The following is a 57671-nucleotide window of genomic DNA, read 5'->3' as shown; positions in this document are numbered from 1 at the left end:
TGGACAGCAGGCAAAAAGTGTTGTACTGTCCAAGTAGTAAATACAATGATATTCATCCTATTGTCTTTTTTAATAATATTTTCTTAAAATTTGATTTAAATAATTTTTACTTGTATCAATATTATTTTGTTCAAAAGTAGTTTTTACCTGCTCATTTAGTAATGGGAAATAATTATTTCCTTGTTCAATATATATAGACTTTGAGGCTTTCCCAGTATATAACTCAATATATTTCATCACTTCTAGCATAGAGTATGAAACAGGATGTAGTAAGTTTATTGTAGCATTATTTTGAGAAGCAAGAAGTGCTTTTACTAATACCACCAAATCTCCTACATCTATAAAATTACGGTAAGCATTTTGAAAGATTTTTATTTCTCTGCCTTCCATTACAGAAGTTATCAAGTAATTGAGTAATGTAGTAGGATTTCCCCCAAAACCTACAATATTAGGTACACGTAAAATAAGATGATTTTGACATTCTTGCTGAATAAACTTCTCTAGCTCTAATTTATGCTGTATATAAGCTGAATTCTGTTTTTGCTCATCATAAATAGAAAGTGTACTAAAATAAACAAACTTATCTGTGTCTGTTTTTTTTTTAATCACGCTTTCAAGAAGTTTTTTTTCCCTCAAATAAGGTTGTGGATTTGTTTCTAAAGAGTTTGAAACTCCTGATGCAAATATAATAGCTGCTGAATCAAGGTGTAAACTAGGTTTTTCTTCGAATGCCAAACCTATTAAACCTTTTCCTATCACTTCACAATAACTATTTGGTGCTTGCTTTACTATTTTTTCAGTCATTACTCTATATTTTATGTAGACTGTGGTTCTTTTACCAATTTAAGAATTTTTTCTACCTGCTCCTCAAATTCTAAATATGTAGTATCAATCTCAATAGCATCTTCTGCCTTACGAAGTGGACTTTCTTCACGTGTAGAGTCTATCAAATCTCGTTTTTCTAGGTTAGCAATAATTTCTGCTAATTCTACTTGTTGTCCTAAACTCTCTAATTCTTTTTGGCGACGCAAGGCTCTTGTAGGCACTTGTGCTGTCATAAAGACTTTTAATTCTGCATTAGGAAATACAACAGTTCCTATATCTCTTCCATCCATTACGATTCCTTTTTTCTCTCCCATCTGGCGTTGTTGTGCTACTAAAAAATGACGCACTTCTGCAATCGTACTTACTTGACTTACTCTTTCAGAAATATGCATCTGACGGATAAGAGATTCTACATTTTCGCCATTCAAATAAATATGACTGCTTTTAGTATTTTCATCAAATTTGAATTCTAAAAGAATAGAAGTAAGAGCTTTTCTAACTTGTCCCTTGCTTTGATGATCCACTTTTTGTTGATAAAAATAAAGTGTTACAGCTCTGTACATTGCTCCTGTATCGATATAGGCATATCCTAGTTTGGAGGCAACAGTTTTCGCAGTACTGCTTTTTCCACAACCAGAATATCCATCAATGGCAATAATAATCTTTGAATTTTCATTTTGCACCATAACTTATTTACTCTATTTTTGATGTAATCACTAAACTTTGCACAAAGGTACAAAATTATAGAAAAACTCTATTCTTACCTTAAGTAAGATAAGATGCCATTTTAAATGTGGAAAAAATGAGAGTTAGAAATAATATTGAAGAAATCAAAGCCATTGTTTAAAACAATTCATCGCCAGCCAAATACTCATCGTCTTCTACATCAAAGTTAGTTTCCTCTGGAAGTGTATAGGCTGTTGAGAATCCTTTTTGGTCTTGGATGTGTTTACAAATACGTTCTACTTCTGGCGTATCTACAAAAGCACATTGCAAACGCAAAATATCTGAACCATTGGAAAGTAGCATATCACCTTGTCCGATAAGTTGCTCTGCTCCTGTCGCATCCAAAATAATTCGTGAATCAATTTTTGAAGTAACACGAAACGCCATACGAGCAGGAAAGTTGGCTTTGATGATTCCTGTAACCACGTTTACAGACGGACGCTGCGTTGCTACTACTAAATGAATGCCTATCGCACGAGCCATTTGAGCAAGTCTTGCAATCGGTTTTTCGGCTGCTTTTCCTGCAATAATCATCAAATCGGCAAGCTCATCAATTACCAAAACAATATATGGCAAGAAACGATGATGTTCTTCTAAAAGCTGATGGGTTTTGAATTTATGATTGTATTCCTTTACATTCCTACAATCTCCATCTTTCAAAAGGTCGTAACGACTATCCATTTCCCTACAAAGAGCTTCTAATGTTTTGACAGCCTCTACTGAATCTGTAACAATCGGTTCAGCATTTGGAAGATGTGCTAAATAGTGTTTTTCTAGTTTTGCAAATAGAGAAAACTCCACTTTCTTAGGGTCAATCATCACAAACTTGAGTTCGCTAGGATGTTTTTTGTAAATGAGCGAAGTCAAGATAACATTGATTCCAACAGATTTTCCTTGCCCTGTTGCTCCTCCAATCAATAGGTGAGGCATTTTGGTAAGGTCAGCAATAAAAATTTCATTGGAAATATCTCGTCCCAAAACTAAAGGCAAATCTTTTTTAGAATATTTGAAAGAATGGTGTTCTAGTAGTGTTCGAAGAGGAACAATTTCTCTATTTTTATTCGGAACTTCAATGCCGATAGTTCCCTTCCCCGGCATTGGCGCAATAATACGGATTCCCAATGCTGACAAATTGAGTGCAATATCATCTCCTAAGTTTCGGATTTGTGCAATCTTTACCCCCGGTGCAGGTACAATTTCATAGAGTGTTACAGTTGGACCAACTTCTGCCTCAATTCTTTTTATATCAATTTTGAAGTTTTTGAGTGTTTGTTCGATTCTATCTTTTACTTCCTGCAAGTCTTCTTTCTTAACTTGATGTTTCTTTACTACTGGATTGTCCAACAGTTCTGTTGGAGGAGATGTATATTTTGGAAGTTCATCATTTGGGTTATAGACTGTAATTCCAGTATAATTTTTCTGTCCGTTTTCCTCTTCCTCTGCTAGTTCTTCTACATTTTCCCCATACAAATCTTTTACCCTACTGACCGACGGAGGCATAGGCATACTAAAATCTTTTTCGTCTTGGTTTTCTTCTGCCTCTTCTATTTTTCTTTTTTCTAATGTTTTTGCTTCTTCTTGAGAGGTATTGTGAACAGTATTTTCTACGCTTTCTATATCTTCTTTTGATGTTGGACTTTTGGTAGAAGGAATATTGATAGCAAATGGATTTTCTTGTTCTTTCTTTTCTTCTTCCTCTTCCTTATCACTTTCGATACCAAAATCTCTAGCTGATGGAATAAAAAAACCATCTTGTTCTTGATTTTTTTCCTCTTCTTTATTTTTATCTTTTTTAGATTTATTTTTTGCTTCTTCTCTTGCTCTTTCAATCTCACTTTTTAAGTCATTGGCTGGCTCTTCTCTCTTACCAAACTGCTCATTTTTAATTTCTTTCTTTGGCAGACTTCTATCAAAACTATCTTTGATTTTGTTTTTGCTTTCAAAAGGATTTTCTTTTTGTTGTTTTGTTTCTTCGCTTTGTGTTTTTGTTGTTGCTTTCGGAGTATTATTTCCAAATAACTTCTCTGCAAAACTTTGCTTTTTTACTTCCTGTAATGGATTCTTGTCTTCTTTTTTGTCAGATACTTGCCTTTCATCAGATACAGGACTTTGTTTTTCTACAACGTGCTGTGTTTCTACTCTACCAATTTCAACTTCTTTAAACGCCTCCACTTCTGCTGAAGGAACAGGGCTTTGAGGATTTTCTTTTTGTTTCTTTTTATCTTTTTTATCCGAAAAGTTAGCGTATAGTTCAATATTGAGACGATCTTTACCAAAGAAATAACCAAAAGCAATGACACTAATAACAATAAAAATAGGTGTAAAAATTTGTCCAAAAAGTGCTGAAATAGCGTAGCCTATGCCTCCACAAAGAAACGCCCAAGCTGTTTGGGTTTCAGTCATATAAACTAAATACCCCAAAATAGAACTCAATAAGAAAATAACAAAAAACAGACTTACAGAAAGTTCTTTCCACTTTTTCAGTTCGTACTTGTTTATCAAGACCATTCCAGCCGTTGCTCCGACAACCAACAACAAAAAAGCACCAATTCCAAACCAACGTTCAATCAGGAAATGAGAAACTACTGCTCCAAACATTCCCAACCAATTTTGAGGAGTTTCTTTTGTAGGTGTGTCTGAAAAAAGCCCTAATACAAGACTTTGGTCAGCTTCTCCAGTATAAATAAATGATATAAAAGAAACTGCTAACAACAAAATCAAAACCCAAATTCCGATAGCAGAGATGAGTTGTACAGAAATAAGTGACGTAAAATTATTTTCAGAAAAAGTAGAGGTTTGTTTTTCTGTTTCTTGTTCTATCTTTTGAGATTCGTCTTGCTCTTCTAAAACAGTATTTTTAAATAAGTTATCTGCCATAAAAAATGAGTATCTAAAATGCTGGCTGCTGTTAAAATTTTCTCTTCAAAATAAATTGAGTACCTAACAAAAATAGCAATTTTTTGATGCTTTCTATAATCTATTGCTAATTTTGATTAGAAAACATCATTTTTTTTAGCAAAAAAAACACTAAGAATAATTTCTACTCTTAGTGTAATTTTTATGTGATACGCTTTATCTTGATAGAAAATATTATTTCAAAATTCCTTTATGGATAAATTCGAAAATATCTTTTCCTACTTTGGTATTCTTGACTTCTGCACTATTTGCTTTTGAGCGAGCCACCTTCACAGCTTCCAAAAGCTCATCAATACGTGCAATCATATCGCTTTTTTGAGATGGAGTAACCTTCCCAGAAGTATAAACAGTTTCATATTTACCCACTTGAAAGTCAAGGTTTAAAAGTTCTGTTTGTGCTGGGTGCTCTTTTGTTGCCTCATATTTCACAATAACTTTCGGACGCTTTACAGTACGAAACTTGACTTCTTCGGGCGTACGATAGACATTGGTTTTTTTGTCAAATTCCCACTTACGAGTTTGGTCTAATGTAGGAACAGCATTGTACAAATCCTTTAAGCGATTGATATGGCTTTCTAATGCTAAAAGTGAAGTTGCTGAAAATGTGCCAAATTTTTTGTCTCCAACTACTAACTCTGCTTTCGCAACATCAGAAGAATTAGTTTCTTCTTTTGAAATATTGGCATCTATACCTGCCACAATAATCTCCATCGCTTGCTCTAGCTTTTGCTTTACTGTCGTTACCATTTCCTTTGTTTCGTCTGGAATTTCATCAGAGTTTTCCTCTAATGCAACATAGTGCTTGACCATTCCATCAAAATAAGGGTCATTTTTAGTAAATGTTTTTTTTGCTTCCCCAATCGCTTGATTGGCTTTGTTTTTTCGGTCTTGTTCGACAGCTAAAAGCTCATGTAATTTGTTTGCCATGATTAAGTTGTATTTTGTGTGATAAATAAATTTGATATATATAATCGCCTAACCTCACTTTTTTAGAAAAAGTTTCTTTAGGTTTTAATTTATGAAAAAATAATGATACAATTTATTTTGGGCTACAAAAAATTGAGTAGTATTTTTGCTTACTATTCTTATGCTTTCAAATTGTCTATTTTTTTAGTTTAAATCTCTTACAATGAAAATCAAATTTGTCATACTCTCTATTCTATTTTTTACTATTTCTTCGTCGCTATCTTTTGTTGTTGCTCAGAATACGGAAGGCAAACTGGAAAATAAGATGAAGAACATCATAGGGAAAAAATGGGGATTATCCCACTATATTGAAATCTATCTTAGCGAATCAGATACTCTTTTTAGTGTAAGAGACTGTGAAAAGGAGTTTTTAGAACTCAATGAAGATAAAAGTTATAATTTTTCAGCCTTTGACAGAACCGAAACAGGCACATGGCAAACTGAAAATGATTCTACTTTTGTTTTGAAAAAACCCAACGGAAAAATATTGAGAAGATATGAAATTTATGGAGCTTCTACTTCTGAAAAATACGATAGTATGGCTATTTTGGATATTACACAAAGAAATACCTACTTAGAAGTTTATGCTGAATGTAAAGCTAATGAAACAAGCCAGTTTTATGATTCTCGTTCACTTTTTCAAGAAACTGTTGGTTGGGGAATTGTTGGAGGGATACATTATTATAAAAGTCCTGTTTTAGAACTTGGCATTGCAAAAGCCAAATGGAACTGGAAAAAAACATTTTTTGCTGTCTCACTTTCTGGAGAAATTGCACCTTTCAATAATTCTTTTAAAGAAGAAGTTGAAATAAGAACAGATAATTTGGGAACACCGATTGACACCATTCAAGTATCGCCTTGGAATAATTATTACGGTCTTGCCCTAACAGGCTGGACACAATCTTGGGTCGCTTTGGGTGGAGCTGCTACTATCCATACAGATGGAGAAAAAGTAAATCCAGGGGTACGTATTCTGATGGGTGTTTCTCCAAGAAACCTTTTAGGAGAAGGAAATTTAGGAAAAATTGGAAATGGTTTACACTTTACTTATTCCTATCACTTTATCATTGCATCTGCTGGAAGAGACCAAATTATTACCAATCTCAATCGACATGCTTTTTCACTTCGCTTTGTTATTCCTACCAAAACAAGACAAGTAGAAACTCGTAAGATTCTAGACTATGAAAATTAGAGATATAAAGATAGAAAGCAAGGCAAATAATAATGGATTAAGAGCAAGTATTCTTGCAAGTGCAAAACAGAAAAAAATCATTATTTCAAACTGGGCAAACTGTTTCACAGCAGAAGAATTGCTTCCCTTTGAAGAATGGCTAGAAGGCTATTTACAAAATAACGAAGAAATACTAACTATTGAGCTTATAGACGTTTTAGATTCTTTACCTTTTACAGAACCTAGAGAAGAGAATTTCATTATCAAAAAGCCTTTGCCTTTCATGGAAAATATCACAAATCCATTGACAGAAATTATTAAGACCATTCCTAATTTTAATTTTCTAATTGAAGGTAAATGGGGTGTGGGAAATTATGCTTCAGGAAGATTTCCTAAAATAAAAGGAAATTTTGAGACAGGCGTAGTAGAAATATCACAAGAAATGTATAATTCTTACTCGCTATACTTCATGCATCCATTCTTTTGCTGGCTTGAGAAATTATTTCAAAGTGATATAGACCAAATTCATTCTTATTTTAAAATAGATTATATCGCCACGTCTAATATGATTCGTCTTGTAGAAACAGCCACAGCTTTATCTAGTTGGTCAGAAAAGACAGGTAAAACTTCTTTATGGACATGGTATTGTTTAGACGATGATGAAGACACAAAAGAATGGTTCAATGATATTTTCAAGATGAGTAATAATCTTTCACATATAAAAATGGAAGCCATTGAACTAGATGAAAGACAATGGAATAAAATACTGAAATAATTTCTTTTCTCACTCTGAAGAGTGAGCTACATTGTTTTTCATTTCTTCTACCAGTTGTTTTGTTGTCTTTCTACTTCCATCATGACTCCACCCAGGGGGCTGAATAAGGTAGCCGATTCGGTGTTTCCAAGAGATAGGCTTTTTAATATCTTCCCAAATTTTTTCGTATTCGTGTGATGCAATTCGGATAGGATTATAGGTTTCAAGATTCTGGGTAAGTCCATAAATAGGCTTTTCTTCGTCTTCTTCTATGAACGTTCCGAACATTCTATCCCAAATAATGAAAATTCCTGCGTGATTTTTATCCAAGTATTTGATATTAGTAGCATGGTGTACTCGGTGGTGAGAAGGTGTATTCATAAAATATTCCAAGAAACCCAATTTACCAACAGCTTCTGTATGCAAAAAGAATTGATAAATCAGACTAACAGACATCATGGCAAACATCATAATCGGATGGAAACCTAATAGAGGCAACCATAGCCAAAAAATGTATTTATAGAACATTTCTGTCCAACTTTGTCTGAGTGCTACTGCTAAGTTATAACTCTGTGCCGAATGATGATTAGAATGAGCAGCCCATAAAACACGAACTTGATGACTTAGCCTATGATGCCAGTAAAATGAAAAATCATCTGCAAAGACAAGCAACACCCACACCCACCAAACATTAGGAAGGGTAAAGAGTCGGAAATTATCGTAAATCCACATATAAATTCCGATATAAAAAAGTTTTGCTAAAAGGCTCAAAAATATAGAGCCAATGCCCATAGCAATAGAAGCCCAAGCATCTTTTTTGTTGTACCACTCCTTTTTTTGAGCTAAATCAATACCCAACTCTAAGAGAATTAAGAGCAGGAAAAAAGGTGCAAAATATGCCACAGGGTCATTTTGACTTATTTTATCAAAAGAATCTTTTATATGTTCGAAATTCCAAATCATCGTATAGTGTGTCTTTTTTAAACTATTGTTTACAAAGTTATAACGTATTTGATGAATCAGAAAGTTTATTTTTTATTCTATCCCTTTTAATTTCTTTCTCAAAAGATTCAGAACAGCATTTGTGGTAAGTTGAATGTTCAAATTTCTATTTTTAGTGAGTTGATACTTTTTGGCTACTGTTTCGTTTTCATCTGAATAAGCTATCCAAACTGTTCCTACTGGTTTTTCTGGCGTTCCACCTCCTGTCCCTGCAACTCCTGTGGTCGAAATTCCTATGTTTGTGCCTAGAGTTTTTCTTACTCCTTCTGCCATTTCTAAGGCTGTTTGTTCGCTTACAGCTCCATGTTTGATGATGGTATCTAGTTTTACACCCAATACTTTCATCTTGACATCATTGGAATAAGCAATTACGCCACCTTCAAAAAACGCTGACGAACCATCATGTTGTGTGAATGTGCGAGCAGCATATCCACCTGTACAACTTTCTGCAATAGAGAGTCTAAAATTCTTTTCTTTGAGTAAATTACCTATTATTTCTTCTATCAGTTCGCCATCATAACCATAAACATACTTTTCAATAAGAGGAATTACCTTCTTTACTTGCTCGTCTAATTCAGTTTCAATTTTTTCTTTGTCGTCGCCTTCACTGGTTAATCGTAGTGTTACTTTTCCCAAATGTGGAAGATATGCTAAACGGATGTGAGAAGGTAAAGCATTTTCCCATTCTTCAATTGTTTGCGCTAAAATGGACTCTGGAACGCCAATCGTTTCTATTTTCTTATGAACAATAAAAGGAGGCTTGAAATACTCTAAAAGGCGTGGAATTACCTCTTTTTCTGTCATACTCAATGTCTCATGAGGAACACCAGGCATAGATACGAAAATACAACCCTCTTTTTCAAACCACATTCCAGGGGCTGTTCCATAGGCATTGTGCATAATTTTACAATTTGTTGGAACATCTGCTTGCGATTTGTTCATCTCTGTCATCATTCTGCCTCGGCTAGAGAAAAGGTCGTCTATGTGCTTCAAAACATTTTCATCTCTTCGCATTCCCACTCCAAAATATTCAGCAAAAGTTTTCTTTGTAATGTCATCTTTTGTTGGTCCTAGTCCTCCAGTAATCAAAACCACCTTAGCAACCTTTGCCATTTCATCTAATGTATCTAAAATTACTTGCCTTTCATCAGCAATAGAAAGATGTTTGATAACTTTAAAACCCACATCAGTCAGCATTTTGGAGAGGTGATAAGCATTGGTGTTGAGGGTTTGTCCGTAGAGGAGTTCGTCGCCGATAGCAACAATGTAAGCAGGAATCATTTATAGTTAATGGATAATTTGTAAATGGATAATGGATAATTGAAAATTTGACAGCTTTATTCTGATAAGGCTAAACAGAAGTTTTCATAGATTCAAATCGTTTTTCTAAAGTCTCTAAATCTACAAAACCTCTAGCAAATAAATAGTATTCTTCTTCTTTTTGAATAATTACGGTAGGAAAACCATTAACCCCAAAATCTTGTGAGAGCTGAAAATCTTGCTGAGCTAATTTTTCGTATTCTGGACTATTCATTTTTTTCACGAAATCAGACTTATCCAAACCATATTTTTCTGCTAACTCTCCATATTTTGAATAGTCTTTTGGCTCTATACCATCAAAATAAATAAGACTTTGCAAATCTTCTGCAAAATGTAGTGTTTTTTCATTTTTCTCTCCTGCTAAAGCCGTATTTTTTTCTACTTCCTTCTTAAAAACAGAAAGAGCAATAGATGGAGGAATAGAAGTAAAGATAGAACTACCTTCTTCTAAAATATCTTTTAAAAATTTTTCTCCAAAAGTTACGCCTGTTCGGTTCTCTACATCTTTGTAAGCTGTTTTGATGTAGGGAGCAACTTCTCCAATCGCACCAATACGATTTCCAGTTATCATTCCACCAGAGACAACTTCAATACTTTCAAATTCGCTTTTGTGTTTATCAAAAAACGTTCGCATTGTAGGTGCAAAGCCATAGCACCAGCCACAAAGGGCATCATAGATATAAATTATTTTCATAGTTAGTAAAAGCGTGTTTTGTGAGCAAATGTTTGTACAAACTTATGTCAATGATTCATAAAAATTCAATTGTTGGTTAAAACTGGGTCTAAAAATATTTTTACCCTACTTATCACGTTATCTAATTCTAGTTCTTGAGGTATGTTTTGGTAATTCAATTTTTCTAATAAAAACTTTTTCCACTTCTTTTGGCTTCCCTTACTTTTCCCAAATGTTCCATTTTTCATTTTCTGATACGATAATGCAATAGGCGTTTTTTTGTCTTGGAAAGCAATGGGAATACACTTTTCAAACTTTATTTTATCAATTTTTCTAGTTTTTAAGATGCAAAACACATCATACAAATCTTTTACTTGCCACCTTCCTCCCTTGTCGTAAAACTCAAAAAGTCCGTGTACTTTCCAAGCAAGAGCCTGTTCTGTTTGTACAGCAAAAACATCTATATTTTTCTCTGATGAAAAACATTCATATTTTGTCCAATGCGAAGGCAGCACTAATGTATCACCAAAAGCAATATCTATTTGGATAGCTTCAAAAAGTTCATAGTTTAACTTTACATCAAAATAAAAGCGAAAAGAAGGATTTTCTGTCTCTGTCCAAGTATCTTCTACTTTCAAAGACCCTAAATCAATTTTTATTTCTTGATACAATTCTTGTGTTTTTTTTAAAACTGTCTTTACAAAACCAGTATAAGCATCTTTATCATAATCAGAAATAGCAAGAAAATCTAAATCACTTACTGAACGAAAATATTTTGGTTGAATCCAACTTTTGGTAAGTAAACTTCCTCTAAAGACGACAAAACTCTCTGCTGACTGAATATTGAAAGTAGTTTCTAAAAGTAGTTCTAAGATATATAATTTATTGTTCTGCATTCAGTTTTATTTTAACTGTCAACGAACCTAAAGGTGTCGTTGAGGGAAATTAAAGTTCATTTTACACTCTGCTTCACATGCATAACAAGGTTCTTCTAATGTGAGCCAGTTGTTATCTACTGAAACATTGCTATCAAAGACACAATATTCTACTATTTTCTTATCGATTTGATAGTTATTTTCTTTCAAAGTTTTATGCAATTCTTCAAATGATTGATAGGCTTCTGTTTTACCTACATTATACATTCGTTTGGTAACAAATCGTTCTTCAGAATGATTTTTTCGTTTCTTAAAAGCATTTTTTGAAAGGTGTGCTGCGTGTTTTTCTACAAGAGAAAGGAGATTTTCTTTTGCTTGAGAAAAAACAGGAAGTATTATTTTGTAATGTGCTTCAAAGTAGTTCTCTAATTGGCTTTTCAGAATATCACTTTTTGTCATCGGAATTCCTGTATTTTCTGGATGAGCTTCTATTTTTACTCGGCTAACTTCATAGTTTTTTTGTTTCATTTTGGCAGCCAACTGCTCAACTTCTTTTTTTATCTCATTGAAATTTCCATTGTGCAAGGAGCTTGTCATGAGTTGTTTTTGCACGTCGCCACGTTCTAATTCTATAAAAATAGGCTTTGCTTTATTCTCATTACAAAACTCTTTAAAATCCTCTATATTTTGATTTGTATTTTTTAGGGTAATATGTGCTTCGAAAAAACCTGTGTACATCCTTGCTTTACTTCTAGTTGGCTCTAATTTCTTTCTTCTTCAAAACGGAAATTATATATATTTTGGTTCATTTATTTTCTCAACCTAACCAATACAAAGACAATAAAGAAAATAACTCCAGCCACACTTGTCATTGTTCCAGCAATAGAAGCATTGAGATAAGAAGCTACATAATAGCCCAAAATAGCTGTTATTGTCCCAATACAACAAGAAATTAAAAGCATTTTCTTGAAATTAGTAGTCAGTAGATAAGACGTAGCAGGAGGAACAACCAAAAAAGCAAGCACTAAAACTGCTCCTACGGACTCAAAAGCAGCTACTGTAGCCAGTGAAACCAAACTCATAAGGGAGTAATGCCAAACCGATGTATTTATGCCAATAGCAGACGCAAAGGAAGAGTCAAAAGTGGTAAGAAGCATTTCTTTATAAAATAGACTAACAAAAACTAAGATAATCAGAAGTACAGAACCAATCCACCATGCTGCTGTTGCTCCCAAATTTAAAATTGCTCCGTCGCCTAAATCTATTCGCCAAACGTCTAAAGGAACATAAGCAATTTCACCAAACAAAACACAGTCGGCATCAATATCTACCTTGCTGGCAAATACAGAAATCAGAATTACGCCCACAGCAAAAAGAAATGTAAAAGATACTCCAATAGATGCATCTGTTTGTAGTTTTCCCTGTCGGTGTAAAAATTCTATCAAAAGAGTCGTAAAGACACCTAATACAGCAGCACCCAAGAGCATAAAAATAGAATCAAAACGCTGCACCACCAAAAAAGCAATCACAATTCCTGGTAAAACGGCATGAGAAATTGCATCGCCTACCATTGCCATCTTACGCAATATTAGAAAGCACCCTAAAATAGCGCAGCTAATAGCCACTAAAACACCGACCAATATTATTTGAAAGTCATTCATTTAAGAAATTAAGCTAAATTTGTATAGATTCTTTTTCAAACTAAAGTTTGCATTACATTATCTCACTCTAAAGAGTAAGCTACATAAAAAGTTAGACAAATCTAACAAATAAATTAAAATTAAGTATTTTATCTATTCCCAACCCATTTATAAAAGCAATATAATGAGTCTATTACGTGTGGTCAGAATGACCTTTGAAGAAAAACACATTGAAGATTTTATTGAAAACTTTGAAGAAAATAAACAAAAAATCCGTCATTTTGATGGATGTAATCACTTGGAACTATGGCAAGACGCTCATAATCCGTGTATTTTTATGACGTATAGCCATTGGGAGAGCGAAGAAAAACTCAATAATTACAGAAAGTCCGAACTTTTTGGAATAGTTTGGAAAAAGACCAAACAATTGTTCTCTGAAAAACCAGTTGCTTTTTCATCTTTTCAAAAATCTTTAGTAGAATAAAAAAGGAATGATACGTTAAAAATATCATTCCTTATAATGGTAATTGTTTTCCTTATTCTTTAGATTCTTTAGGCAATATTGAGTCTACGCCTTGTCAGCGTTTTGAGTTCTTTTTGAATTTGTTCATTTCTTAAATCATTTTCTAGAATAGAACAATAAGATTGTAAGTTTTTTAGAAGCTGTTCAAATTTGTTGAGAAATTCTTGTATTGGCTCTGAGATATTGCTTTTCATCAGAACTGCTAATGAATTGTAAGTAGTTTCTACTACTCTTTCTACTTCCTTTGCTTGATGAAAATATTTTTTTGAGTACTCCAAATCTGCGTGTTGCCATGCCCAATTTTTTAACTTTTCCAAAGATATATTCATCTCTACCACTTTTTCTGTATTGTTCTTTACAATAGAAAGATTATTTGTATTTGGGTTGGCGAAAAACTCAAACACTACACCTACAAGAGAGGAAATATCAGTGGTTTGAATGGTAAGTATAGGTTGGATAGATTTAAACATAGGAGTAGATAATAGCTGGTTTATTTTGATAAAGCACAAAAAGGTTGATGATTATAAATGCTTAACTATCAACCTTTTAATCATTAATATTTAGTAGTTGTTGTGAAATCTTGTTTGTATATACGGACACTTAATTAAATAGTTGTCAATATTTTCGATTTTACATAAATTAGTATTAATTTCTTACTTTGGTAACAATTTGATAAGATAAGCTATCTGATTCTCTGTTCTATTGGTCATTTTCTGACTGCATATTTTCTAGTTCTCTTTGAATAACCTCTCTTGTCTTTTTGGGTAACTTACTTACCACCAACTCATACGAATGGCGAATCCAGTGTTTTAATTGTCTTTGTGTAAGGGAAGTTTCAAATTCTGTGTATATGCCTCCAAAATAAATAGTATTCCAATGTTTCTTGTTCATGTGATAGCCCTCTTTCACACAATCATATTTTTCACGTAACTCAATAGCCTTTTCAGGATTACACTTTACATTAAAGCTATTAGGCTTATTGAGGTTGATGAGAGCAAACATTTTCCCTTCTACTTTAAAAACTAAAGTATCTTCCCCAAAAGGTAGCCCTTCTGTTACAGCAGGAAGAGAAAGACAAAATTCTCTAAACGATTCTATATCCATAGTTTGGTATTTTAAAGTGAAAAAATTAAACTTTATTTATAAATTCATAATAAGTAGTTAGCTGGTATAATTTTGTTATTTTCAAAAGCTAGTGCAATTTTATAAAATGTTGAATTTTAACTTTGTCAATGGTCTTTTCGAAGAAAAAAACAGACCTTGACAATAGGTTTTATAAACTAAATTGTACTACTCAACTACTTAAAAGGTATTTTTATTGAAAAAATTGAGACAAAATTTGCTAAAAAATAGTAATTACATTATATTTGATAGTATAGCTATTAAGCACAGTTGCAAAACTAACAATTTTAATTTGTAGTTAACAAAAGACATTAAAGACTAGACAATTAAGCAGAAAGAGGAAGCAAAAAGCTGTTCCCAAATGGGAACAGCCTTTTTTGTTTATCCAATATGTTAGTTTTTATTTATAGATTTTTTGTTCTACCTCCATCAACAGGAAGATTTATACCATTTATGTAACTTGCTTTTTCCGAAGCTAAAAATAAAATTGCATTGGCAGTCTCTTCTGGTTCTGCGAAACGGTAGGCTGGAATAGTCGATTTTAATTGATGAATAGCTTCATCTTCTGAAATATTAGCATTTTTTGCTTTATTCTTGATAATAGCATCTAGTCTTGCTGTTGAGGTCATACCAGGTAATACATTATTTACAGTAATCCCATGTTGAGCTAGTTCGAAAGAAAGAGTTTTTGCCCAATTTGCTACGGCAGCACGAATAGTATTAGAAACCCCTAAGTTCTCAATCGGTTGTTTGACACTGGTAGAAATCACATTTATTATTCTGCCAAACTTCTCCTTTTTCATAAAAGGCAAAAGTGCTTGTACTAAAATCTGATTGCAGATAAGATGTTGCTCAAAAGCATCTCTAAACGATTGTAAAGAAGCTTCATGCGCTTTGTTGGGTGGAGGTCCTCCAGTATTGTTTATCAAAATATGTGCGCCTTCAAAACCTTTATTTTTTTGAGCTTCACTCAAGGCATCTTGTAGTGTATTGGGAGAAGAAAAATCTGCTACTAAATAGCTATGGTTCTGATTTTGAGGCGTGGGAAGTTCTGAAACAATGTTTTTTAATTTTTCTTCACTTCGTGCTAGAAGGATTAGAGTTGCGCCACTTTGAGCAAATTGTTTGGCTGTTGCAAGTCCAATTCCTTGTGTACTTCCTGCTACAAGAGCAATTTTTCCAGTTAAGTCTAAAAGCATTGTATTGTGTGTGTTATTTTCTATTTGGTTCAAAGCCGACTATAAGTATGTCGTCTATCTGTTTGTTAGTGTAGCCCATCCAGTCTTTCAATGTCTGTCTTAAAAAGTCTTCTTGTTCTGAAAAAGGTAGCTTTGATGTTTCTAACAAAGTGTTTCTAAGTCTTTTGGTAGTAAACTTTTTATCATTTCCACCTCCAAACTGGTCTTGATATCCGTCTGTAAAGAGGTAAAATGAATAGTTAGTATTTTCTTTTAACTTGATGTTGTGTGTAGTAAATTCTTGTTTATGGAACTGATTTTTTATAAGGCTGCCTCCAATGGATTGTCTATCAGCCTTTATCACTTTTAGTTCCTCACCTTCTATATAAATGAGTGGATTTCTAGCTCCTGCATATTCTATTTCCCCTGTTTGGGTATCATAAACACAAAAAGCAACATCCATTCCGTCACGGATTTGTGTATCGGTTTGGCGAAGCACTTTTGTAATGCCTTTATCTAACCTGTCTAAAATATGAGAGACTTTTGTTACTGATTTGGATTCTACAATTTCATTTAAGAGGTCATTTCCAATCAATGACATAAAAGCTCCTGGAACACCGTGTCCAGTACAGTCAATAGCTCCAATAATAATTTTATTGTTGATTTGTCTATAGAAATAAAAATCTCCACTTACAATATCTCTTGGTTCAAAAAACACAAATGAATTAGGAAAACCTGTCTTGATTTCTTCAAGCGTTGGTAGCATGGCATCTTGTATGCGTTTAGCATAATTGATACTAGCTGTTATGTCTTGATTTTTCTTGGCTATTGTGATATTTTGTTCGTTGAGACGTTCTAAATTGACAGAAAGTTCTTCATTCACTACATTTAGTTCTTCTGTTCGTTCGGCTACTCGCTCTTCTAATCTCTTGTTTTGAGTTTCTACAAACTCACGGTGTTCTTCAGAAGATTTGAGCATTTGAGCCTGCAATTCTGCTTGCTTTTTCTTATAAAAATCTATTTTGGCTGCTAAAGCAACAGACAAAACTACCACTTCAATAGCAGAGCCAAGTAAAAGTCCACTTGAAGTAAAATCATTATAGACTATAATTCCTGCTCCTGCTAACACGAAAATAAATAACCCTGCTAAATAAGATGTCCAAGCTACTATAATATACTTAGCTGGCTTGTAGCCTTTGTAATAAATGTAGAGAGCAGTAGCTAGTCCATTAAGGCAGGAAAACCCAAGAAGTACTTGGTTAATTGACGACCCCAAAGCCTTATGACCAAAAAGAACGATAATAATAATAATAACAAAAATTCCTATTAGTGCTTGTAAAATACGATGAAAGACTATAGCGTGTCGTTTGGTATGAAGAAAATCCATAAAAAACAGATTTGCAAAAATACTAGAGACAGCATAAATAATAGGATCATAATCATTTACCCAAGGTTGATTTCCCCACAAAAATTCAAAGCTATGTCCTCTTATCTGTGCGATTCCCAAGCCTAAGGTAAGTAAGTAAATAATGTAGTAGAGGTAGCCTTTTTCTCTTAATGTAAAATAAAGGAAAAGATTATATAACAACATTACCAAGATAAAACCATAATACATTCCTTCTGCTAGATCTACTTTATGGTCTCTTTCAAAGTAATATTCCCAAGGGGCAACATGAATCGGTCCTTGAAAGTAATTACTTTCTATACTGACAAAAAGCATTATTTCTTCATTTTCATCTATTTCAAGTGGGATAATAAAACGGTCTGTCTGTAAAATTCTTTCACTAAATGGCTTACCATAACCAAGTTCAATTTTTTTATAGCTATTATCTGAATTTGGAATAAAAACTTCTACGTTTGCCCTTCCACTTCCAACTTCCAAGTACCAGTCTTTTAAATTTGTTTTATTTTTTAAAGGAATTTTGAGCCAAATTTTTTGTGTTGCTCCATTAATATTGATAAACTTATTTGGTTCAGTTACAAAATCAATTTCTTGTATACTTTCTATGGTTTCTTTTTTTTCTTTGTCGGCTCTATAAATTCCAATTCGATTAGCTATTGAGTAATCTTGTTTTTTATCTAAGCTAATAAAAGAAATAGATTGAGCTAGAATAGAATAAGGAAGGCATAAAAAAATAGTTGTCACCAACACAATGACAATATGGTTTTTATTTATAAAAGGAATAAAATTTAAACTAAAATTGGAATAAAAACCTCTCAATAGTAGATAATTAAAAATAATAACTCAAGATCTCTTTATGGAAAACTAAATTACTAAAAAAAATACATACTTTGCTTGTTTTTGAAGATTATTGAGAGAAATTAAATCCAAACACTAATATATCATCGATTTGCCTATTATTATATCCTTTCCAATTTTTTAATGTGTCATTTAAAAACTGTTCTTGTTCTGAAAAAGGTAGTTTGGATGCCTCTAATAACATATTTCTAAACCTTTTAACTGTAAACTTTCTATCATCTTTTCCTCCAAATTGGTCTTGAAATCCATCTGAGAATAAATAAAAAGTAGTATTTGGTAAAAAATTGAAAACATGATTAGTAAATAGCTTCTTCGTAATTTGGTTCTTAACAAGATTTCCCCCAACAGACTGCCTATCAGCTCTAATTACTTTAAGTTCTTCATCTTTTATATAGATGAGAGGATTTCTCGCTCCTGCATATTCTATCTGTTTTGTTTTTGTATCATAAACGCAAAAAGCAGCATCCATTCCATCACGAATTTGCGTATTGGTTTGTCTTAAGACTTTCGTAACTCCTTCATCTAATTTGTCCAAAATATGTGATGCTTGAGTAACAGATTTTGATTCAACAATCTCATTTAGTAAATCATTTCCAATCAAGGACATAAAAGCTCCTGGTACACCATGTCCAGTACAATCTATTGCTCCAATAATGATTTTGTTGTGTATTTCTTTAAAATAATAAAAATCCCCACTTACAATATCTCTTGGTTCAAAGAAAATAAAAGATTTAGGCAAAACACTTTTTATCTCTTCAATAGTAGGAAGCATTGCATTTTGTATACGCTTTGCATAATTGATACTTGCTGTTATGTCATGATTTTTTTTCTCAATAATCACGTTTTGTTCATGTAGACGTTCAAGATTAACGGAAAGCTCTTCATTTACTACATTTAGTTCTTCTGTGCGTTCATTAACTCGTTGCTCTAATCGCTTATTTTGTGTTTCTACAAACTCTCTGTGTTTTTCAGAATCTTCCAACATTTTAACTTGTAAAGCTTCTCTATCTTTTTTATAATATTCTATTTTTGCAGCTAAAGCTACAGAGAGCAAAATCATTTCGATAGCAGATCCCCAAAGCATTGCACTAGAGTTAAAAGTATTGTAAGGTATAATATCTGCCCCAGCAAGAACAAATACAACTACTCCTAAAAGATAAAATGACCATGCTAAAATAATAAATTTTGCAGGCTTATAACCTTTGTAATAAATGTAAATAGCAGCCACTAAAGCATTGATAGAAGAAAGTCCTGCCACCACTTGATTGATTGCAGATGCAATAGGTTTAAAACCTAATAATCCTATTACTAAATTCAAACAAAATATAATGATTACGATGTGTAGTATTATATGAAATACACGAGAGTTCTTTTTGGTATGCAAAAAGTTTATCAGAAACAAACTAGCAAATATTCCAACAAAAGAATGTATAATAGGAACATATCTGTTGAGAGTGGGAGTTGCAAAGAAAATAAATTCAAATAAATGTCCTCTCAGTTGTGCCATAGCTAAACCAAGAGATATTAAGTAGAAAACATAAAATAAATACCCTTTTTCTCTTACAGTAAAAAAAATAAATAGGTTGTAGAGAGCCATTACAATTACAAAACCATAATAAATACCTTCTGATAAATCTACTTTATGGTCTCTTTCAAAATAATATTCTAGTGGAGCTATTCGAAAAGGTGCTTGAAAATAGTCACTTTCTATTCGTAAATATATTGTACTCTTATTATTTTTTGAAACATCAAAAGGTATTAAAAATCTATCTGTTTGTATAATACGCTCTGAAAATGGTAAAGAATAGCCAAATGTTAATTTTTCAAACTCATTAGGGTTTTCTTTCTTTGATATAAATGCCTCAATATCAGCAAGTCCATTACCAATTTCTAAATACCACCTTACCCTATCCGTATTATTTTGTACTGGAATCTTAACCCACATTACATGATTCCCACTATTAAGAGTAACAATATCTTTTCCTCTTACTGAAAAATTTGCCTTTTGGATAGTTTGTATATTTTCTTGAAGTAACTCTTCTTTGATTACTTCCTCATAAAGTCCAAGCTGATTTGTGATAACATACTCTTTATTGACATCTTCTAATAAAATACTTGGAACAGGTTGTGCAAATACAAAATTTATAAAAAATAAAACCATCAGAAAAACAATAACAGTAAAAAACTTACTGCTGATATTTGAAATTGCACTTGTATTATTTTTAAAGTAAATGTTTTTCAAAAGCCTAATAGTAATTAATAGTTTAGCTATAAGCTAAGTTACCAAATATTTTATTTTTTTATTGTTTTCAAACAGTTGAAGCCAACGACCAAAATATCATCAATTTGCTGAGTTTCTTCATTCATCCAATCTAAGAGTATAGTATGTAGAAATTCTTTTTGCTGATTTAGAGGTAATTTTGAAGCTTCTAATAATGTATTTCTAAATCTTTTTATTGTAAATTTTTTATCATTTTCTCCTCCAAATTGGTCTTGAAAACCATCTGAAAATAGATAGAATATTGTATCTTGATTGTCTTTAAGATGAATCGTATGTGTTGTGAAAGGTTTTTTATTAAATTCATTTTTAATGAGACTACCTCCAATAGATTGCCTGTCTGCTTTTATCACTTTTAGTTCTCCATTCTGTACATATATCATCGGATTTTTAGCTCCAGCATATTCTAATATTTGAGTTTCTATATCATAAACACAAATGGCTGCATCCATTCCATCTCTGACTTGTGTATCTGTTTGGCGAAGTGCCTTAACAACACCTTGATTAAGTCTATCTAAGATATGAGATGCCTTAGTTACAGATTTTAGCTCTACAATTTCATTTAAAAGGTCATTTCCAATTAAAGACATAAAAGCTCCTGGTACGCCATGCCCTGTGCAATCAATCACACCAATAATGATTTTCTGATGTACTTGTTTGAAATAATAAAAATCTCCTGATACAATATCTTTTGGCTTAAAAAGTATGAAAGAATTAGGTAAACATTTTCTAATTTCTTCTAAGCTAGGCAACATTGCATCTTGTATTCTCTTAGCATATGTTATACTAGAGGTAATATCCTGATTTTTTTTCTCAATTAATAAGTGTTGCTCATTTAGGCGTTCTAAGTTTATGGAAAGTTCCTCATTCACAACATTCAGTTCTTCTGTGCGTTCATTTACTCGCTTTTCTAACCTTTTATTCTCATTTTCTATAAGCTCTAACATTTTACCTTGTAGCTCTTCTTTTCCTTTTTTATAAAAATCAATTTTAGCTGCCAATGCCACAGAAAGTAGTATCATTTCAATTGCAGAACCAAATAACACTCCATTTGAGGTAAAAGAGTTATAAGGAATTATTTCAGCTCCTGCCAGCACAAATAGAAGCACTCCTATCAAATAAAAAGACCATCCTACAATAATATATTTGGCAGGTTTGTAACCTATGTAATAAATAAAAATAGCAGCAGCTAAAGCGTTTATAGTAGATAGTCCTGCTATTATTTGATTAATTAATGATGCTATAGGTTTAAAACCTAATAGGCTTACTATTAAAGCTAGTGAAAAAATACTTATTACAATATGTAAAGTAGTATGAAAAAAGTGAGAATTTTTCTTTGTATTTAAAAAGTCAATGAGAAATAAGCTTGCAAAAATTCCCGATAAGGAATGAATCATAGGAACATAGCGATTCATAATAGGTAGGTCAAATACTAAAAACTCAAAAAAATGTCCTCTTAATTGAGCCATAGCTAGTGCAAGAAATAACAAATAACTCAAATAGTATAGATAACTTTTTTCTTTGAGTGTAAAAAAAATAAATAAGTTATAAAGCACCATCACAATTGCAAAACCATAATAAATACCTTCTGCTAAATCTATTTTATGGTTACGCTCCAAATAATATTCTACAGGAGCTATACGAAAAGGTGCTTGAAAATAGTCACTTTCTATTCGTAAATAGATAGTTGTTACTTCATTTTTAGGTAGTTTAATTGGAATTAAAAATACATTTGTTTTAATAAACCTCTTATCAAATGGCAATGAAAAACCCATAGAGGTCTTTTCAAAATCAATAGATGACTTTTCTTCTTTGTTTTGTGGAATAAAAATATCAATATCAGCTAATCCATTTCCTATTTCTAAATACCACTTCTCTAATTCAGAGTTATTTTGAAATGGAATCTTTACCCATAAAATATGTTTTCCACTATTGATACTAAGGATGTCTTTTTCAAATACTTTAAAATTTTTACTTTGAATAATTTCTATAGTCTCTTTCTTAATTGTATCACTTATAACTTCTTCATATACTCCCAGTTTATTGGTGATAATATACTCTTGATTCTTATCTTCTAATAAAATAGAAGGTAAAGATTGAGCTAGAGATAATTCTGAAGAACATAACAATAAGACAGCTATAGTAGCTGATAAACATAACTTCCCAAAATAGAAGAATAGTTTTTTTGTAAGATAAAGTGTCTTCAAAATAGTAACTAAAATAAGTAATGTTTGTAGTTAGCTAAAATACTAAAAATAATTTTACCTACAAGATCATAAATATGTTTTTTCGATGAGTTAAGAAGACTAGCAAATGAGTTTTTTTAGCTTAAAAAAAATCTCAAAATAATTTATAGTTTAAAAGGAAATTTAGAGTTGAATAAATAGTATTTTCAAGTCTTGTATAAGGTTATTTTCTACAGCTATTAAAAATTAAATTAAAATTAATCTAGCTGTAATAGAGAGAGTATTGTTTCACTTTTTTAGAGAAAACGACTCTTAGATTAGCATTAAAATCGGATTTTTTTCAAAACTTTCAAAAAATAAACCTCTCATTTTCAATCATTTAGAGCATTGTGCAACTTTTTTAAATTATGAAATTTACAAACTAACCTCTTTTTAATGTGGTATTTTTATGATATTTCCAAATATTATTCTATATATTGAAATTCAACAAAATATTTAAGCTATTTTGCTCAAAATCAGAACTTTAGCTGCTTGCATACAAGATTTTGTAGTCTAAAAAATTGCTTGTACATTTGAGAAGTGCTTATTTTTTATAGCACTTATTTTTTACCAAAAAAATTTTATATACTATGACAAACGTAATGGATTCTGCGAAGGAAATGTTAGATTTTTGGGCAACTACTCAAAATAAAGTCGTGGAAAACTGGGTAGATTCTACTCGTCAGCTTCAAGAAGCTGCCAAAGAAGGCAAAGTAATGGAGCAAGCTACGGATATGTATAAAAATTGGTACGACAATCAGAAAAATATCATTTCTGAAGCAATGGAGAAAGGCAAAGAAATTTCTTCTGAAACTATGCCAACACAAGTAAGTCAGCTTATGGAACAGCAAACAACACTTTCTAAAAAGTGGATTGACACAATGAGTGAAATGGCAGACCGTCAGATGCAAATGGTAAAAATGACTAACACAAATGGTCAGAACAGCCTCAACTTGCAAGAAAATGCAGCCAAAATGCAAGAAATGATGACTAGCTCTTACAAAACTTGGTTAGATTCAACAACTGAGATGATGAACGAGAGCAAAAAAATGATGACTGAAAACCCTGTTTTCAAATCTATGCAACCGATGCAAGAAGCCTTTGAAAACATGACAAAAGGAGCAAAGACGTATTTTGATGCGTACGAAATGTGGAAGCCATTTGTAAATATGACCAACAACAAAAATTTTGATGTACAAGAATACTTCAAAATGATGAATATGGACAAATTGCAAGAGATGGCAAAAAACATGTTCTCTCAAAATCCTTCACAGTTTGGCTTTGCTAATTTCAGTCAGATGAACGAGCAAATGAACAAAATGGTAGAGCAGTATCGTAATACGATGATGCAAAACCCTATGTTTGCACCTTATAAAGATACTTTTGAAAAATTCTCTTCTATGATGCCAACAGATATGGCAAAAATGATGAACCTAGAAAATTTTTCTATGGAAAACGTCATGAGTCCAACCTTTGGCAAAGAAATATATGAGCGCATGCAAAAAATGTATGCTCCGTTTTATAAATTAATGCCACCAAGCAAAGAAAAGGAAACGATTAAACTTTTCTCTCAAATGCAGGCAATTTTGCTAGACTACCAAATGAAAACAGCAGATATGAATGCTATCATTGGTAAGACAGTAAAAGAAACTGCTGAGGAGTTTATGACTAAAATGTTTGAGGCTGCCAAAGACGGAAAAGTAAGTACATACAATGAATTTTATATGGACTGGCTCAATACATTGGAAGACCAAATGATTACTATCTTTAAAGGTGATGAGTTTTCTAAACTACAAGGTGAGATTTTGGCTCTTCAATTAGATTTGAAAACCAATTTCAATAAAGGAATGGAACAAGTGCTTTCTCCTTATCCAGTAGTTCTCAACTCTGAAATCGATGAGTTAGCAAAACAAGTACACGCACTAAAAGCTCGTGTTCGTGAGCTAGAAAATAGTGCAGAAGCAAAGCCAGTAGCTAAGGCAACCCCAGCCAAAACAGTAACAGCTACTAAAAAAACAACGACTGCCAGCAAAAAAACTACAAAATAGTTTTTGAGTAGATAGTCAAAATCAAATTCGTTTTAGATTGGAGTAGTTATCTAAAACGTGCTTATTAGAAATAATAAGCGAAAGAAATCTAACATTTCCTTCAACGCAAAACCCTAACTTCAACGTTGAAGTTGGGGTTTTTGATAAAAACAAAAATGTAGCGCATTCTTTAGAATGCGAAACAACCATAAACGAATACTAAAGCTGTCGTTTAGAACAAAGAATTTATTGAGTTACAAATCATCACATTCTAATTCTAATAGAGTGTGCTACACACAAACTAAAAAAATTATGGCAAATCCTAAGCATGAAAACATACAAACTAACGTGTATGAGAGCTTTACAAAAGAAATTACAGAACAAACTGAAAAACTTGTAAAAGGCTACCAACTTTTGAGTGATGTAGAAGAAGTAGATGTTGCTACAGCAGAAAAAGAAATTGTTTGGAGTGAAGACAAAGTGAAACTATACCGTTATGCATCTAAAAAACGTAGCCTCAAAACTCCACTTCTCATTTCATACGCACTTGTCAATCGTTTTGATATGATGGACTTGCAAGCCGACCGTAGTTTTATCAGAAATTTGCTAGACAATGGAATAGATATTTATCTCATAGATTGGGGCTATCCTTCTCGTGTAGATAGATATTTGACAATGGAAGATTACATCAATGGCTACATCAATTCTTGTGTTAATTTTATCCGAAAAGAACATGGTATTGATAAAATCAACTTATTAGGCGTCTGCCAAGGTGGTACATTTTCCACAATTTATACAGCTCTCAATCAAGACAAAATCAAAAACCTAATTACACTGGTTGCTCCATTTGACTTTAACACCGACGACGGATTACTTTTCAAGTGGTCAAGAGATTTGGATGTAGATAAAGTAGTAGATGGAAACGACGGACTCGTACCAGGTGAGTTTTTGAATATGGGTTTTGATATGTTGAAGCCTCTTAGCAAGTTCAAGAAAATGGCAACCATTACAAATATTATGGAAGATAAAGCCAAACTGATGAACTTCCTCAGAATGGAACAATGGGTAGGCGACAGTCCTTCGCAAGCTGGAGAATGTTATCGTAAATTTATTAAAGATTTATACCAAGAAAATAAACTTATTAAAGGAGAATTTGAACTAGGAGGAAAAAAAGTAAATCTACAAGACATCAAAAATCCAGTCTTGACAATTTATGCCTCTGCTGACCACTTAGTACCCCCTTCTGCTACCAAACCATTAAACGACCACGTAGGAACAAAAGATAAAACCTTGTATGAGTTTCCAGGTGGACACATTGGCGTTTTTGTAGGTGGACGTTCACAGAAAGAACTTGCGCCTAAAGTTTCGGAGTGGTTGAAAGAGAGAGACTAACTTTTGAATAGAATTAAGTTTTTGTGAGGAAAATTTTTAGAAAATCGCTTGTTCCATTTTTTAGAATAAGCGATTTTTTATTTATAATTTTCAAAATATTCTTCTGCTCTGTCAGAAATCACTTTTCGGCTTTTAATTTTCTCTCGGTTTAACTATCCAGTTAAGATAACCAAAGAGAACTTTTAGAATATCTCATAAAGAACCAACCTTGGTGTTCTCTCATCCTAAAACCTTGACATTTCTTTTCCAAATATATCTTCTCATAAGTTATCTTAGGAAGATGTGCTATAGTTTCCGTAACTGCAATATCTACTATTTCAAAGTCCTCATCTGTAGGAATAGTTTTCAGATACACATAAGTAAATAAGTTACCTTCATCGTAATCAAATGCTATCGCAACTACATTATCATTTACTGCTCCTAGAAAGCCCTTTTGATAAGCTGCCATTATCTCTTGTGTTTCCATTTTATTTTCTGTTGTGAGGATATAAAAATAAGTCTGTCCTTTGAGATTTAACAAATTTATAGTAGCATGGTTTTTACATCGAATAGCCTTATCAAACTCAAGCATAATGATGCAAATTAAATCTTCCTATACCCTACCAAATAATCTGTTCGGCTACTCATCGGACGGTAATAAATGAAAACATCATAAGCGTTTTCTGTCTGGAAATAATTATTTTCTAGTGGAGAATAATCAATTTCTTTTTTCTGATTGACTGTGGTGTAGAAATAATTATAAATACCTTGCTTCAACAATACTTCGGCTGTGTAATATCCTCCTTCATTGACATAACGCATCTTGAAAAGTGGGTTGATTTTCCAGTCTGTCAATCCTCCAATAACATAGACATCGTTATCTAATTTTTGAGATTTCAACACAAAATTTACATACGCATAATCAGCTTCTGTGGTAGATTGCTCTGGGCGTTGGCTGTTTTCCACATAAAACTGTCCGTTGAAGTCTTCTAAGCGAGTTCCATAGGCTAAATCAGCTCTTGATTTTTCTCGTTGAAGAAAAACATGGTCGGCATCTTTCTGATAGCGTACACTATCTACGCCCCAGCCAAATTTTCGTTGTGTACGAATATCAAATAATCTAAACTCATTACTTCCCAAAAAACGCTGCGATTCGGTAAGCGAAGAAAATTCTAATGTTTTTTGAAAGTCTTTTACAAAAGTAGGCTGCAAATCATAAATGGCATTGTCCCAACGATAATTTTGCCTTACCACTACACTAATTTGCTGATTCGGATTTACTACGCCCTTCACACCTGTATAATTTACAGAGAGTTTAAACTGCTGATAAATAAGTGAACTCTGTCCCCCAACGGCTGGAATTTGTTCAAACCCTACACTCGTTTTCTCTTCAAAAACCATAAAACGCTTAGTCAAGATTAGGTTTTCTTCATCTTCAAAAAATACTTTTACCACATAATTTCCAGAAATCTTCACTCGTGGAATTTGAAATTTGTAATGTACAAAAGGCACTTTCGTATTGATAGAAAAGTCGTAATCACGAATTAGAAAATCATTATAGACACTCAAATATTCCATATCTGGTAGTGTGCTTTCTGTCCAATCCGATTCGCAGCGAATAATTTTAGCTTTATAAACTCTAGCATCGCTGGCTAGTTCATCAAAGGTAAGAAGCAAAGTTTGCTGTGAGAGTGGAACAACAGGCTGTGAGAGTTGGGCAGCTTGTAAGTTGGTTTGTCTTGGAAACAACCGAACCGTTTTGATATAAGGGTCGTACACAAAATCCTCTGTTCGGAACGACATATCTTCATAATAGCTTTCTGTATTTTGAGCTACTATAAGATTTGATAAAAATAGTAGGGGTAGTAATGCAAATAACTGAATTTTCATTGGGTATTTTTTTTACTGATAATTTTCAAAATATGCTTCTGCTTTATCAGAACTCATTTTTTGGCTTTTGATTTTAGTTTTTTCTCCGTTTTTTATTACAAACTCTTCTAAAATTTGTCCTCCTTCTGCATGATTATACGATTTTTCTAAACTCCTTATCTTTACTAAACTATCACCTTGCCATTTATTGATAATTTTGTGGTGTGTACAACAATTTCCTCCATCTATAAAAGAAATGACTGTTTTGTTTTTCTCGTTGATAAGTAGTTCATAGGTAGAGTTCGTTTCAGTTATTCTCTCAAAATTTGAATCCATTATTATTAAATAATCAGCTATCATTCTATTAGCAAACCAAGGGCGTTGAAGCAGAATATCTGCCTTTCCATCAAAATTTATATCTCGTTGTTGAACTTCTGAGTTTCTCCAGCTCATTTCACTAAATTCAAATTGATTTTTTAACTCAAACTTGTCGTTATGTTTTACATACAGATATGTTGGAGTTTTTAAAGAATCTAATAAATCTGGATACATACTCTCAATAAAAGCAAAATCAGAAAAACCATTTTTTGCTGCTGAGTACATTGCAAAAGTAAATTCATTTTTTATAATTGTATCCTTATCAAACTTGACAACATTCAACAAGTCCACTATAGAATCTAATGATACATGAAAGAGAGAATCAAACTCGGCATCGTTATAGTTTTCAAAATTAGTGGGTTCATTTGTTGTAACAACGCTCTCTGTTTGTTTCTGTTCTTCTGTGAAATATGGTTGTTTATTATTAACAACAGACTTTTTCGTACAAGAAAAAAACAATACCAAAATCAGTAAAAATAATAAAATGTAGGATTTCATTTGGTATTTATTTGTCCAATAATCTTCTATGATAATTGATTTGTCCTAGATGATAATTGAGGTGAGCATGTAAATGCAAAAGTAAGAATGCTGTGGTTTGTTTTTCTGTAAACTTTGGAATTGTTGTTTCAACATGTAATTCTTCTTCCGTCAATGAATTTATAGAAGCATCAACAATCTTTGTTACCTCATCTAGCTTTTCGCTGAGTTCTTTTTTAGAGATATTTTTTTGAGAAAATTCTAGTTCTCTTTGTCTGACGTATCCTGTTTTTCCTATTCCTTCACCAATAAAATGATTAAGGTTTCCTATAAGATGCAAACAAAGATTACCAGCAGAGTTGAGGATTTCTCCATCTAGTTTCCACATATTTTCTTCATTTTTGTAGCTTTCAATTTCTACTTTTACTTTTTGTATATCTCTTTCAAAAAGAGAACGTATAGTTTGTTTGAGTTTCATTTTTTTATATTTTGTAATATATTTATTGAAGTTGTTTAAAAATTGAGAAAAACAAATATTTAAAGCCTACTCTAGCAAAACAATGTCAGTACCAATAAATGTATAAAGTATATTAACGTGAACTTGGGATTAACAATAAGGTTTTTATTTGTTTAAAACAGATTATATATAGTTTTTGGTCTGCTCTAATGAGACTGACCTAACTTAATTAAGGTCAGTACCGATATACAAAAAACATACTATAACGTATTGATAATCAATAAATATAATCCCGACTTCACGTTATATTAGCTTCACTTGCTTTCAAGTCTTAACTAATTTTATTTTAAAATTCTTCTTCTTCCTCAATTACTTTCTGCAAATCGTACTTTTTCCACCATTCTTGGAAAACGATAAATGCCCAAACGTGGTTTTGGTCATAATCTGTGCCTTGCTTTACTTTTTGCTTTAAATTTTCTGTATAAACTGGACTAAAAATGCCTTGTTCTTGTATAAAATCTCTGTCCAAAGACTGTTCCACCAGTGGCTTTAGAAGGGTTTGAAAACCTTTTGCTAAAGGAACATCAAAACCGTGTTTGCTTCGGTTGTAAAGTTCAGCAGGAAGAATAGACTTAAAGGCATCTTGCACAATTCGCTTCTTGATTTTCGGATTGATTTTATAATTTTCTTGCAAACCAAAAGCAAAGTTTACAACGTTATGGTCAAGAAAAGGAACACGCACCTCTAGCGCATGCGCCATCGAAAACTGGTCTGCCTTATGAAGCATGTCATTAGGCAAAAGTAAATTCATATCAGCATAAAGCATTTCATTAATATCTCTTTTCTGCTGTTCTGAAATGAATTTTGTGAAGTCTTTTTTTCGATTTTGAAATGTATTGCCTTCATTAGACCACTCAAAAACATCAGATTGAAAGATATTTTGAACATTTTGTTCATCAATAAAACTACTCAAAAACCAATAGCGTTCTTGCTTAGATAATTGTGCAGCTTTTGCAAAACGATGAAGTTGTCTGAATTTATTTCCCCAAAATGAATTTCTTGATTTGGGTAGTTTTTCTAAAAATCCTAAGTTATTTTTTATCAAATTTTCTTTCCAACCTGCATTTCTGACTTTGTACTCCCCCAAATATTTATTGTAACCTGCAAAAAGTTCATCGCCACCATCACCAGAAAGAGCTACCGAAGCTGTCTTTTTCGTGTGCTTGCTCAACACATAAAACGGAATTGCCGAAGAATCTGCAAACGGTTCACTTAAAAATGGTAACATTTCAAAAACGGCATCAAAAATATCGTTATTCGAAAGCGTAAAAACAGTATGATTGGTATTGAATTTTTTAGCTACTAGATTTGCATAACTTGTCTCATCAAACAAAGGCTCATCTTTATAACCTATTGAAAACGTATTGAGGTGTTGCGTATGGCGTGTGGCAAGTGCAACAATAGCCGAAGAATCTGTTCCTCCACTCAAAAAAGAACCAATCGGAACATCAGAAATTAAGCGTTTTTTGACAGAGTCCTCTAAAAGTTCTAGCAGTTTTTTCTGTGCATCATCATAAGAAAGAGATTCATAACTTTGATTTTCGTAGCTTTTTGGAATTTCGTAGTATTTTTCTAACTGAACTTCTTTCTTTTTTATTTTGAGATAATGCCCAGCAGGGAGTTTATAGACATTTTCAAAAATCGTATGAGGTGCAGGAATATAATGCAGCGAAAAATACAAACGAACACTTGCCCAGTCTATTTTCTTTGGAAAACGATACGCCATTAGTGATGCCATTTCAGAAGAAAAAACAAACTTGTCTTCGTCGTGATAGTAGAGAAGTGGTTTTATTCCAATTCTATCACGAGCAATAAAAATAGATTGTTCTTGATTGTCATAGACAGCAAAAGCAAAAAAGCCATTGATTTTTTCTAGACACTTTTCTTTAAAGCGAATATAAAGCTGTAATAAAACCTCTGTATCTCCTTCAGTTTCAAATTCTACATCACTCAAAAATTCTTTTCGAAGCTGCTGAAAATTATAAATCTCTCCATTAAAGACGATAGTATAACGCTCATCTTTGCTGCTCATCGGCTGATTTGCCTCCGAAGATAAATCTAAAATAGACAAACGACGATGCCCCAAGCCTACAAAAAAATCGTTGTAAAGGCGTTGTGCATCTTGTCCACGATGTTCTAGTCTTTCTGTGGCTTCCTGCAAACGCACAAGCGAAAAACGACCAATTTCATTAAACGCAAAAATTCCTGTTATTCCACACATATTTGAGTTATCAGTTTTCAGTAAACAGTTATCAAAGTCAAACCTTTGAGCTACACTTATAAATCAAATCTACTAAAAATAATCCATAAAAAATGGTTCAAATTTTAAGGCTTGAACCATTTTTATGTTGTTTATAAATGTAGATTACTCTACTACAATTTTTTCTACGACTCTACCTTTTTCGCTATTATTGCTTGAAAGAGGCTCTAACTGAATGATGTACATTCCTTTTCTTAGATTTGGAAACGGAGTGGTATAAGTTTGTCTATCAAAACTAATTATCCAGTTTTTAATGCTTCTTCCTGCCATATCGTATAAAATAGCATTCCATTCTCCACTCAAGCCTTCAATATTTAAGTTTTGTCCAGAAGAAACTGGATTTGGATATATTTTTATTTCTAAATCCTTATCTCTTCTAAATACGATTGTGTTGCTTAGAGTTTGGGTTTCATCTATATCTACTTGCTTCAATCTATAATACATCACTCCTGTCCAGTCTTCATAATCATAGGTTTGATATTCTGTTACTTGATTGGAAAATGTTTTGCCTTGAATAACATCAATCGTTACAAACTTCTCTCCGTCTTGACTACGTTGCACTTCAAAATAAGCGTTATCTCGCTCTGAAGCTGTCGCCCAGTCTAATCGTACTTTGTCACTTTCATCTTTTCCTACAAATCTTAATAATTCCACAGGCAGTGGGTCAAAACAACTAGAAATGGTATAAGGCCCTAAAAAATTATTATTGTATTCACATTCTGCCACCGAAGTATTAGGTAATACAATAGGTGCACCTGGTGTACTTGTTCCAGCATCATTGAGTACTACATACACATTAGCAGGGTCACTTGTAAGAGGAAAAGAATATGTGTATTCCCTTTGTTCTCCAACAGCGAGTCCATCATTTATGGCAAAAGTACTGAGGTTTGACCAAGAAGCACCTTGAGGATTTTCACTATAGAAAGTAATCGGATATTGCACTACTACATCAGCATCTCCTTGATTTTCTATGTCTATTGTAAAAGTAACTTCGGCTGGACAGTTACCTAAATCAATAGCACCATCATCTACATCTACTAAAGCTACAATATCAGCAGAAGGAATGAATGGATCAGTAGAATTACTAAGTGGACGCTGTGCCATATAGTTATTCAATGGAGGTGCAACAGTTTCAAAGTTTTGAGGAGAAATAACAGCAGGGATTGTCAAGTCACCATTGATATTTGTAATATTATAATTTACTTGATTCCATAAATCACGAGAAGGCAACCAAGGAATATTAGAAGACTGGTAAATTATTACCCTTCCATTACAGGAAGCTATGATTTCAGTTTGTCCATCGTCGTTTACATCACCAATTGTAGGGATTTCCATTCCTGTACCACTATTACAAGCAGGAAAACCAGAAACATCTGAATCAAAATAGACATCACCACTAGCTCCTTGAAAAACTCGTACTTTTGTTTCATCACGATATACAAGGTTAGCAAAACCATTTCCTAGAAAATCAAACGAAGAAAGTCCAGTAGTTCCAGAGTTATCTGTAGTTGGTAGTGTCCACATAGGTTGTAGATTACCTCCATTTATGGCTGCTGTATCTACATCATTAAACATTACTACACCACGTTCTTTAGTTACTCCAAATTCATTTCTTCCATCATTATCAAAATCATTAATTGTTGGAATACCAGAATAAGGACTAGTTCCTCCAACTCCTTCTACACCATTTATAAAAACTCCAGCATTATAACTTCTCAAATCAAAGACATTAGAAAGTAGTGCGCTTGTTTGAATATCCCAAACATAAATTCTACCATATCCTGAGACAACTGCATCAATATCTCCATCATTGTCCATATCTGCAACTGACATTACTGCATCTACAAAACCTCCTGTAAGTGGAACTGGAGCTACTGCAACAGGAGTTATTGTATTGGTTGCAATATTTACAGAATACACTGTGTTTCCTGCCAATAATTCTAACCCTGCACAATCTGTACAAAAAGCATCTGGCAGCACATCAGCAGCATTTGAAATTTGAAATATAGGAGCTCCTGTATCTCTAGGGTCTCCATCTGGGTTACCTGCTCCTACATACCCTAACCATTGTCCTGTTTGAGCATTAAAGATAGTTCCTCCTGTATAAACTTCTGGTATTCCATCTTCATTGAAATCAGTCAAGTTAGTGTTTGCACGGTCAGTATTAGCAACTCTTCTAGCTGCTACTGGGTTTATCGTAGCATCATCTGTTCTCCATTCCAATTCAAACGCTGGTATGGTATAGTTATATTGATAACAAGCCAAAGGGTTATTAGCACCACTCAATACATAAAAGAATTCTATGTAAGGATCTCCATCCACATTTGCCATAGTTAAAAGACTTGTTGCTCCATCAGGAGTAAGAAGTCCAGATTGCTCATATTCTACATCTGGATTCCCATCATTTCTTGGATTCAAAACACTAATAATACCATTATCTCCTAAAACAACTATTTCCCTTTCTCCATCATTATCTACATCTCCAAAAATAGGAGTCTGATAACCAATATTATTTCCATTTACTGGAATAACTTTAAATTGGAAAAGCTGAAATTCTCCTGGGTCTGTAATTTGAAAAACACAATCATTACAATCTATATCTCCATCATCAATACTACCATCCTCATCATCATCTATACTATTATTACAATCTTCTGGTGGCACAGTAATACTGGCACATTGTTCCCCAGATATAGGACTTTCTATACCACAGGCATTCACTTGTGTAATTCTAAAACAAGTGGCTGGTGGTGAGGGAAACAAGCCTGGAACTACTACTGATGTAGTAGATGCATTTATACCAGTTGTGGCTACAAGAGTTGCAGTAGCTGGAACAGGATCTCCATCTCTATAAGTATATACCCTTATTTCTCTTATTTCAGGGTCTCCACTAGCATCAAATGTGAGTGTAACACGTCCATTTGGGGAGGGTAAAGTAACTGGAGCAGCTCCTGTGAGGTTCATCACAGCAGGAGCAATACCATTAGAAGGAATAGCTGTGTCGCTACCCTCACAAGGAGACTCGTTATCTGTCAGCGTAACAGGTACTAACCTAAAATAATATAATCTACAATTTGTAAGCCCAGTAATTGTAGTAGAAATTGTTGTTGGGTCTGTAATAGTAGCTAATAAAGTTGTAGGATTATTAGTTTGTCCTCCATACACTCTATACTCTTGAAAATTAGCTAATCCTGGATTGTTCCAGTTTAGATTTACTTCTCCTGATATACCTGTAGGAGTTGCTGTAAGTGTTATGGCAGAGCCTAAGGCTTGTCCTATTGTGAGAAATTCATTGTCATTTACAGCTACACTCGCTTGATAGATAGAAGATGTACCTACTTGAGTAAGATTAGTTACAGTAGCTCCAGTAGTAAAATCTCCATCTCCATCTGTAAAGATAGCTAACTGACAACCTACCCCTCCAGGTAGTTGGGAGACATCTACTCTAAAATTTACTGTACCAATAGTACCAGTTCTGTCTAGTCGCCACGTTCTTGGAATACGCTCATAACCTGTAACTGAATTTGTAGTTGTATAGCTTGCTGAAGAAGCATTATTGTGTCCTGCAAAAAGATAAGAGTTATTACTAATGGTGCTGACTGCATTTATTTCTAATAGGGATGATGCAGATGTTAGGTGTACATTTGTTCCTGTTGTTTTTCCTACACCAATAACATTATGAAAGTAAGGCTGTGCAGTAGCAGCATCGTGTGAGTAAAAATCATTTTGTGTAAGTGTAACATTATATTTAGCAGATAAATAGTTTTCTACTACAATTCTTTCAGCTGGATTCAAAACTCTATCATATACAATAATTTCTGCTATATCACCTCCAAACCTGTGGTCAATAGTAAAATTACTTGCAAGAGTACTGATACGCTGATTAGTCATAGCTTGTGTATTTTCAAACTCCACAGAAAGCACTTCAAACTGATTATATGTCCATTGTTGAGTATTAGTATTTGCAGCAAATCCAGTAAAGTTTGCAGCATTTATTCCGTACCTTGCCCTTGCTGCGCCAGCTCCATCAAAACTAAACCCTCTGTTATTTCCTCCTGTACGAGCATCTAAAGCTATTTGAACTTGTGATGGATTATAGTCTCCCCAAATCTGACCTAAATCAGTATTGACTTGTGTAGTAGAAGAGGTACGATATACGGCAAAAACTGTGCGTGCATTATAAGAATAAGCATCATCATATTGAGAGCCAGCTGTAGTATTGAGTCCATTAAAACGAACTACAGGAAATGTATTTGCTATACTAGATTGATACAGACCACGTACTCCATCGCCAACTCCATTTGAATTAGCAGCAGTGCGACCATGCCCAGAAGCATCTGTAAAGTTTGTTGCTGTTCCATCTGCTGGAGCTGGTGTGATAGCATTAGCACGAAGCCAAAGTTGGAGAGGTGCTGTACCAGTATTTGTTCCTACTCCACCAGGACCTGTTTGAGAATATGCAGAGAAGGATAAGAAGGCAAGAAGCAAAGTAAAAAGTAGCTTGCTTTTATATAAGAATTTCATCGTAATAAAATAGAAAAGTTGTTTCAAAACACATGATAGTTCAATAGTTATTAAAATTAACAATTTCTATGCAAAAACTGCTTTTAGGCAGGAATAAATTGTTGATTTATAGTTATATTGAACAAAATAATATTTTTCTGCTGTATATTGTTAAGGCTTAGTCTATCAAAAAACTAATTCCAAAAAGAACCACAAAAAGAAGTGTAGAAAGAGCTAATTGTTTTAGAAGTGGGTCAAGTTGCATATCTTTTCTTTTGAAAACTTGAATGATGTTATTGATAAACAAAGGCAAAGTAATTAGAAATACAAAATTTATAGGATTTTGATACTTCAAAAACAAGAAAAAGAACACACAAATCCAAGCCAAACTAATCACAAGAGCGTGATAAATACTTGCCTTTTCTTTGCCCAAACGTACAGGAATAGAGTTTTTTCCAGCTAAAATATCGGATTTTATATCTCTGATATTATTTAGATTCAATACTCCAACAGCAAATAACCCACACGAGGTAGCAGGTAAGAAAATATCCCAAGAAATAGTTTGAAAATCTGTGTATGCTTGTGCTTGCAAAAAATACGTTCCTCCACCAGCAACCCAACCAAAGAAAATCAAAACAGCAATATCTCCCAAACCCATATATCCGTATGGTTTTTTCCCTGCTGTGTAGAGAATCGCCCCAGCGATACAGAAAAGTCCTAATAATAGAAAGAAACCTAACGTTTTTAGGCTACTTTCTTTTTCAAAATCTATCGCTACAATTAAGAGTAAAACACCACTCAAAAAAGATAAAATAGAAAATAAAACTACAGCTTTTTTCATTTGCGAAGAGCTTATTTTTCCTTCTTGTACGGCACGCTTAGGACCTACTCGGTCTTTATGGTCTGCACCGTGAATGCTATCTCCATAATCATTGGCGTAATTTGACAGAATCTGTAATAAAACAGCCGTCAGAATAGTCAGAGAAGCAATTTTTATATCAAAATATCCATTTATGGCAGCTAAAAAACAACCCATCAACATACTTGCTAGTGCTAAAGGAAGTGTTCGTAATCGGGCTGCTTCTATCCAATGTTTCATAATTTTTTGAATGTATTAATGTATGTCAAAAGGCTTGCCTTTGACTAATGTTGTATATTCTTTCAAAGACGAACCTTTGAACTACTAAAAATTACTGTCTCAACTTTCTTACAAAAGCTGATATAAAGAAAAAGACAGCTAAAAAACCTGCTAACCTGCCTAAATAATCGCCGTGAAGAGTGTAAAAAGTGATTTCGTTATTTAGCTTTACTTTGTATTTCAATGCAGTCTGTTCTCCATAATTACTTCTTGAAATATCTTTTCCTGTTTGGTCTATAAATCCAGAAATTCCTGTGTTGGCTGCTCGTGCTACACTTCTGCGTGTTTCGATGGCACGCAAGGCAGACAACGCCCAAAGCTGACGAGGAGCTGGCGTATTTCCCCACCAACCTTCATTTGTAGGAACAACAATTACGTTTGCACCATTTTGAGCATATTCTGTACAAAATTCTCCATAAACGGCTTCCCAACAGATAGCAGGAGCTACTTTTGCTTTTGAATTAGGAGAAGTAAAAACTCCTCTATAATCTTGTGTTCCAAGTGTTCCCATAATATCTACAAACAGAAGAGAAGCACTTTGATTAGGCAAAATCATTTTGATAGGATTAGTTTCTGCTCCAATAACAAGTTTAGATTTATGATAAAATGAAATCGAATCTTTCACAAAAGGCGCAAACTGAACGGCTGCGTTATACATATCGTAATACGAACCTCCATTAGACTGTCGTGCTGTCTTGGGAATGGTATCGCTTTCTGTATAAAACTTATATGTGTCTGCTCCAGCAATCAGAATGAGATTATTCTCTCTACAAAAATCAAAAATGGGTTCTAAATCTGGCTGACTTGTATAATTGTACTCTGTCGAATTTTGATGAAACGCTGTTTCTGGAAGAACAATATACTTTGTAGAATCAGTCATAACACTCTTAGCTAAATCGATGTAACGCTGAATTTGGTCTTTGAAAGAAATGTGGTTTGTAGCAGGTTCACCCGTTTTAGGATTGCGAGAAAATTTTTCATTGTAACAGTCTAAATTAGGTTGAAGAACTGCCATTTCTACTGAGTCTAAGTTTTTCATTTCTTCATCATTGTAACTTGCATAAATTCCGTAAGAAATTCCTATCGGAACTAAAATCCAAACTAAATATGCCCCTACTTTAATATCTTGCTTTATAAAAACGTGATGTCCTAAAATATTTGCCAGCAAAATCCAAATACTCCCTCCTAATGCTCCTGTATATTCGTACCATTGCGCCCACATCGGAACTTCGCCAAGTGCATTGCCAAGATTCATCCAAGGATAAGACAAAACCCAATTTAGATGAACATATTCAAAAAATAACCAACACGAAACAAGCGATAGATAATTGATAAACCCTACTGAAAAACGCCTCGTAAAGACATAAAAAATAATGGGTAGAAGTTGTAAAAAAGCATTCAATAAAAACACACCAATTACTCCCACACTAAGCGCATTCCAAAGCCACCAATAGACACCTACATTCCAAACAATAAAATAAATCCAGATAAAAAAGCATAAGCGAGTAAAATACTTCTTCTTTTTTGTAGTGGTTGTATCTGCTTTCTGTTTTTCATTTTTATCAAAATAAAATTCTATCAGTTCCATCATAGGAATGAGTCCGACAAAAAGCAAAGGAGAAAATGGAAAATACCATCCCAAAGCCATCAAAATCCCTCCTAAAATAGATAGTGAGAGAGCATAGTATTTCTTTCGACGATAATTTTCTATATGTGCTTGAAATGACAAGAGAGACAGCATTTTTTTAAATTTATATTTTAGTAGGTCAAAGGCGAGCCTTTTATAGATCCAAATGGATTTGAAGTTACAAATTTAACCAAACCAATTTGAATTGATTTTCATGCAAGCTAAAATTAAGAGAAATTGTTTTTTGATATAGAATTTGATAGATTTCTATAGCCAAAACCATCAATCATTTTCTCTATGAAGTTTTTTCTCACAACTCTACTGATTTTAGTTTTCCAAAATGTATTTGCTCAAACTTATGAGTATGATATTAATGGAAGAAGTTTTGAAGATTCTATTTCCAAGAATTCAGAATACGATATGTCAGACGATATAATAGTAATAAGAAAAGATGGAATAGAGTATGCTTTTGAAAGAGTAGCCTCTAATGAAAGAAGAAAACCCAACTTTGAAAATACTGATTTGGATAGCAACTACATCTACCATAAAGTAGCTGAAGGAGAAAGCACAGAATATCTCCTTGAACTCTACCAGATTTGTGCACCTTGTTTTGCAAAGTGGAATAATTTTGAGTTTGAATACAGAGAATTTCCTATCGTAGGAGAAACTAGAAAACTCAGAACAATTCCTGATGTTGCAACAGAAATAATATTTGAATATTTGAAAGGATTTAAACTTTATGAAGGAGAGTATTTGAAAGTAGCCTTGAGAAAAGACTATCAAAAGGGATTTCCTACCAAACCAAGAAAACGATATTTCTATTATACTACAAAAAAACAAATGAGTATTTATGATATTCCAAGAATAAATGGAATAACTAATTACGAGTTAATAGAATTAATACAAAAAAATAAATTAGATGATATTTACATCATTCCTAACAATATACAGCTAATTATTGGAGAAATGGAATACAAATATGCTTGTCCGTGTGGTGATAGATAAAACAGATTTATTGTACAAAACACTTGAAAAACAACAAATCAAGGATAAATAAAGTTAATAAACTAGCTAATCACTTTTCAGCATCGGAAAGTTAGATTTGAAAGTAGTATTTTTGTAGCCTTTTACTAGCTTTTTGAAGACAATGAATCAATTACTCTACCCTATTAAAAATTATTTAGTTAGTCGTAAGAATAGAAAAATTCGTCCTTCGACCTCCAAACACTACACACTTCCCTATGAAGAAGCACAGCATTTTGGGATTTTACTACTTATAGAAAATGCAGAGGATGCCAAACAAATCGCTCCTATCGTTGAAAAACTTCAAAAAGACAAGAAAAAAGTAGAGGTCATACTCTTCCAAACAAAAAAAATTAAGGAAGAACTACAAGTTCCGTATCGCTTTTTCTTGGTAAACTCAGAACAAATGGATTGGAATGGAAATATGGATGTAGTGGCAGTACAAAAATTTATCTCAACCGAATTTGATTATCTTTTCTGTATTAGTAACCAACACGTTGCACTTTTTGAACGCATCTTGTTACTTAGTAAAGCAAAATGTAGAGTGGGAGCGCATATTATTGGAAAAGAATTTTTGTATGAATGGATGGTATTTAGAGAAGAAGAAAATACCTTGGCAAGTCTTGCTAAGAATATATTGGCTTCTGTTAGCACGATTTAGAATGTAAGTGTTCTTCTATTGATGTAAAAAAACGATTTAACAAAAAATGCTAAATCGTTCTGTATTTCATTTACTGTTTCTATTCTATATTATGCGTTTTGCTTTTCAGCAGCATATTCTAGAACATCTTCTTCTGTTGGAGAGATTTTAGCAAATTTGAATCCTTCATAAATAGCAATTCCGTAGAAAAGTAAGTCCATAGGTCTTATATTAGAGATAAAACTATCTACTCCTACACTAAAATCAACTAATCCGAATACTTCAAAATAGCCAACACTAAACTCTTTCGCTGAAATTCCATACATAGCAAGAAAATTACCTAAGGCACAGCCTACTAGAGCAAAGACAGCTCCTATGATGCTGAAAGGCATATCTACTCCTTTTCCTAAAAAACGCACAGCAAAACCAACCAAAATACCAACACCAATTGCCATATAGCCAATTTGCCAGCCTGTTGCTACTGTTACTACTGCCCAAAGTGCTGCGCCAATAATAGCACCTCCAATACCTCCCAATACTCCTAACCCTAGATTCTGTTCTCTACGAAGTTTATTGAGATATTCTGTTTCAATATTTGGGTCTATGAAAGATCCTTGAGTAGTTTGACCTGTTGCAGTTGTATCTTGATACGATTCATTTTTTTCAAATTCTTTTTCCATTTCGTGTAGGTTTTTGCACACTATATGTGTACAGATGAGTAAGTATAAAGTAATAAAACTACAAATAACAAAAAAAAAGTTCAGATATTTCTATCCAAACTTAATTTTTATTCAAAAAATGCTATTCTTTACAAAAGATTCAGTTTCTTCATAAAGCGATTTTTATAAGATGCTCCAATCGGAATAGTTTTGCTTGGCATCACTACACTTGTGTCTTCAATGCTTGTTATTTTAGTAAAATTGACAATATACGAACGGTGTACACGTATGAAATCAGATTCAGGCAGTTTTTTCTCCAAGCCTTTCATTGTAGAATGAATAATATATTTTCGCTTATCTGTATTGATGATTACATAATCTGATAATGCCTCAATAAAATATACATCACTTAGGCGCAAACGCACAATTTTGTTATCTGCTTTAATAAAAACTTCGTCTTGGTTTTCAACTGTTACGTTAGAGGCTTTTAGGTTGGCTTCTGCTTTTCCAACAGCTTTCAAAAAACGAGCATAATTTACTGGCTTGACCAAATAATCGGTTACATTGTGTTCGAAGGCTTCCACAGCATAACTAGCACGAGAAGTAACCAAAATAATCTGTGGCATATCATCCAACGTTTTCATAAGGTCTAGTCCTGTCATTTCAGGCATCTCAACATCTAAGAAAACAATATCGACTTCTTTTGTTTTGATGACCGTGAAAGCATCAGCAGCATTGTCTTTTTCATCCAGAACTGTAAGACCATCCGTCTTATTGACAAAATGCTTGATTACGTTGCGTGAAAATTCGTCGTCATCTACAATTAAACAATTCATATAGTATAGGCTTATAGTTTTTTATCCTAAACGACGGCTTTAATCCTCGTTTACGGTTTGGAAATTCTTTAAATAATGTCTTTGAATAAATGGAAAGTTAGTCAAAATCAGAATAAATTCGTAATTTTTAATTCCTAATTCTCAATTTTTATTCATGTGTTTTTCAAAAAGGAGTTTCATATATTTTCCAACAATGTCAAATTCAAGATTGATGGTATCTCCTACTTTTAGTTTGTGATAGTTCGTATGTTGATAGGTATAGGGAATAATAGCGACGCTAAAACTTCCTTTTTTTGTTTCCGAACCACTCTCTGAATCTACAACAGTTAAACTTACTCCATTTGTACAGATAGAACCCTTTTCTACTGTAAAGTTCCCTTTGTCTTCATATTCAAAATAAAAACGCCAACTTCCATTTTCATCTACTATTTTTACACAAGTAGCCGTTTGGTCGACGTGTCCTTGTACGATATGTCCATCAAAACGCCCATTGGCAGGCATACAGCGTTCTAAATTGAGTTTTGAACCTGCAGCCCAGTTTCCCAAATCTGTTTTTTGGAGCGTTTCTTCTATAGCAGTTACAAAATGCCTGTTTTTGTTTTTATCTACTTCTGTAACCGTGAGGCAAACACCATTATGCGCCACGCTTTGGTCGACTTTAAGCTCATTAGAAATAGCAGATTCAATTTCAAAAATCTGATTTGTTCCTTCTTTTTTTATGGAAATAAGAGTTCCTATCTCTTCAATAATTCCTGTAAACATAATTTAATTGATAATTAGCTTCGCTGAACTAGCATTTGACAATGAAAAGTTGATACTTTTTACTGCCATTGTCAGTGTCTTTACCGACGATGATTATGAAATTTAATTTTTTCTAAAAATACAAATAGAACTTATTAAGGTCAGACTCGTTTACTCTATTAGAACAATAATTGTTATATGTTTTGTAGATTAAATTGAATATTTTTGTTGTAGTAAGAGCAAAACAAAGTATTCATAATTTTGCTAACAGTTTGTAAATAAACTCGTTATATTTTAAAGTACCAGTTGTATTTAAACAACTATTTATCCTTTAATGAAACCTATTATTCTATCCTGTTTAATTTGAATATTTTTACTTTTTCCATTTCTAGAAAAAATAATTTAGACACAAAAATACATAAAAATGATAGTTCTATTTTTCCTAAAATAGTTAGTTATCAACATATTTTTTTCTGTCTTGTTTTTGTTTTCTGTTTTTGCTTTTCCTCTTTAGCAACAAACCTATTGACAAATACGGTAGATGGAGATAATTTGTTCAAACTTATAGGAAAATCGAAAACTGACCCATTGGTTAGAGAGTTTTTGAATAAACTAGGTATTAGAGACCAAGCTCTTAGTTCTTCTTCCGTTTGGACATATTCAAAAGACGGCATACGAATAGGTTTTTATAAAGAAGATATCATTGACAAAATTATGTTGTATGATAATACCTACTCTGTCAATGATAAAAAATTTGCAGCCTACTCTAGCAAACTACCAAAAAATCTAACTTGGAACGACACCAAATCTTCTAGTATTTTAAAACTAGGTGCACCTTCTAAAGACAACGCCAACTATATGGAATATGATAATTTACCAGTCGAAGTTGTGCTATATTATACAGGTTCACGTATTAAATCAAGGTTACGAGGTATTTTGTTACGATTTAAACACTGCATTGCTGGAGACTGTCAGAACGGAGAAGGAATTTATGTGGAAAGAGACGGCTCTCGTTATGAAGGAGAGTGGAAAGATGGCAAACGCCACGGAAAAGGAAAACTCGTTTATACAAATGGCGTAACAAAAACAGGATTTTGGGAAACAGGAAATTATAGAGGACAAGATTTTTTTACCTCCAATGGCTTGTATGACCTCTTAGGCAAACACAAAGACAGTGAAGAGGTAAAATCTGCCAGCAACAGACAGAAGAAAGGCTACCAACAAATACACCTTGCCTACGACCATTTTAAATATGTTTTTAATAATAACAAACTCCGTTTTTATTTCAATGATTATGGCTATTTGTATAAAGTAGCTGTCAATAAATCAGGATTTGGAGAAGTTTCTCATCCCCTAACAGAAAAAGTTACTCCTTACTCTGACCAAAATTATGTTGCCTATATTATGGGGTCTCCCTACAAAAAATATACATATCGTACAGGTTCGACGTGGCTCTACAAAGACCAAAAATTTGATTTACGAGTTCAGTTTACTAAAAACGGCATTATGGATGGCATAGATGTTACTCTCAACGACGATGATATTTTGGTAGATGCAAGTAAAGGCACATGCAAAACTGGCGATTGCCAAAATGGGTTTGGAGAACTCATATCAGAAGCAGGACGCTATGTAGGTAAATTTAAAGATGGAAAATTTGACGGGCAAGGAACAATGTATTATTCATCTGGAGGCTATTACAAAGGAAATTTTTCTAAAGGCATGAGAGATGGCAGAGGAACTTATATTTGGTCTGACAACAGCAAATATATTGGACAATGGAAAAATAATCAAAAACACGGAGTGGGAGCAATGTATTATCAGAATAGAAGTCGCTACGAAGGACAATGGTATCAAGACCAACGTCACGGAGAGGGTTCAATGTACTATCCAAATGGCGAACATTATATTGGAGCATGGTCTTATAACTCACAGACTGGAAAAGGAACACTCTACAAAACCAATGGACAAAAACAAATAGGCATTTGGCAGAATGGAAGACTAAAAACAGCTTTGTAAGATTGCATATTTACTAAAGCAAGCAAAAAAAATAGGACAAGATGATAAACCATCTTGCCCTACTTACACACTTCATATAAAAATCTAATTCCTATTTTTTATTCATTCCCAGTTTAGATTTGAGAGCGTTTAGAGCATCTTTTTCTGGGTCAATGCCTAGTGCATCATTTACTTTTTTATCTAAAATAGGGTCATTTTGAGGAGAGTTTTTGCTAAAATCCTCATACAAATCTCCCAAAACTTCATCTTTCTGGATTTTGGCTTTCATGCGTTCTATCATAGAAATGGTTTCAGAAGAATCTGGCATCTTTACACGCTGCTTTTCTTTGATAGATTTTACAGTTTGAGCATGTTTTTCCATTTTGTCTTGCAACTTTCCTAATTCTGCCAACTGATTTAATGCACCATCAGCGAGTTGTTTGGAACGTTCTTGTTCCTTTAAAAGCTCCATAGCTAAGTTATTAGCTTCATTCCAATCCAAATTTCCTTCTTGCGCCTTTGCTATGATGCGTTTTGCTTTATTTTCAGCGTCCTTTTCCTTTTCTTGATAAAACTCATAGTCTTTTCTTGTTCGGATAACAGCAGCTTTTACCTCTGCCAACGCTTCTAATGCTTCATTCAGATTAGCATTATCAAAAACCTTATCATATCCTGTTGTAGAAAAAGCAGATTGATAAACGTGTTTTTCTTGCTTTGCTTCTGTCTTTGGCTCAATAGGTCTTGTTTTTAATTCTATAACTGGCTCTTCTTTGGGTTCTTTTGTGGCTTGTTGCTGTTTGGGTTGTTCTTCTGTTTTAGTTTCCTGTTTAACCTCTTGTTTGGCTTCTTTGTCTTCTACCTTTTTAGGTTGTTCTTTTTTATCAGAAGCAGCATTTTCTTTAAACTTTTCAGAATTATATAAGTCAATATACCAATTAATAGTTTTGGTAAGAGCTGTATCAAAATCTGTATCAGCTTTCCAATCTAACTCATTTTCTATTTTTGAAGAATCAATGGCATAGCGTAAATCATGCCCCGGACGGTCTTTTACAAAGGTTAGTAAGTCTTCATATTTTCCTTCTGCTTTTGGTTTGATTTCATCTAAAAGAGAACAGATTTTCTTGGCTAAATTTAGATTGTTCCACTCGTTATTTGAACCAATATTATATGACTCTCCTTTTTCACCTTTATGAAATGCTTTATCGATTCCTTTGGCGTGGTCAAGTACATAGAGCCAATCTCTAATATTTTGTCCATTTCCATAAATTGGAATGGGCTGGTTAGAGAGTGCTTTTCGAATAATAGTCGGAATTAGTTTTTCATGATGCTGTTTTTCTCCAAAATTATTGGAGCAATTTGTAATCACAACATCAAATCCGTAGGTATGAAAATAACTTCTGACAATCAAATCACTTCCAGCCTTTGAAGCACTATACGGACTGTTTGGAGCATACGGTGTAGTCTCTGTAAACAAGCCTGTTTCTCCTAATGTTCCATAGACTTCATCTGTCGAAACGTGAAGAAAACGAGTGTCTTCATAGCCTTTTTTATAAGAAAATGGAGCATCCATCCAATACTTACGAGCTACATCTACAAGCGTAAATGTTCCATGAACGTTTGTTCTGACAAAAGCCTCTGGGTCTGTGATAGAATTATCGACGTGCGACTCGGCTGCAAAATGAATAACTCCTCTGATGTCGTGTTTTGTAAAAATATGTTCTACTAATTGCCTATTGACAATATCTCCTTTGACAAACTCATAACGAGAATTGTTTTCTACCTCACTCAAATTATCCAAATTTCCTGCATACGTCAGCAAATCCAGATTAATAACTTTGTAATCTTGATGAGTTTCTAAAAAATAAGGAATAAAATTAGAACCAATAAAACCAGCTCCACCTGTTACCAAAATTGCTTTCATAGAATATATATTTTGACTTTATTTATCAAAAATGATTTATGAAAGCTAAGATAAGGAAGTTTTTATTAACAACACCGTAGGTGTAAAATCTTTGTAGAAATTCAAAAATAAGATACGAATGAAAAAAACGCCGTAGGCGTGAAATTTATTCAATCCAATCGAAGAGGTATTTTTCATCGTATTCTACCTCAAATTTTTGTAAAAAATCGATATATTCCTCCTTAAAAGTTTTCTTTCTATGATGTTCCTTTTGGTTAAGAATATAATTTATGACTCTATCTAATTGTGATTTTGAATATGAAAAAGCTCCATATCCTTCCTGCCATTTGAATTTGATTTTTGTAAAATCTTCTTGATTAATAAATTTAGAAGAATTGTTCTTTACATCACGTACCAAATCAGAAACTGACATATTTGGAGACAAACCAACTAACAGATGTATATGGTCTGGCATACAATAAACAGCTAATGGCTTTTGATTTTTTCCATTCACAATACCACAAATATACTTTTCTAACTCGTCTTTGAATGAATTTTGTATTAAACTTTGTCGACCTTTTACAGCAAATACAAACTGAATATAGATTTGGGAATAGGTATTTGGCATATTTAAAAATTTCACACCTACGGTGTTTCTAATTAAAATGTATTCTATATTTTTCTACAAAGATTACAAGCCTACGGCTTTAAATTTCGTACAAAATATATAAATATCTATTTTTTATTTTTTACCCACACCATATTCAAAAGCGAAGTCAGTTTTTCTTTGAGTTCTCTTCTATCGACAATAAAATCTAAAAATCCGTGTTCTTGTACAAACTCTGCTGTTTGGAAGCCTTTTGGAAGGTCTTTTCCAATAGTCTCACGGATTACTCGTGGACCTGCAAAACCAATAAGCGCATCTGGTTCTGCAATATTAAAATCTCCTAGCATAGCAAAACTTGCTGTTACGCCTCCCGTAGTTGGGTTTGTCAATAATGAAATATAAGGAATCTTAGCTTCTGAAAGCAGAGCTAATTTTGCAGAGGTTTTTGCCATCTGCATAAGTGAAAAACCAGCTTCCATCATACGTGCGCCACCCGATTGTGAAATTACCATCAAAGGCATGTTATTTTCAAGGCAATAATCGGCAGCACGAGAAATTTTTTCTCCTACCACAGCTCCCATCGAACCTCCAATGTATTTGAAGTTCATGGCAGTTACCATAAAATCAATTCCATTCATTTTTCCATACGCCGACTGTGCAGCCTCATTGACACCAGATTTTGCGTTGGCCTCTCCTATGCGCTGTTCATACGTCTTGGTGTCCTTAAAATTTAGAGGATTTTTTGGAGTAAGGTTAGTATTTATCTCTGTATATTTACCTCCATCAAATAAAATCTCAAAATATTGTGCAGGTGTAATAGTGAGATGATGATTATCATCTGGACATACCCAGTTATTATCCCTCAATTCTTTTTTAAGAATAATTGTACCACTAGGCGTTTTGAACCACATATTTGGAGAATCACGCTTTTCATTGGTTGGCGTAGTGATATTTTTATTTTTTCGATGAAACCAAGACATATAAATAAATTGACAATTTGTAAACTGATAATGGATAATTTATACCTCCAATTATCAATGATGGATTAAGGTATGAACTAACTCTACATCAAGCAAAAATATAGAATAGAAGTACAAAGTTAAACAATTCTGCTTATAAAATGAATCTTTCAGAGAACTCTGATTTGCATAAAAAAACGCTACACATTAGAGTATAGCGTTTTTAATATCTAAGAATGCTCTTGAGCAAATTCTAAATGTGTATTTCTTCTCAAGAAACAAGCATTTTGACCTATATTACAAGGAATATCTGTCAGCTACTCACCTACAGATACACGTTCGAAGGCTTTGATTTCCATTCCTTTTCCTTCATTTTTCACATACTGAGCAATCGTAACTTTAGGGTCTTTTACAAAAGCTTGGTTCATCAATGTATTTTCTTGAAGATATTTTTTAACATAACCTTGAGCAATACGGTCTAGGATATTTTCTGGCTTACCTTCTTCTCTTGCACGCTCTACACCGATAGCCATTTCACGCTCTGTAATTTTAGGATCAACACCGTTTTCATCAAGTGCAACTGGGTTCATTGCAGCGATTTGCATACCCAAATCTTTTCCAATAGACTCATAATCAGCACTTCCAGCATTTTCCATAGCTACCAAAACTCCTACTTTTCCGTTTGAGTGAACGTAAGCAGCTAGTTTGTCAGCAGAAAGGTGGTTGTAACCTACGATAGAGATTTTCTCACCCATTTTACCTACAAAGTCAGTGATTTTAGCTTCTAATGCTTGTCCACCAGTTTCTAATTTTAATAACTCTTCTTTTGTTGCTGGCTTTTTCTCTGCTGCAAGTTTTGCAATTTCGCCACCAAGAGTTTGGAACTCTTCATTACGAGCTACAAAGTCAGTTTCACAACCCAATCCAACGATTACACCTTCTGAATCATTGTTGAAAATTTCGATAAAAACTGCTCCTTCTGCTGTGTCTCTGTCAGCACGCTTTGCAGAAACTTTTTGTCCTTGCTTACGCAAAATATCTACTGCTGCGTCAAAATCTCCGTTTGCTTCTGTAAGAGCTTTTTTGCAGTCCATCATTCCTGCACCTGTCATCTGACGAAGTTTGTTTACTTCACTTGCCTTAATTGCCATTGCTTTTGTTATGTTTTATGTTCTTAATGAAAATTGATTAAAAACGATTTAAAAAAAGAGTGATTAGTAGCCACAAAGTTACGAATCACTCTCTATTTATGAATTATTATTACCAAAATTTAATACAATTAATTTTGTACACCAGTCTTCCCAACTGGTTGATAAGATAGTAGAATCTGTATTTTGATATGAAAAAGTTATTTCAACTTTTCCATCAGGCTGCAAGCCTGACCTACATTTAGTAATAAAAATGTAATTTTGGACTGATTAAGCAAAGTTTGAGCTTACATAATCCATATCTTCTTGCGAATTTTCACGACCACGATAATCGTTAGCAAGAATAGTTTTGAGACGATTGAGTTCTTTGCGAGCTTCTTCCAATCCTTCAGAAGAACGTTCAGATTTTTTCTTTTTGAAATAATCCGACTGAACAGTTTTTAGCTCACTAACACGCTTCTCAATCTTTAATTTGGTCTTTGTTTCGAAAGCCATAGTGATATAAGAATTTAATTTCAATTACGAATTACGAAATAGTATTCAGCGTAGCTAATTTTTCAATTACGAATTAATAATACAACTAACTCAGTAATAAGCTATTCATAAAATGTTAAATTGAAATATTTTTGATAAAATCAATTTATATTTTGAAAGTAACAAGCAGTTTCCAAAGTATTTGAATACTGTCTGTTACTTTTCTTTGTCTAGTGTATATTGAAATAATTAATTAAGGTAATGGAATAAAATGAGCAATTAATTTATCATTTATGATTCACAATTTACCATTAAGAAAATTATTCTTCTTCTTCGTTATTTTCCGAAGTAACAGCAGCTTTAGCAGGCTTTTTACCTTCATCTACTGCACGTTTTTTATCTTCTTCTTCTTGCAATTTAGCTTGCTCACGCTCTTCTTTACGCTCTGCCAAACCTTCTTCGATTGCTTTTCCAATCACTGAAGTCAAGAGAGAGATAGACTTATAAGCGTCGTCGTTTGCAGGAACTGCATAATCAACTTCATTAGGGTCTGCATTTGTATCAACAATAGCAAATACAGGAATATTAAGGCGTTTTGCTTCTTTGATAGCGATGTGTTCACGAACAATATCCACTACAAAAAGAGCAGCAGGCAAACGGTTAAGGTCTGCAATACCACCTAATACACGCTCCAATTTCTCTTGCTCACGTGTAATCATAAGACGCTCACGCTTTGCTAAGTTTTTGTATGTATCACTTTTCATCATGCGCTCAGTAGATTGCATTTTTTTGATAGACTTACGTACAGTAGCAAAGTTAGTGAGCATACCACCCAACCAACGGTCTGTAACATAAGGCATATTGAGGCGTTGTGCCTCCTGTGATACTACTTCTTGTGCTTGTTTCTTAGTCGCAACAAACATAATTTTATTTCCTCTACGAGCCATTTCTTTAATAGCTGCCGTAGTACGTTCTAGACTGGCGAGAGTCTTGTTAAGGTCAATGATGTGGATACCATTGCGCTCCATAAAGATGTAAGGAGCCATTTTAGGATTCCACTTGCGCTTCAAGTGACCGAAATGCACGCCTGCGTCCAAAAGGTCTTTATATTCTATTTTGTCCATAGTAATATTTTTACTCTGTGAAGAGAATCTAAATCAATTTCGAAACTTTGGTTCTTTTTTCTACTACATTTCTTGTAGAGGCGAGAACCACGCATTCGGGATTGTAATTTTTAAATAAAAAAAGAAGAGTTAAGAATTTTATATTTTTCCAAAATTGCCTTTTGAGAAATTTGAAAAAACAAAAGATAAAAAAATTCTTAACGCTTGCTGAATTGGAATCTACGACGTGCTTTTCTACGTCCGTATTTCTTACGTTCAACCATACGAGGGTCACGAGTAAGGAATCCTTCAGCTTTAAGAGCTGGGCGAAGTTCTGGGTCATGCTCTACTAAAGCACGAGCAATAGCAAGGCGAACAGCACCTGCTTGTCCTGCAATTCCACCACTAACTACATTAACATTTACATCAAAAACACCTACTTTGTCTGTAACAACAAATGGTTGATTGATGATGATACGCAAGATTTCTGTTGGAAAGTACTCTTCTATAGTACGACCATTTACAGTGATTTTTCCTGCACCTGGTTGCATATAAACACGAGCTACTGACTTCTTACGTCTTCCGAGGGTATGAAGAGTTGTACTCATTTATAAAATTAAATGGTTTTGGGTTTGCCTTTAGAATTTTACTTCTTTAGGTTGCTGTGCTTCATGAGGATGCTCACTACCTGCATGCACAAACAAATTACGGAATAACTCACGTCCTAAACGGTTGTGAGGCAACATACCTCTTACTGCATCTTCTACAAGTTGTGTAGGCTTACGCTGCAAAATTTGGCGTGCTGTATAAACTTTCTGACCACCTGGGTATCCAGAGTGAGTAATGATCTTTTTGTCGTTCCACTTCTTACCTGTAAGGTGGATTTTTTCGGCATTGATAACGATTACACTATCACCACAATCATTGTGAGGAGTGTAAGATGGTTTGTGTTTTCCACGCAAACGCTTCGCTACTTCACTTGCCAAACGACCAAGAGTTTGTCCTTCTGCATCAACGATGAGCCACTCACGGTTCTTTTTGCCGTCTTCTGCTGTAACAAACTCAGTTTTGTAACTAAGTGAATCCATTTTTTTGGAAATTAATTGAACAAACAGCTAATTACGAATTACGAATTAATAATTACGAATGATAATTCATAAGTCTATTCGTTAATTATAAGCAAAATACTACTTATTCAAATTGCTAAAATAATATTAACTAAGTTCTATCAAAATCATTCAGTATCAAGGCAATAACTATGAATAGCCAAAAACTCAATCCTGCTATTTTAATAGGCTTGCAAAATTAGAGGTTTTCTTATTGATTTCCAAATAGTTGTCGAAATTTATGTGTTGTAGTTTTTCATATCTAGCTGCATTTTTATATTTGCTCGCTCATAAAGTCCTTTTTCTAAAGGTATTTCCTTAAAACCTATTTTTTTGTACAAACGAATAGCAGATTCTAATTTTGTATTAGAATATAGAATGATGATAGATATAGAATGGCTTTTAGCAAAGTCTAAACAGTGTGTGAGAAGAGCTTTTCCAATGCCTTTACCTTGAGATTTTTCTGTAATTGCCATTTTTCCCAACTCAAAAACAGTAGTATTTTTTTTTAGTAAAGATGCAGTACCAATAATTTCTGAATCTTTTTCCACAAAGAAAATGTACCCTCCTTTATCAATAATTTCTTTTTTAGGGTTGGAAAGTGAAATTATATCTCCTTCTTCAAGATGAAAATATCTTTCAAGCCATTCGTAATTGAGCGTTTTTATATAATGGCTCAAATCATCTCTGTAATCAACGATTTTAAAGGATTCTTTGCTATTTTCTATTTGCATATTTGATTATATTTTTCTCACTCTGAAGAGTGAACTACAAATAAACTACATTATTTTTGTCCAACTGTTCTGATTGTTTTCTAACTGATTAAGAGTTTTAGCTTCGTAACGCCAATGCTTACTACTTGTAATTTCAAAATCATCACAAACATACTTTGCAACAGATTTAGAAAAGTCCTCATATAAAAAAGCCTCTTCTAAACGAATGACAAATCCCTCAACTTGTCTATTTTTCTGATTTTTGTAGGCTTCAAAGTTCTTTAAAATTTCTTTCTTATCATATACTCCTTCATAAATTATGGTGGGATAAGATATACCAATACTTTCAAATGTCGTTTTTGTGTCTGTCCAAGAAAGTGAAATATTACGACCTTCCTTTTCTACCCATAATGAATACCCCAAGAAAATACTTTGCAAGTCTTGATAAAAAATGGTGTGTTTGTAAAATAAATTCTCTCCACAAAGCCTCCAATTTTCTAATGATTCTAACTGTGAAGAAATATAGTTTCGAAAACGTTCCAACCAGCGATGTGACTCGTCTTTAGTGCTATCCAATGAACGAGCATGTAAATGATTTGTGTAGAGTGTGGCATTTTCACCATCCATTTTTTCCATCACCACTACTTTTTTTCCTTCAAAATCAGAGTCAGAGTAAAGAACTTTATCGTCAGAACCACGTTTGGGAGAGTAAGGCAAATGAAAAGTACGAGGATATTTGTAATAAGTGGGTAGCTTAGATTCTTGTTTCATCTTCTTCGTATTTTGTAACTAACAAATTTTGTTTTATACTTTTGATTTGCTAGTTTTCCTATGTTTTTGTTTGCAACAACAATTTTTTTTTATTTGTTCCTACTTCCATTTTTTCAATAAAACTATTACCTCTTGGGAATTCGTCGCACTTTAAAGGGCATCATCAAAGCTATTTATAGTTCTCTTCCACTTATTCGTACTTGGAATTGGGGTCGTCTTTTTTTGTGTATTATTATTTCTTGCTTCATTTGGAGTTTTCAAGCTCTCAATAAAGACAATTATCATACAACTGTCAATTTCCCTTTAGTAATAGATTATGAACGCCAAGATGTAGTTGCTTTAGAAGACCCTCCCAAATATATTTCTGTACAGGTCAGTGGAAGTGGTTGGCGACTGCTGCAAAAAACATTGGGTTTTGGCATTACTCCACTCAAAATAGAAGTAGAAGACCCTACACAAGTCAAATTTTTCACAGCAAAATCTCTAATGCCCAACATTGTACAACAGCTTAGTGATGTGAATGTAGATTTTATTGCAGAAGATTCTATTTATCTAAACTATGACAGCACTAGCACAAAACAAATTGCTCTTTTTATAGACAGCAGCAAAATTCCTTTGGAAAAAGGATATCGCATAGCCTCTCCTATTTTCTTAGACCCAGATTCTCTTACCATAAGTGGAGCATCTTCTTTTGTAAGTGCAGAACCTGATAGTTTTGAAATTTTCTTAAACGAAAATACATTAGATGAGAGCTACGATGAAATGCTTGATATTGCTTATGAGCCTCCAAGAAAAGTAAGTTTTTATCCAGAAGGTGTACAGGTAAAGTTTGAGGTAGATTTATTTTTCCCAAAAACCATTACTGTTCCTATTAGAGCTATCAATTTTCCAGAAGACTCTTCTGTATATTTAGCTCGTCAGTTGGCTGTTGTGGAATATGATGTCAGAAGAGCTAACGAAATGCAACCTATTCCTGATACACTCACTATTTTGGCAGATTATAAAACGATAGATAAAAGTGATTCGACACTACTTCCTGTTTTCTCTCCTCCTCCATTTATGGAAAATGTAAAAATTATACCTGAAAAACTTATTCTTATTTTCCCCCAAAAAAATAATCAGCGTAGAAGAAGGTAGGTAAATGTAAAATTTAGCTACGCTGAACTAGCATTTGAAAATGGATAATTAGCAGATTATGATAGTTTTAATAATTTATCTGTAAGTCAAAATCATTCTTTTTCCTGTTCTGTGACTCACAGAACAGAAAACATCTAAAGATATCCAGTATTCTAAAAAATCTTGTCCGTTAAGATTCAATAAAATACGTCTCAAAAAAATAAATAAAATTAAATTCATAACTTTAAAACAACCTCTTTCCGTTAGGGTTTGTAAATTGCGTGTTCAAATCAACGTATGATAATGTATTCATTTGTTTTTATATAAATTATGAAAAAATATTTTCCTTTTTCGCCATTTGTCTTTTTTCTGACAATAATTACTTTACTTTTTTCTTCCTCTGATGTTTCAGCCCAAATAGAACAGCATTCTAAATGGAAAACCTATACAGAACCTACTGACCTTTCTAAGGTAAAAGTAGGCGAAACTATCAAACTCTGTTTTGAAGTAGATATTGAAAAAGATTGGTATATCTATTCATCTGATTTTGATAAAACTTTAGGACCTATTGTAACAGAAGTAGTCTTTGAAAAAAGTGATGCTTTTGAGGTAGTGGGAGATTTGAAAGCAGTAAATCCCAAGAAAAAATATGACGACCTTTGGGAAGGAGAATATACCTATTTCGTAAAAAAAGGAAAGTTTTATCAGACTGTAAAAATTTTAAAGCCGACAGTTACTATTAAAGCTACACTAACCTATCAAGAATGTTCAGAAGTTTCGGGAAAGTGTATTATGCAAGAACCTGAATTTACATTCAATATAAAAGCCCAACAAACTGTAGAGGAAAAAGTAGATGAAACAAATAATACAGACGACAAAACACAAAAAGTAGAAAAAGCTGATAATCAAGCTCCAACAACTGTTAATAAAGATAATGTGGATGATAATCCTACTATTGAAAATCAAGAAACAACAGAAGTAGAAGAAAATCAAACACCCATAGAGACAAAAGCTACCAAAGCAAAAACAGCTACTTTTGATAATACAAAAAACTACATTCCAGCAGGAGACCCTTTTAAAGACTTGCCAGAAGTAACAACGGATTTGAGTGGAGAAGAAGAAAGTCTGTGGGGATTTATGATTTTGGCGTTTTTGAGTGGACTTACAGCACTTCTTACGCCTTGCGTTTTTCCTATGATTCCGATGACAGTTTCATTTTTTACATCTCGTAGTAAAAACCGTTTTGAAGGAATTGCCCGTGCGATGTTTTATGGTGCTTCTATTGTTGGACTTTATACACTAATCGGTTTTATTGTTTCTAAACTTTTAGGAGATGATGCTGCTAATTTTTTAGCTACTCATTGGTTTCCAAATACATTATTTTTTATAGTCTTTTTAGTTTTTGCTATTTCATTCTTCGGAGCATTTGATATTGTGTTGCCTTCCAAAATGGTAAATAGCATCGATAAGCAAGCTGATAAAGGTGGTTATGTGGGAATATTCTTTATGGCTCTAACACTTGTTGTGGTTTCTTTTTCTTGTACAGGTCCTATTGCAGGAAGTATTTTGGTAATGTCTGCACAAGGCGAAGTTATCAAGCCAGTTTTGGGAATGTTTGCTTTCTCTATGGCATTTGCACTGCCTTTTACCATTTTTGCGATTTTCCCATCACTTCTTTCTAACCTTCCAAAGTCTGGAGGCTGGCTCAATACTGTGAAAGTAGTTTTGGGTTTTATAGAACTTGCTCTTGCTTTCAAGTTTTTGAGTGTGGCAGACCAAGTGTATCATTGGGGAATTTTAGACCGTCCTGTTTATATCGTAATTTGGATGTCGATAGCTTTCTTTTTAGGGTTGTATTTGTTAGGAAAAATTCGCCTACCTCACGATAGCATAATGGAAAAATTAGGAGTGGGAAGACTTCTGATGGCAATTACTGCTTTTGCATTTTTCTTGTATCTTATGCCTGGTCTTTTCGGTGCGCCACTTAGTCCACTTTCTGGATATTTACCTCCACAAAGCACAAATGAGTTTGATTTAGTCGCTCTCATCAGAGGAGAGGAAGAATCAGCTACAAATGGAAAGGCGAAGTATTCAGATATTCTGCATATTCCTCACGGCATTGAAGGACATTTTGAATATTTTGAAGCTATCGAAGCAGCTAAGCAAGCTAACCAACCACTTTTTATTGACTTTACTGGACACGGCTGTCCAAATTGTAGAGAAATGGAAGCCTCTGTTTGGAGTGAGTCAGATGTTCTTTCTATTCTTAAAGATGAGCTAACTGTTGTAGCATTGTATGTAGATGAACGCCAAGAATTGACAGAAGACGAAATATATGTTTCGGCAAGAAATGGAAAAGAGATTACAACAGTAGGAAAACGAAACGCAGACCTACAGATTCGTCGTTTTGGGCAGAATGCACAGCCTAATTATTTTCTTATTAATCCCTATACGCATCAGCCATTGGTAAAGCCTGTTGGAAGAGTAGATAAGGAAAAATTCAAAGAATTTTTACAACAAGGAATTAGAGAGTTTCAAAAACAGCGTTTAAATAGTGGATTATAAAGACACGACAAAATACCTTCGCAAATGTGAGGGTATTTTTTTGGATAAAAATAAATCTATCAGTAGAAATAACTATTTTTAGATTCACATTTTAATTTTTCTAACTATGCGCATATCTATTTTTTTATCATTTTTGCTACTCTGTAGCGTCTCAATTACTACAAATGCTTCTAACCTTCTAAACTATGAAGTAGGAATATCCTCTGAAAAACCATCAAATAAGAATAATTCTGAACACTCAAATACTTCTAAAAAAAACAAGAAGAGAAAAGAACAATCTAAAAACAAGAAAGTTGAGAAAAGTCAAAAGAAAGAGCAGAAGAAAATAGCAAAAAATAGCCGAAAAGAACTTAGAAAAGCTCTTTGGAAAAACATAAAACAACAGCGACACCTACACAAAGAAAATAGAAAAAATGGCAATAAGGAAGGACGAAAAAAAATACATTGGTCTGCTTATCTAGCATTTTTTGGAGCTTTAGCAGCCTTATTGATTTTTATAGGAGTAATTGCTATTGGTGCAATGTATGCTATATTTGAATATCTTGCATCAATAGCTCTTTTATTATTACCTATCTCCATAATTAGTGGAATTATTGGTGTAAGTGTCGCATTAAATGACGACAACCAAAAATATGATAAAGCATATACTTTACTATTTGCAATATTAGGAGGAGGATTATCTTTACTAATGTTA

Annotated in this window: 49 protein-coding genes (1 of these 49 running past the window's edge); 11 read left to right on the top strand and 38 right to left on the bottom strand. The window is 33.3% G+C overall.

Annotated features, from left to right (window positions below; translation table 11 throughout):
- The 5 genes from QZ659_RS03170 to QZ659_RS03150 all read right to left on the bottom strand — a co-directional run.
- Positions 1-56 carry the start of a hypothetical protein gene (locus QZ659_RS03170; RefSeq protein ID WP_291721719.1) on the bottom strand. Its footprint begins 1468 nt before the window's first position, so the window shows 56 of its 1524 coding nt (coding positions 1-56); the start codon lies at positions 54-56; the stop codon falls past the left edge of the window.
- Positions 57-69: 13 nt separating this feature from the next.
- Complete coding sequence (locus QZ659_RS03165; RefSeq protein WP_291721717.1) at positions 70-804, bottom strand: NAD-dependent epimerase/dehydratase family protein; 735 nt, start codon at positions 802-804, stop codon at positions 70-72.
- An 11-nt stretch (positions 805-815) separates the two neighbouring features.
- Entirely contained in the window at positions 816-1511 is a 696-nt protein-coding gene (gene cmk, locus QZ659_RS03160; RefSeq protein WP_291721714.1) for a (d)CMP kinase, read from the bottom strand.
- 157 nt (positions 1512-1668) lie between these two features.
- Positions 1669-4428, bottom strand: a complete 2760-nt coding sequence (locus QZ659_RS03155) for an FtsK/SpoIIIE family DNA translocase (protein ID WP_291721711.1) — start codon at positions 4426-4428, stop codon at positions 1669-1671.
- A 213-nt stretch (positions 4429-4641) separates the two neighbouring features.
- Positions 4642-5394, bottom strand: coding sequence for a hypothetical protein (locus QZ659_RS03150; protein WP_291721708.1), 753 nt, complete (start codon positions 5392-5394; stop codon positions 4642-4644).
- Between the two features lie 202 nt (positions 5395-5596).
- Here QZ659_RS03150 and QZ659_RS03145 point away from each other — a divergent pair, with 202 nt between their 5' ends.
- Together QZ659_RS03145 and QZ659_RS03140 are read left to right on the top strand one after the other, a co-directional pair.
- Positions 5597-6625: a hypothetical protein gene (locus QZ659_RS03145; RefSeq protein ID WP_291721705.1), complete on the top strand. Its 1029-nt coding sequence runs from the start codon at positions 5597-5599 to the stop codon at positions 6623-6625.
- Positions 6615-7379, top strand: a complete 765-nt coding sequence (locus QZ659_RS03140) for a SiaC family regulatory phosphoprotein (protein ID WP_291721702.1) — start codon at positions 6615-6617, stop codon at positions 7377-7379. The genes QZ659_RS03145 and QZ659_RS03140 overlap by 11 nt, the downstream gene beginning before the upstream one ends.
- Positions 7380-7388: 9 nt before the next feature.
- Here QZ659_RS03140 and QZ659_RS03135 read toward each other — a convergent pair whose 3' ends face one another.
- From QZ659_RS03135 to QZ659_RS03110, 6 genes are all read right to left on the bottom strand, one after another.
- On the bottom strand, positions 7389-8321 hold the full coding sequence (locus QZ659_RS03135) for a sterol desaturase family protein (protein WP_291721698.1): 933 nt from the start codon (positions 8319-8321) through the stop codon (positions 7389-7391).
- A 72-nt stretch (positions 8322-8393) separates the two neighbouring features.
- Positions 8394-9641, bottom strand: a complete 1248-nt coding sequence (locus QZ659_RS03130) for a competence/damage-inducible protein A (protein WP_291721695.1) — start codon at positions 9639-9641, stop codon at positions 8394-8396.
- A gap of 70 nt (positions 9642-9711) precedes the next feature.
- On the bottom strand, positions 9712-10374 hold the full coding sequence (locus QZ659_RS03125; protein WP_291721692.1) for a DsbA family protein: 663 nt from the start codon (positions 10372-10374) through the stop codon (positions 9712-9714).
- A gap of 65 nt (positions 10375-10439) precedes the next feature.
- Positions 10440-11249 carry a nucleotidyl transferase AbiEii/AbiGii toxin family protein gene (locus QZ659_RS03120; protein WP_291721689.1) on the bottom strand — a complete coding sequence of 270 codons (810 nt, stop codon included), beginning with the start codon at positions 11247-11249 and terminating at the stop codon, positions 10440-10442.
- A gap of 27 nt (positions 11250-11276) precedes the next feature.
- Complete coding sequence (locus tag QZ659_RS03115) at positions 11277-11966, bottom strand: hypothetical protein (RefSeq protein WP_291721687.1); 690 nt, start codon at positions 11964-11966, stop codon at positions 11277-11279.
- A 71-nt stretch (positions 11967-12037) separates the two neighbouring features.
- A complete protein-coding gene (locus QZ659_RS03110; RefSeq protein WP_291721685.1) occupies positions 12038-12889 on the bottom strand; it encodes a metal ABC transporter permease in 852 nt (283 codons plus the stop codon).
- Between the two features lie 163 nt (positions 12890-13052).
- On the opposite strand from QZ659_RS03110, the gene QZ659_RS03105 reads away from it, so the two are divergent.
- Positions 13053-13352: a putative quinol monooxygenase gene (locus QZ659_RS03105; protein ID WP_291721684.1), complete on the top strand. Its 300-nt coding sequence runs from the start codon at positions 13053-13055 to the stop codon at positions 13350-13352.
- Positions 13353-13420: 68 nt separating this feature from the next.
- Here the strand turns inward: QZ659_RS03105 and QZ659_RS03100 are convergent, their stop codons facing one another.
- The 6 genes from QZ659_RS03100 to QZ659_RS03075 form a co-directional block, all read right to left on the bottom strand.
- A complete protein-coding gene (locus QZ659_RS03100) occupies positions 13421-13861 on the bottom strand; it encodes a hypothetical protein (RefSeq protein ID WP_291721681.1) in 441 nt (146 codons plus the stop codon).
- Between the two features lie 229 nt (positions 13862-14090).
- Positions 14091-14495 carry an MmcQ/YjbR family DNA-binding protein gene (locus QZ659_RS03095; protein WP_291721679.1) on the bottom strand — a complete coding sequence of 135 codons (405 nt, stop codon included), beginning with the start codon at positions 14493-14495 and terminating at the stop codon, positions 14091-14093.
- Between the two features lie 422 nt (positions 14496-14917).
- The gene (locus tag QZ659_RS03090) at positions 14918-15712 is read right to left on the bottom strand and encodes an SDR family oxidoreductase (RefSeq protein ID WP_291721858.1); all 795 of its coding nucleotides are present in this window, start codon (positions 15710-15712) and stop codon (positions 14918-14920) included.
- Between the two features lie 13 nt (positions 15713-15725).
- The gene (locus QZ659_RS03085; RefSeq protein WP_291721677.1) at positions 15726-17837 is read right to left on the bottom strand and encodes a 7TM diverse intracellular signaling domain-containing protein; all 2112 of its coding nucleotides are present in this window, start codon (positions 17835-17837) and stop codon (positions 15726-15728) included.
- Between the two features lie 163 nt (positions 17838-18000).
- Positions 18001-20193 (bottom strand): 7TM diverse intracellular signaling domain-containing protein, encoded by a 2193-nt coding sequence (locus QZ659_RS03080; protein WP_291721675.1) that lies wholly within the window; start codon positions 20191-20193, stop codon positions 18001-18003.
- Positions 20194-20243: 50 nt separating this feature from the next.
- Positions 20244-22358, bottom strand: a complete 2115-nt coding sequence (locus tag QZ659_RS03075; protein ID WP_291721673.1) for a 7TM diverse intracellular signaling domain-containing protein — start codon at positions 22356-22358, stop codon at positions 20244-20246.
- 686 nt (positions 22359-23044) lie between these two features.
- Between QZ659_RS03075 and QZ659_RS03070 the strand changes: the two genes are divergently transcribed.
- Both QZ659_RS03070 and phaC read left to right on the top strand, forming a co-directional pair.
- Complete coding sequence (locus tag QZ659_RS03070) at positions 23045-24502, top strand: poly(R)-hydroxyalkanoic acid synthase subunit PhaE (protein WP_291721671.1); 1458 nt, start codon at positions 23045-23047, stop codon at positions 24500-24502.
- A 291-nt stretch (positions 24503-24793) separates the two neighbouring features.
- Positions 24794-25873, top strand: coding sequence for a class III poly(R)-hydroxyalkanoic acid synthase subunit PhaC (gene phaC, locus QZ659_RS03065; protein ID WP_291721669.1), 1080 nt, complete (start codon positions 24794-24796; stop codon positions 25871-25873).
- Between the two features lie 160 nt (positions 25874-26033).
- Here the strand turns inward: phaC and QZ659_RS03060 are convergent, their stop codons facing one another.
- The 8 genes from QZ659_RS03060 to lnt form a co-directional block, all read right to left on the bottom strand.
- Positions 26034-26393 (bottom strand): hypothetical protein, encoded by a 360-nt coding sequence (locus tag QZ659_RS03060; RefSeq protein ID WP_291721668.1) that lies wholly within the window; start codon positions 26391-26393, stop codon positions 26034-26036.
- Between the two features lie 62 nt (positions 26394-26455).
- The gene (locus QZ659_RS03055) at positions 26456-27742 is read right to left on the bottom strand and encodes a DUF5103 domain-containing protein (RefSeq protein WP_291721665.1); all 1287 of its coding nucleotides are present in this window, start codon (positions 27740-27742) and stop codon (positions 26456-26458) included.
- A gap of 12 nt (positions 27743-27754) precedes the next feature.
- On the bottom strand, positions 27755-28597 hold the full coding sequence (locus QZ659_RS03050) for a hypothetical protein (RefSeq protein WP_291721663.1): 843 nt from the start codon (positions 28595-28597) through the stop codon (positions 27755-27757).
- A gap of 7 nt (positions 28598-28604) precedes the next feature.
- Positions 28605-29054 (bottom strand): DinB family protein, encoded by a 450-nt coding sequence (locus tag QZ659_RS03045; protein ID WP_291721661.1) that lies wholly within the window; start codon positions 29052-29054, stop codon positions 28605-28607.
- 325 nt (positions 29055-29379) lie between these two features.
- The gene (gene asnB / locus QZ659_RS03040) at positions 29380-31314 is read right to left on the bottom strand and encodes an asparagine synthase (glutamine-hydrolyzing) (RefSeq protein WP_291721659.1); all 1935 of its coding nucleotides are present in this window, start codon (positions 31312-31314) and stop codon (positions 29380-29382) included.
- A 144-nt stretch (positions 31315-31458) separates the two neighbouring features.
- Complete coding sequence (locus QZ659_RS03035; protein ID WP_291721656.1) at positions 31459-35877, bottom strand: T9SS type A sorting domain-containing protein; 4419 nt, start codon at positions 35875-35877, stop codon at positions 31459-31461.
- A gap of 157 nt (positions 35878-36034) precedes the next feature.
- Positions 36035-36955: a 1,4-dihydroxy-2-naphthoate polyprenyltransferase gene (locus tag QZ659_RS03030; RefSeq protein WP_291721654.1), complete on the bottom strand. Its 921-nt coding sequence runs from the start codon at positions 36953-36955 to the stop codon at positions 36035-36037.
- Between the two features lie 91 nt (positions 36956-37046).
- Positions 37047-38735: an apolipoprotein N-acyltransferase gene (lnt, locus tag QZ659_RS03025; protein WP_291721652.1), complete on the bottom strand. Its 1689-nt coding sequence runs from the start codon at positions 38733-38735 to the stop codon at positions 37047-37049.
- 183 nt (positions 38736-38918) lie between these two features.
- On the opposite strand from lnt, the gene QZ659_RS03020 reads away from it, so the two are divergent.
- Together QZ659_RS03020 and QZ659_RS03015 are read left to right on the top strand one after the other, a co-directional pair.
- A complete protein-coding gene (locus tag QZ659_RS03020) occupies positions 38919-39626 on the top strand; it encodes a hypothetical protein (RefSeq protein WP_291721650.1) in 708 nt (235 codons plus the stop codon).
- 142 nt (positions 39627-39768) lie between these two features.
- Positions 39769-40305 carry a DUF6913 domain-containing protein gene (locus QZ659_RS03015; protein ID WP_291721649.1) on the top strand — a complete coding sequence of 179 codons (537 nt, stop codon included), beginning with the start codon at positions 39769-39771 and terminating at the stop codon, positions 40303-40305.
- An 89-nt stretch (positions 40306-40394) separates the two neighbouring features.
- Here QZ659_RS03015 and QZ659_RS03010 read toward each other — a convergent pair whose 3' ends face one another.
- From QZ659_RS03010 to QZ659_RS03000, 3 genes are all read right to left on the bottom strand, one after another.
- On the bottom strand, positions 40395-40964 hold the full coding sequence (locus tag QZ659_RS03010) for a hypothetical protein (protein WP_291721647.1): 570 nt from the start codon (positions 40962-40964) through the stop codon (positions 40395-40397).
- A 128-nt stretch (positions 40965-41092) separates the two neighbouring features.
- Positions 41093-41779: a LytR/AlgR family response regulator transcription factor gene (locus tag QZ659_RS03005; RefSeq protein ID WP_291721645.1), complete on the bottom strand. Its 687-nt coding sequence runs from the start codon at positions 41777-41779 to the stop codon at positions 41093-41095.
- 141 nt (positions 41780-41920) lie between these two features.
- Entirely contained in the window at positions 41921-42541 is a 621-nt protein-coding gene (locus QZ659_RS03000; protein ID WP_291721643.1) for a riboflavin synthase, read from the bottom strand.
- Between the two features lie 504 nt (positions 42542-43045).
- Here QZ659_RS03000 and QZ659_RS02995 point away from each other — a divergent pair.
- The gene (locus tag QZ659_RS02995; protein WP_291721641.1) at positions 43046-44536 is read left to right on the top strand and encodes an MORN repeat-containing protein; all 1491 of its coding nucleotides are present in this window, start codon (positions 43046-43048) and stop codon (positions 44534-44536) included.
- Positions 44537-44627: 91 nt separating this feature from the next.
- Here QZ659_RS02995 and rfbB read toward each other — a convergent pair whose 3' ends face one another.
- From rfbB to QZ659_RS02945, 10 genes are all read right to left on the bottom strand, one after another.
- Positions 44628-46436, bottom strand: a complete 1809-nt coding sequence (rfbB, locus tag QZ659_RS02990) for a dTDP-glucose 4,6-dehydratase (protein ID WP_291721640.1) — start codon at positions 46434-46436, stop codon at positions 44628-44630.
- Positions 46437-46581: 145 nt separating this feature from the next.
- Positions 46582-47043, bottom strand: coding sequence for an IS200/IS605 family transposase (gene tnpA / locus QZ659_RS02985; protein ID WP_291721638.1), 462 nt, complete (start codon positions 47041-47043; stop codon positions 46582-46584).
- Between the two features lie 107 nt (positions 47044-47150).
- Complete coding sequence (accD, locus tag QZ659_RS02980) at positions 47151-48002, bottom strand: acetyl-CoA carboxylase, carboxyltransferase subunit beta (protein ID WP_291721636.1); 852 nt, start codon at positions 48000-48002, stop codon at positions 47151-47153.
- 296 nt (positions 48003-48298) lie between these two features.
- Positions 48299-49132 (bottom strand): translation elongation factor Ts, encoded by an 834-nt coding sequence (gene tsf / locus QZ659_RS02975; RefSeq protein WP_291721634.1) that lies wholly within the window; start codon positions 49130-49132, stop codon positions 48299-48301.
- Between the two features lie 267 nt (positions 49133-49399).
- Positions 49400-49624, bottom strand: coding sequence for a hypothetical protein (locus QZ659_RS02970; RefSeq protein WP_291721632.1), 225 nt, complete (start codon positions 49622-49624; stop codon positions 49400-49402).
- Between the two features lie 299 nt (positions 49625-49923).
- Entirely contained in the window at positions 49924-50727 is an 804-nt protein-coding gene (gene rpsB / locus QZ659_RS02965; protein WP_291721630.1) for a 30S ribosomal protein S2, read from the bottom strand.
- Between the two features lie 197 nt (positions 50728-50924).
- Complete coding sequence (gene rpsI, locus QZ659_RS02960) at positions 50925-51314, bottom strand: 30S ribosomal protein S9 (RefSeq protein ID WP_291721629.1); 390 nt, start codon at positions 51312-51314, stop codon at positions 50925-50927.
- 30 nt (positions 51315-51344) lie between these two features.
- A complete protein-coding gene (gene rplM / locus QZ659_RS02955) occupies positions 51345-51794 on the bottom strand; it encodes a 50S ribosomal protein L13 (RefSeq protein WP_291721627.1) in 450 nt (149 codons plus the stop codon).
- 257 nt (positions 51795-52051) lie between these two features.
- The gene (locus QZ659_RS02950; protein ID WP_291721625.1) at positions 52052-52546 is read right to left on the bottom strand and encodes a GNAT family N-acetyltransferase; all 495 of its coding nucleotides are present in this window, start codon (positions 52544-52546) and stop codon (positions 52052-52054) included.
- 45 nt (positions 52547-52591) lie between these two features.
- Positions 52592-53296 (bottom strand): RNA ligase family protein, encoded by a 705-nt coding sequence (locus QZ659_RS02945; RefSeq protein WP_291721623.1) that lies wholly within the window; start codon positions 53294-53296, stop codon positions 52592-52594.
- 132 nt (positions 53297-53428) lie between these two features.
- Between QZ659_RS02945 and QZ659_RS02940 the strand changes: the two genes are divergently transcribed.
- From QZ659_RS02940 to QZ659_RS02930, 3 genes are all read left to right on the top strand, one after another.
- Positions 53429-54433, top strand: coding sequence for a hypothetical protein (locus tag QZ659_RS02940; protein ID WP_291721621.1), 1005 nt, complete (start codon positions 53429-53431; stop codon positions 54431-54433).
- A gap of 309 nt (positions 54434-54742) precedes the next feature.
- Positions 54743-56977 (top strand): protein-disulfide reductase DsbD family protein, encoded by a 2235-nt coding sequence (locus QZ659_RS02935; protein WP_291721618.1) that lies wholly within the window; start codon positions 54743-54745, stop codon positions 56975-56977.
- 106 nt (positions 56978-57083) lie between these two features.
- Positions 57084-57671 (top strand): hypothetical protein (locus QZ659_RS02930; protein WP_291721615.1); only part of this gene is annotated, 588 nt, incomplete at its 3' end.

The organism is Bernardetia sp., assembly GCF_020630935.1.
Lineage (GTDB): Bacteria > Bacteroidota > Bacteroidia > Cytophagales > Bernardetiaceae > Bernardetia.
Note: the sequence above shows the minus strand (reverse complement) of the source record. Positions and strands in the feature narration are given on the sequence as shown.

Bases quoted from the DNA above. Each gene is read 5' to 3' on its own strand.
- QZ659_RS03165 (WP_291721717.1), bottom strand. From the start codon at position 804: ATGACTGAAAAAATAGTAAAGCAAGCACCAAATAGTTATTGTGAAGTG.
- cmk (WP_291721714.1), bottom strand. From the start codon at position 1,511: ATGGTGCAAAATGAAAATTCAAAGATTATTATTGCCATTGATGGATAT.
- QZ659_RS03155 (WP_291721711.1), bottom strand. From the start codon at position 4,428: ATGGCAGATAACTTATTTAAAAATACTGTTTTAGAAGAGCAAGACGAA.
- QZ659_RS03150 (WP_291721708.1), bottom strand. From the start codon at position 5,394: ATGGCAAACAAATTACATGAGCTTTTAGCTGTCGAACAAGACCGAAAA.
- QZ659_RS03145 (WP_291721705.1), top strand. From the start codon at position 5,597: ATGAAAATCAAATTTGTCATACTCTCTATTCTATTTTTTACTATTTCT.
- QZ659_RS03140 (WP_291721702.1), top strand. From the start codon at position 6,615: ATGAAAATTAGAGATATAAAGATAGAAAGCAAGGCAAATAATAATGGA.
- QZ659_RS03135 (WP_291721698.1), bottom strand. From the start codon at position 8,321: ATGATTTGGAATTTCGAACATATAAAAGATTCTTTTGATAAAATAAGT.
- QZ659_RS03130 (WP_291721695.1), bottom strand. From the start codon at position 9,641: ATGATTCCTGCTTACATTGTTGCTATCGGCGACGAACTCCTCTACGGA.
- QZ659_RS03125 (WP_291721692.1), bottom strand. From the start codon at position 10,374: ATGAAAATAATTTATATCTATGATGCCCTTTGTGGCTGGTGCTATGGC.
- QZ659_RS03120 (WP_291721689.1), bottom strand. From the start codon at position 11,249: ATGCAGAACAATAAATTATATATCTTAGAACTACTTTTAGAAACTACT.
- QZ659_RS03115 (WP_291721687.1), bottom strand. From the start codon at position 11,966: ATGTACACAGGTTTTTTCGAAGCACATATTACCCTAAAAAATACAAAT.
- QZ659_RS03110 (WP_291721685.1), bottom strand. From the start codon at position 12,889: ATGAATGACTTTCAAATAATATTGGTCGGTGTTTTAGTGGCTATTAGC.
- QZ659_RS03105 (WP_291721684.1), top strand. From the start codon at position 13,053: ATGAGTCTATTACGTGTGGTCAGAATGACCTTTGAAGAAAAACACATT.
- QZ659_RS03100 (WP_291721681.1), bottom strand. From the start codon at position 13,861: ATGTTTAAATCTATCCAACCTATACTTACCATTCAAACCACTGATATT.
- QZ659_RS03095 (WP_291721679.1), bottom strand. From the start codon at position 14,495: ATGGATATAGAATCGTTTAGAGAATTTTGTCTTTCTCTTCCTGCTGTA.
- QZ659_RS03090 (WP_291721858.1), bottom strand. From the start codon at position 15,712: ATGCTTTTAGACTTAACTGGAAAAATTGCTCTTGTAGCAGGAAGTACA.
- QZ659_RS03070 (WP_291721671.1), top strand. From the start codon at position 23,045: ATGACAAACGTAATGGATTCTGCGAAGGAAATGTTAGATTTTTGGGCA.
- phaC (WP_291721669.1), top strand. From the start codon at position 24,794: ATGGCAAATCCTAAGCATGAAAACATACAAACTAACGTGTATGAGAGC.
- QZ659_RS03055 (WP_291721665.1), bottom strand. From the start codon at position 27,742: ATGAAAATTCAGTTATTTGCATTACTACCCCTACTATTTTTATCAAAT.
- QZ659_RS03050 (WP_291721663.1), bottom strand. From the start codon at position 28,597: ATGAAATCCTACATTTTATTATTTTTACTGATTTTGGTATTGTTTTTT.
- QZ659_RS03045 (WP_291721661.1), bottom strand. From the start codon at position 29,054: ATGAAACTCAAACAAACTATACGTTCTCTTTTTGAAAGAGATATACAA.
- asnB (WP_291721659.1), bottom strand. From the start codon at position 31,314: ATGTGTGGAATAACAGGAATTTTTGCGTTTAATGAAATTGGTCGTTTT.
- QZ659_RS03035 (WP_291721656.1), bottom strand. From the start codon at position 35,877: ATGAAATTCTTATATAAAAGCAAGCTACTTTTTACTTTGCTTCTTGCC.
- QZ659_RS03030 (WP_291721654.1), bottom strand. From the start codon at position 36,955: ATGAAACATTGGATAGAAGCAGCCCGATTACGAACACTTCCTTTAGCA.
- lnt (WP_291721652.1), bottom strand. From the start codon at position 38,735: ATGCTGTCTCTCTTGTCATTTCAAGCACATATAGAAAATTATCGTCGA.
- QZ659_RS03020 (WP_291721650.1), top strand. From the start codon at position 38,919: ATGAAGTTTTTTCTCACAACTCTACTGATTTTAGTTTTCCAAAATGTA.
- QZ659_RS03015 (WP_291721649.1), top strand. From the start codon at position 39,769: ATGAATCAATTACTCTACCCTATTAAAAATTATTTAGTTAGTCGTAAG.
- QZ659_RS03010 (WP_291721647.1), bottom strand. From the start codon at position 40,964: ATGGAAAAAGAATTTGAAAAAAATGAATCGTATCAAGATACAACTGCA.
- QZ659_RS03005 (WP_291721645.1), bottom strand. From the start codon at position 41,779: ATGAATTGTTTAATTGTAGATGACGACGAATTTTCACGCAACGTAATC.
- QZ659_RS03000 (WP_291721643.1), bottom strand. From the start codon at position 42,541: ATGTTTACAGGAATTATTGAAGAGATAGGAACTCTTATTTCCATAAAA.
- rfbB (WP_291721640.1), bottom strand. From the start codon at position 46,436: ATGAAAGCAATTTTGGTAACAGGTGGAGCTGGTTTTATTGGTTCTAAT.
- tnpA (WP_291721638.1), bottom strand. From the start codon at position 47,043: ATGCCAAATACCTATTCCCAAATCTATATTCAGTTTGTATTTGCTGTA.
- accD (WP_291721636.1), bottom strand. From the start codon at position 48,002: ATGTCTTGGTTTCATCGAAAAAATAAAAATATCACTACGCCAACCAAT.
- tsf (WP_291721634.1), bottom strand. From the start codon at position 49,132: ATGGCAATTAAGGCAAGTGAAGTAAACAAACTTCGTCAGATGACAGGT.
- QZ659_RS02970 (WP_291721632.1), bottom strand. From the start codon at position 49,624: ATGGCTTTCGAAACAAAGACCAAATTAAAGATTGAGAAGCGTGTTAGT.
- rpsB (WP_291721630.1), bottom strand. From the start codon at position 50,727: ATGGACAAAATAGAATATAAAGACCTTTTGGACGCAGGCGTGCATTTC.
- rpsI (WP_291721629.1), bottom strand. From the start codon at position 51,314: ATGAGTACAACTCTTCATACCCTCGGAAGACGTAAGAAGTCAGTAGCT.
- rplM (WP_291721627.1), bottom strand. From the start codon at position 51,794: ATGGATTCACTTAGTTACAAAACTGAGTTTGTTACAGCAGAAGACGGC.
- QZ659_RS02950 (WP_291721625.1), bottom strand. From the start codon at position 52,546: ATGCAAATAGAAAATAGCAAAGAATCCTTTAAAATCGTTGATTACAGA.
- QZ659_RS02945 (WP_291721623.1), bottom strand. From the start codon at position 53,296: ATGAAACAAGAATCTAAGCTACCCACTTATTACAAATATCCTCGTACT.
- QZ659_RS02935 (WP_291721618.1), top strand. From the start codon at position 54,743: ATGAAAAAATATTTTCCTTTTTCGCCATTTGTCTTTTTTCTGACAATA.